The sequence below is a fragment of the Halomonas sp. HG01 genome (assembly GCF_000968715.2).
GTDB lineage: Bacteria > Pseudomonadota > Gammaproteobacteria > Pseudomonadales > Halomonadaceae > Halomonas > Halomonas halophila.
Map to the genome: position 1 here is coordinate 3,541,413 of NZ_CP022134.1, position 56,887 is coordinate 3,598,299.

Genomic DNA, 56,887 nt, shown 5'->3' on the forward strand with positions numbered 1-56,887 from the left:
TATCAGGCGCTGAAGGCTCTCGCCCTCCGCTGAGGGCTCTTTATGAGTCGCTGAGGGCTCTTTGCCAGGTGCTGAAGGCTCCTGTCTGGGCTGAGGGCTCTTGTCCGGGCTGAGGGCTCTCGCCAGTCGCGCAGAGCCCTCGCCGTCTGCCGGGCACGGGGCTAGCCGTCGTCGGACGATTCGACCGTGGCCGCGGCGCCGCGCTCGCCCAGCACGTTCAGCGCCTTGAGCAGGTTGAGCGCCTCGCCGAGCTGGTAGTCGTCGCGCAGCCGCTCGCTCAGCTCGCTGCGGGCGTCCTTCTCGCCGTTGCCGGCCAGGTGGCCTTCCAGGTCGGCCTCGCGCACCCGCAGGCCGGTGTTGTCGGCGACCTCGAGGCGGCCGCGCACCACCTGCACGTCGGGTTCGATGCCCAGCGCCTGGATGGAGCGCCCGCTGGGGGTGAAGTAGCGGGCGGTGGTCAGCTTCAGCGCCTCGTCCTCGCCCAGCGGCATGATCTGCTGTACCGAGCCCTTGCCGAAGCTCTCGGTGCCCATCACCACGCCGCGGCGCTGGTCCTGCAGGGCGCCGGCGACGATCTCCGCCGCCGAGGCGCTGCCGCCGTTGATCAGGATGACCAGCGGCACGTCCGGTGCGGCGGTGTCGCGCCGGGCGGAGAAGCGCATGGCGCTGTCCGGTAGCCGGCCCTCGGTGTAGACGACCAGGCCGCTCTCGAGGAAGGCGTCGGCCACGTCCACCGCGGCCTGCAGCACGCCGCCGGGATTATTGCGCAGGTCGAGCACCAGGCCCTTCAGCGGGCCCTCGTCGCGCAGCGTCTCCAGGGCGTCGACGACCTGCTCGCCAGTGCGGGTCTGGAACTGGCTGACGCGCAGATAGCCGTAGCCCGGCGCCAGCAGCTCCTGCTTCACGCTCTCGGTACGAATGATCTCGCGTTCGATGGCCACCTCGCGCGGGGCGTTCTCGCCTTCGCGCATGATGGTCAGGCGGATCTCGGTGCCGGGATCGCCGCGCATCAGGTCGACGGCCTCCTGCAGCGACATGCCCTCGGTGGGCGTGTCGTCGATGCGCAGGATGATGTCCTGGGCCTGCAGGCCGGCGCGGGAGGCCGGGGTGTCGTCGATGGGGGTGATCACGGTGAGCTGGCCGTCGCGCTTGCCGACCTCGATGCCCACGCCGCCGAACTCGCCCTGGGTGGATTCCTGCAGGCTCCGGTAGGCGTCGGCGTCCAGATAGGTGGAGTGCGGGTCGAGTTCGCTGAGCATGCCGCGCATGGCGTTGCGCATCAGGGTGGCGTCGTCGACCTCCTCGACGTAGGCCCGCTTGATGCGCTCGAACACCTCGGCGAAGGCCTGGATCTCGGCCACCGGCAGGTCGTCGCCGGCCGGCTCGACGTCGGAGGCGGCCTGCAGGGGCAGCGGCAGGGTCAGCAGGGCGACCGGCAGCAGAACCGCCTTCAGGTGCCGCAGCGGGGCGTTCGTCGGGAACATGCGCTCTCTCGCGGTGTGTCGCAGATGGGTTTCCAGCATAGCGTGGCGGCGGACGCGATTGGAATAGCGTGGCAGTGGACGCTAATGGGATAGCGCGACGCTGATCCGGAGAAAGCCCGGCAACACGACTCGAGGAGACGCATGAATACCTCCCTGTAGCTCCCGACGCCGTCCTTGGCGTAGGAGCTCCTCTCGACGTGCCGCCGGGCGGCCATTTCTCGGAAAGGCGATGCTTGTTGCTAGCGTCGGGCGATCCAGCGGTTGGGATCGATGGGCTCGCCATTGCGGCGTACCTCGAAGTAGAGCCCGGCGGATGACTGGCCGCCGCTGGCGCCCACCGCGCCCAGGGTCTCGCCGGCGCTGACCGCCTCGCCGACGCCGACCGTGAAGCGCTGCAGGTGGGCGTGCAGGGTCATCACGCCGTCGCCGTGGTCGAGGATCAGCAGGTTGCCGAAGCCGCGCATCCAGTCGGCGAACACCACCCGGCCGGCGTGGACCGCCTCGACCGGCGTGCCCTCGCGGGCACGGATCACCAGGCCGTTGCGGTGCACGCCGTCGCCGCGACCGAACGACGAGGTCACGCTGCCCTGCACCGGCCATGGCAGGTCGCCCTGGGTGGCGGCGATGTTGGTGGAGGGCGGCGGCTGCTGCAGGCGCGCCAGGCGTTCCTGGACCTGGCGCAGCACCCGCTCGGCGTGGGCGCGGTCCTGGTCGAGTTCGGTCAGCCGCGCCTGCTCGCTGGCGAAGCGGTCGTCGAGTTTCGCCACCAGGGCTTCGCGCTCGTCGACCCGGCGGGCGAGCTCGGCGCCCTGTTCCTGCAGGGTCTCTGACAGGCGCGCCAGGCGATCGCCGCGCGCGTCGAGGGCCCGGCGATTGTCGGCCAGCGCCGCGTCGAGCCGCTCGAGCTCGTCGAGCCGCTGCCGGCGGGCTTCGGCGAGGCGGTTGAGGTAGGCCTGCAGGCGATCCAGTCGGGCCGGATCGTCCTGATTGAGCAGCAGCTTGAGCTGCGGCGTCGGCCCCAGCCGGTAGAGGGCGTCGAGCTGCTCCTCGATCGCCGTCAGCTGGGCCCGGCGCTCGTCCTCGAGGGCCTGGCGCCGGTCCTCGAGCGCTTCGACCTCGTCACGCAGGTCGCGCTTCTCGGCCTGGAGCGCGTCCAGTCGGGCATGGGTCTCGGCCAGGGCGGTCTCGACCTCGCGCAGGTCCTCGTTGGCGTCGTCCCGCGCGTCGCGGGTGGCGGAGAGGTCCTGGGTGGCCGCCTGGATGCGCTCGCCGATGGCATCCAGGCGCTGCTGCGCCTCGCGTTCGTCCACCGCCGCCGCCGGGGTGGCCAGGGCGGCGCTCAGCGCGGCGGCCATCACGAGGCCCGGCAGCCATCGCCGCCGGGCCGGGCAGCGCCGCCGGCTCACGCCTCGATCAGCACGCGGCCGGTCATTTCCTCGGGCACCGGCTGGTCCATCAGCGTCAGCAGGGTCGGGGCGAGGTCGCACAGCCGGCCGTCCTGGGCCAGGCTCAGCGGGCGCGGGCCGACGTAGATCAGCGGCACGTCGAAGGTGGTGTGAGCGGTCTGGGCGACACCGGTCTCGGGGTGGACCATCTGCTCGGCGTTGCCGTGGTCGGCGGTGATCAGGCAGGTGCCGCCGACCTTCTCGAGCGCCTCGACCACGCGGCCGACGCAGGCATCGACGGCCTCGACGGCCTTGACCGCGGCGTCGAAGTCGCCGGTGTGGCCTACCATGTCGCCGTTGGCGTAGTTGCACACGATCAGGTCATGGGCGCCGGACTCGATGGCCTCGACCAGGCGGTCGGTGACCTCCACGGCGCTCATCTCGGGCTTCTCGTCGTAGGTCTTCACATCCTGAGGCGAGGGCACCAGCACGCGGGTCTCGCCCTCGTACTCGGCCTCGCGGCCGCCGGAGAAGAAGAAGGTGACGTGAGCGTACTTCTCGGTCTCGGCGATGCGCAGCTGGGTCAGGCCGCGTTTCTCCATCACCTCGCCCAGGGTGTTGTGCAGCTCTTCCGGCGGGAAGGCGGCCGGGGCCGGGATGTCGGCGGCGTACTGGGTCATGGTCACCAGGCTGCCGCCGGCCAGCTGCGGGCGGGCCTGGCGCTCGAAGCCGGCGAAGTCGTCCTCGACGAAGGCGCGGGTCAGCTCGCGGGCGCGGTCGGCGCGGAAGTTCATGAAGAAGGCGGCGTCGCCGTCCTCCATGCGCACCGGGGCGTCGCCGGCGAGAATGGCGGTGGCGGTGACGAATTCGTCGCTCTCGCCGCGGTCGTAGGCCGCGTCCAGGCCGGCCTCGGCGCTCTGGGCGACGTGCTCGGCGGTGCCCTCGGTGGCCAGGCGATAGGCCTGTTCGACGCGGTCCCAGCGGTTGTCGCGGTCCATGGCGAAGTAGCGGCCGATCAGCGAGGCCACGTAGCCGTTCTCGGCGCCGACCAGCTCGGCCAGCCTGGCGTTGACGCGCTCGATGGAGGCGCGGGCGCTCTTGGGCGCGGTGTCGCGGCCGTCGAGGAAGGCATGGACGTAGATGCGCGTGGCGCCGCGCTTCGCGGCCAGCTCGGCCATGGCGAGGATGTGGTCCTCGTGGCTGTGCACGCCGCCCGGCGACAGCAGGCCCAGCAGATGCACGGCGCGGCCGGCCTCGGCGGCGGCGTCCAGCGGGCCGGTGAGGATGGCGTTGTCGGCCAGCGCGCCGTCCTCGACGGCCTTGGTGATGCGGGTGAAGTCCTGATAGACGATGCGCCCGGCGCCGAGGTTCATGTGGCCGACTTCCGAGTTGCCCATCTGGCCGTCCGGCAGGCCGACGTAGCGGCCGTCGGTGTGCACCAGGGCGTGGGCACGGGTCTCCCACAGCCGGTCCATCACCGGGGTGTCGGCGGCCAGGATGGCGTTGTCGGTGGGGTCCGGGTTGTAGCCGTAGCCATCGAGGATGATCAGGGCCACCGGGCGGGGCGTCGGGGTCGAAGAGTCGGTCATGGGTCGAAGGCCTCGTGGTTGGGGCGGTACCGCCCTGGCCCTGTGGCCTCGGACGGGGTCGCGACTTGCCTCTGCTTGCGGCATCATATCGCACGGTCCCGCCGGGCGTCATATCGCACGCCCTCGGCGGCCCCACGGCATCATGTATACTGGCGCCGCCGGCCCGGCCGGTTTTCGTTCACCGCGTACCCGAAGAAGAGTCTTTCCGAATCATGATCGATCAGCTGTTCGAATTCGTGCAGAACCACCCGCTACTGGTCGCCGCCTTCGCGCTGGTGCTGGTCGCCTGGATCGCCTACGAGATCCGCAGCGGCGGGGCCAACGGCGTGACCACCAGCGAGGCCACCCAGCTGGTCAACCGCGAGGACGCCGTGGTGCTCGACGTCCGCGACAAGAACGACTTCAAGGCGGGTCATATCGCCGGCGCCCGCAACATTCCGCAGAGCAGCCTCGACAGTCGCCTGGGCGAGCTCGAGAAGTACAAGGGCAAGCCGATCATCGTGGCCTGCAAGCATGGCCAGACCGCCGGCGTGGCGATGGCCAAGCTGACCAAGGCCGGCTTCGAGCGCGTCTACAAGCTCAAGGGTGGGATGACCCAGTGGCAGACCGACGGCCTGCCGCTGGTCAAGAAGTGATCGCGCCCTCCTAACATTCCAACGACCAAAGGATTGCTTTCCATGGCGGAAGACAACAACCCGAACAGCGGCGCCAACGGCGAGGCCGCCGGCCAGCAGGACAAGCCCCAGGTGCAGTTCGCCCTGCAGCGCATCTACGTCAAGGACATCTCCTTCGAGGCGCCGAACTCTCCGGCGGTGTTCCAGCAGCCGTTCAAGCCGAAGGTCGGCCTGGACCTGAACACCACCCACCAGAAGGTCGGCGAGGATCTCTACGAGGTGGTGATCAAGGTCACCGCCCAGGTCACCCACAGCGAGGAAGGCACCACCTCCTTCCTGGCCGAGATCGAGCAGGCCGGCCTGTTCCGCATCGGCGGCATCGAGGGTGCCCAGCTCGACCATACCCTGGGCGCCTTCTGCCCGAACATGCTGTTCCCCTACGCGCGTGAGTGCATCGACAACCTGGTCAATCGCGGCGGCTTCCCGCCGCTGATGCTCTCGCCGGTCAACTTCGAGGCGATCTACGCCCAGAAGAAGCAGCGCGAGGCCCAGCAGCAGCAACAAGGCGAGCAGGCCACGCAGTAAGCGGCCGCCGGCAGCATCGCGCCGGGGCAGAGCGGCGCGAGGGCATCCCCCTCGCGCAGGCCTGCTCCGGCGCTTATCGTTTCGACCGTCCTCAGGAGAGCGTTTCGTCCATGGCGATCAAGGCCCCCCGTATCCATGTCGATGCCGCGCTGACCGCCGGCGCCGACGTCGTCCTGCCGGAAGGCCCGGCACGCCACGTGGCCCGAGTGCTGCGCCTCGGCGAGGGCGCGCCCCTTAGGCTGTTCGACGGCCACGGCATCGAGGCCGAGGCGGTGCTGGTCGAGGCCGGTCGCAAGCGCGTGGTGGCCCGCGTCGAGGCGCTCCATGAGGGCCGCGGCGAGTCGCCGCTGGCGGTGCACCTGGGTCAGGCGATCTCCAAGGGCGATCGCATGGACTACGCGATCCAGAAGGCCGTGGAGCTGGGCGTGGCCGAGATCACCCCGCTCTACACCGAGCACGGCGACGTGCGCCTCAAGGGCGAGCGCGAGGCGAAGAAGCTGGCCCACTGGCAGGCCGTGGCCGCCAGCGCCTGCGAGCAGTGCGGCCGCGCCACCGTGCCGCCGGTGCATCCGCCGGTCGGGCTCGCCGACTGGTTGGCCGGCCGCGACGAGGCGCTGCGCCTGGTGCTGCATCCCGGCACTCCGGGCGCCCTCGACCGCGAGGACGCCATCGCCCGCGCGGCGCTGCTGATCGGCCCCGAGGGCGGCCTCTCGGACGCCGAGATCGACGCCGCCACCGCCGCCGACTTTGCCGCCCTGACCCTGGGGCCGCGCATCCTGCGCACCGAGACCGCCCCGGTGGTCGCCCTGACGCTGCTGCAGGATCGTTTCGGGGACCTTTGACGGCTCAGCTGCTGTTTTCCAGCTTTTCGCGGGTTGTTCGATAGACGCTATCCAGGTGCGACAGCATGGCGCGCTCGGCAGCATCTGGATCGCCAGCGCGGAGGGCCTCGACGATTCGGCCGTGTTCCCGATAGCTCTGCTCGATGGAGCCCGCTTCCACCATCACCTGGCGGCGAATGTTCAGACCATAGGCGTATAGCTCTTCCGAATAGCGCAGCAGGATGTCGTTGCGTGCGTATTCCGAGATCAGCTTGTGGAAATTCTGGTCCGATAGCTGGAAATGCACGGGAGAGTCGAACAGCTGGCTTTGGGCCTCCAGCAGTGCATCCAGCTGTTGCAGGCCGGCTTCATCGATATGGCGGGCGGCACGGCGTGCAATTGCGGCTTCGACGACCAGGCGGCTCTCGAAGACGCTGTCCACATCAAAGCGATTCACCTCTGTATCCGGCCTTTGGCCTGGATGCTGCTGGAAGCGCTCGATCACCGCCTCGCTTGCGCAAATCCGTGACTTGCTGCCATGCGAGACACTGACCAGCCCATGTGCCGTTAGCTGGGCCAGCGCCCCCCTTACGGTTTCCCTACTTACCCCGAACAGCTGTGCCAGCTCCCGTTCGCTGGGCAGTTCGTCTCCATCCCGCAGCAGCCCCGTCAACACCATGTCGGTCAGCTTGTCGGCCAGGATTTCCTTCTTGGTTCGGCTCTTCAGTGTTTTCTCGTCGGCAAAGGCCCTTAGCGTCATGGGTCAATATCCTCTTCAGGCTGCGCACCACTGGTATGGATTATATACCAATATCCCTTGGTTTTGCTTAAGGATAGCTTTCCCATAGGCCGGGATATTGCATCTCCTACTTTGGTATTGGCGCTTTATCTAGCACCTTGACCGGTATCATGGGGGTGGCTAAGTTCAAAATGTCTTCTGGTCTGGTGGGCGTACCAGCAATCCAGTTGGCGCGCATAATATCAATGACAAGTCGCAAGCTCACAGGAGTCATCATGTACAAGAAGCTACTCGGTCTCTCCGCGCTCGGTCTCACGATCGCCTCTTCTCCGCTCCAGGCTGACGAGATTGTCTTCGCCATCGGAGGCACGCCACAGAGTCTGCAGGGCCAGACTGCTCAAGAGTTCACGCGTCGACTTCAGGATCGCCTCGGTGACGAGCATCAGGTTCAACTCTATGACAGCGGTCAGCTAGGCAACGAACAGCAGCTGGTTCAAAAGCTTCGCCTCGGGACCGTCGATCTGGCAGCCATCTCCTCGATCATGTCGTCCATCGATAACAAGTTTGCCCTCTTCGACATGCCCTTCCTGGTCAAGGATCGTGACCATCTCAAGCGTCTCGATCAGGACATCATCATGCAGGACCTGGCCGATGGCGCCGAGTCCAAGGGGCTGCACATCGTCTCCACCTGGGAGAACGGCTTTCGGCATATCACTAACAACGAACACGCCATCGATACACCCGAGGATCTTGAGGGCCTGAAGCTCCGCACGCCGCAGAGCGAGTGGCGCACCATGATGTTCGATACCTGGGGAGCCAACCCCACCCCGATGGCATTTTCGGAGGTCTTCGTGGCGCTTCAGACAGGTGTCGTCGACGGCCAGGAGAATCCACTGAGTAACATCAACGGCGCCAAGTTCCAGGAGGTTCAGGACTATCTCTCGTTGTCCAATCACGTCTATTCCCCTATCTGGCTGACCGCGGGGCAGGGTGGTTGGGAAAAGCTGCCTGAGGACGTCCGTATGGCCATCACCGAGGTTGCCGCTGAGACCCAGGATTGGGCCCTGGCTAAGGGGGCGGAGCTGGACGATAGCCTGATCGGCACCATGCGTGAGGCTGGTATGGAGGTCAATCGGGTCGATCGCGATGCCTTTGTCGAGGCCAGCGCTCCCGTCTACCAGGCCTATGCCGAGCGCGTCGAAGGGGGGCAGGCACTAATTGACCGGGCCATGGCACTGGCCGAGGAGTAAGTGGCCATGTCCACGTCATCGGGCGCCCAGCGGGCGCCCCTTCCGTCATGCACAGAGGAGAGTCCGACCATGCCCTTGTTGGATCGTTGTCGACTCGGCCTTGAGCGCCTGCTAGAGGCGTTCACGGTGGCCCTGCTGCTGGGGCTGACCGCCATCGTGCTCGGCGCCGTGGTCTTTCGCACGGTGGGAAGCTCGATCCCCTGGTACGACGAGGTCGCCTCGGTGGGTCTGGCCTGGCTGAGCTTCTATGGCGCCAATCTGGCGGCCCTCAAGCGAGCCCACATGGGTTTCCCAGGGCTGGTCGCCAAAGCGCCGCCGGCGCTTCGTACGACCCTTTTCCTGGCCTCGGAAGTCATCGTGATCGGCTTCTTCCTGGTGGTGGGCCTCTATGGATACCGGGTCCTCGATGTATTGGCCTGGGACACCCTGGTGGCCCTTCCCGCCATCCATCTCAATGTCACCCAGTCGGTGATTCCCATCAGCGCCGCTTTGTTCATCCTCTGCGAACTGCTCAGCCTGCCCATGGCCTGGCGCAAGATGCGCAGCGGCGTGAACAGCGAGGAAGAAGAGATCGAGGCCGCCATTCGGCAGGCCGAGGATGACCTCAAGGAGCACCGCGCATGATCCTGCTCATCATCATTGCCGCCCTCTTCGCCCTGGTGCTGATCAACGTCCCCATCGCCGTGGCCATCGGCGTGGTCGGTGTTGCCGGCGTCTACCTCAACATGGGCACCGAGGCACTGGTCAATGTGCCGCTGACGCTGTTCAACGGCGCCACCAAGTTTCCGCTGATCGCCATTCCGCTGTTCATCTTCGCCGGTGCGCTGATGAACACCTCGGGCATCTCCCTACGCCTGATCAACCTGGTCACCGCCCTGGTGGGCTTCGTGCGCGGCGGGCTGGCGATGGTCAATGTCGGGGTGTCGCTGTTCTTCGCCGAGATCTCTGGCTCGGCGGTGGCCGACGTGGCCGCCACCGGCTCGGTGCTGATCCCCGAAATGAAGCGCCGCAAGTACCATCCCGACTTCACTGCCGCCATCACCTCCTCCTCGGCATCGCTGGCGATCATCATCCCGCCGTCGCTGTCGATGATCCTCTACGGCGCCATCGCCGACACGTCCATCGTCAAGCTGTTCGTGGCGGGTATCGTGCCCGGCCTGCTGGGTGCCCTGGGGCTGGCGGGGGCCTGCTACTACTACGCGGTGAAGTACGACCTGCCCCGCGAGGCAGCCTTCTCTCTGGCGACCCTGGGCAAGGCGTTTCGTGAGGCCTTCTGGGCTCTGCTACTGCCGGTGATCATCCTCGGCGGCATCTTTGGCGGCTTCGTCACCGCCACCGAGGGCGCCGGCATCGCCGTGCTCGCCGCCCTACTGATCGGTGGGCTGGTCTATCGCGAGCTGAATCTCAAGATCCTCTACCGCGCGGTGATCGAGGGCGTGGTCCAGACCGCCGTGGTGATGCTGCTGGTGGCGACCTCGGCGGTACTGGGGCTGTTCCTCACCGAGATGCAGCTGCCTCAGCAGCTGGCCCAGCAGATCACGGCCATCACCCAGGATCCGGTGCTGGTGCTGGCGCTGCTCAATGTCCTGCTGCTGCTGCTCGGCATGTTCCTGCACGGTGCCGCCGCCATCATCCTGGTGGTGCCCATCGTCATGCCGCTGGTCCAACAGATCGGCATCGACCCGATTCACTTCGGCCTGATCCTGACTCTCAACCTGGCCATCGGCCAGCAGACGCCGCCGGTCGCCTCGGTGCTCGCGACGTCCTGCTCCATCGCCAAGACCGACATCTGGAACACCACCCGCGTCAACCTGCCGATGATCCTGGTGCTGTTCATCGTGCTGATGCTGGTCACCTACGTGCCGGCCATTCCCATGACCCTCGTCAACCTCTTCTATTGAACAGGAGTTCGCTCATGACAAGCACACGCCCCGTCATCGCCGTTACTTTGGGCGATCCGGCCGGCATCGGCCCGGAACTGATCGCCAGGCTGTTCGCCGAGTCGTCCCTGTTCGCTGATGTTCATACTGTTCTGGTGGGCGACCGCTGGCTGTGGCAGGAGGGACAGGGTGTCGCTGGACTCTCTCATCAGTTACCCGAGGTCTCGGACTTTGCCGCCGCCCGCCACCACGCCGTGCCGGTTTTCCTGCCGGTCGACAGCGTCGCCGAGGGCGAGGTCGGCTATGCCGAGGAGACCGCTGCCGGCGGCGCCTCGGTGCTGGCGATCCTCGATCGTTGCTTGGTGGCCGCCCAAGCCGGTGAGGTGGATGCCATCTGCTTTGCGCCGCTCAACAAGCTGGCGATGAAGAAGGGCGGCTTGCAGCACGAGGACGAGTTGCACTTCTTCGCCGAGCGGCTGGGCGTGGAGGGGTACTTCTGCGAGTTCAACACCCTGGGCAGCCTGTGGACCTCGCGGATCTCCTCGCACATCCCGCTCAAGGATGCCGCCCGCTACGTCACCCAGGATCGCATCGTTGCCGCCAGCCGGCTGATTCATGACTCCTTGAAACTGGCCGGTTTTGAGGCGCCGCGGGTCGCGGTGGCGGCCTTCAATCCCCATGCCGGCGAGGGCGGCACCTGTGGGCGCGAGGAGATCGACGTCATCGCCCCCGCCGTCGAGGCCTGCCGGGCCCAGGGTTATCCCATCGACGGCCCCTTCCCCGCCGACACCATCTTCCTCAAGGCCCGAGACGGCGACTACGACGCCATCGTCACCATGTATCACGACCAGGGACAGATCGCGATCAAGCTGCTGGGCTTCAAGCAGGGTGTCACCGTTCAGGGCGGCTTGCCGATCCCCATCACCACGCCGGCCCACGGCACCGCCTTCGATATCGCCGGTCGGGGCAAGGCCGATGTGGGGCCGACCCGCAACGCCTTCGAGATCGCCTGCCGCATGGGCGCCAATCTGCGATGCCAGCGTCTCGCTGACGCTGCCACCCACGCCTGATCCCTTACCCCTTACAAGGAACTCCGCGCATGAAGATCAGCAACGTCCGCACCCGCGTCTTCGAATGGAAGGGCCACACCGTGCCCCCCACCGCCCACTTCTGCTCCAACGCCATGGACGAGCTGTGGGACAAGGGCGACTCCATGGGGACCTTCCGCTTCCACGGCTGGACCACCGTCGAGGTCGAGACCGATACCGGTCTGGTGGGCCTCGGCAACGTGGCGCTGGCGCCGCGCATCGCCAAGGCCATCATCGACCAGTACCTGGCGCCGCTGGTGGTCGGCCAGGACCCCTTCGACTACGAGTACCTGTGGCAGCGCATGTATCGCTCCACCCACGCCTGGGGGCGCAAGGGTATCGGCATGGCGGCGATCTCCGGTGTCGACATCGCCATCTGGGACATCATGGGCAAGGCCGTCGGCCAGCCGGTGTTCAAGCTGCTCGGCGGGCGCACCAAGGAGAAGATTCCCTGCTATGCCTCCAAGCTCTATCGCACCGACCTGAAGTCGATGCAGGAGGAGGCCCAGTCCTATCTCGACCAGGGCTTCACGGCGATGAAGATGCGCTTCGGCTATGGCCCCAAGGATGGTCCCGCCGGCATGCGCGCCAACCTCGACAGCGTCGCCGCAGTGCGTGAGGTGATCGGCGAAGACATCGACCTGATGCTCGAGTGCTACATGGGCTGGAACCTGGAGTACACCAAGCGCATGTTGCCGAAGCTGGAGCGCTTCCAGCCGCGCTGGCTGGAGGAGCCAGTGCTGGCCGACGACATCGACGGCTATGTCGAGCTCAACCGGCTGACCAGCATTCCCATCTCCGGCGGCGAACACGAGTTTACCCACTACGGGTTCCGCCAACTGCTCGAGAAGCGTGCCGTCTCGGTGGTGCAGTACGACACCAACCGCGTTGGCGGCATCACGGCAGCGCGCAAGATCAACGCCATCGCCGAGTCGTTCAGCGTGCCGGTGATCCCCCACGCCGGCCAGATGCACAACTATCACCTGACCATGGCGACCCTGGCCTCGCCGATGGCCGAGTTCTTCCCGGTCCACGACGTCGAGATCGGCAATGAGCTGTTCTACTACCTGTTCGAGGGCGATCCGGAGCCGGTCAACGGCTTCCTCGACCTGGACGACGAGACCCCGGGCCTTGGCCTCTCGCTCAACGAGCGTTACTTCGACCAGTTCCATATCACCGAGTGAGGCTGGCCATGCGACTGATCCAGTATCTCGAGGAGGGGCAGCCGCGAGCTGCTCTGGTGGAGAGTGAGGACGCGGTGAGGCCGATTCGCCTCGCCGGCGGCACCTACGCTCTGGCGCGGCTGGCCATCGCTAGTCGGCAGTCTTTGTCGGCGGTGATTGAGGTGCGGCTCGACGATGGCCTGATCGACTATCAACAGCTGATCGACGAGCGCCGCCTGCTTCCGCCGCTGACCCATGACGATCCGGCCCATTGCCTGGTCACCGGCACCGGCCTGACCCACCTGGGCAGCGCCGACACCCGCGCCTCCATGCACGCCAAGGCCCAGGCCGACGAGTCCGAGCTGACCGACTCCATGCGCATGTTCAAGCTCGGCGTGGAGGGCGGCAAGCCCGCCACCGGCGAGACCGGCGCCCAGCCGGAGTGGTTCTACAAGGGCGACGGCGACTGCGTGGTGGCCCCCGAGGCGCCGATGCCGGTGCCGGCCTTCGCCGAGGACGCCGGCGAGGAGCCGGAACTCGCCGGGCTCTACGTGATCGGCGACGATGGCCAGCCCTGGCGCGTCGGCTACGCCATCGGCAACGAGTTCTCCGACCACATCACCGAGCGCTTCAACTACCTGTGGCTGGCCCATTCCAAGCTGCGCCACTGCAGCTTCGGCCCGGAGCTGTTGATCGGCGAGCTGCCCGACCACCTCGAGGGCACGAGCCGCATCGTGCGCGACGGCGAGACCCTGTGGGAGAAGCCCTTCCTCACCGGCGAGGCCAACATGGCCCACACCGTCGCCAACCTCGAGCATCACCACTTCAAGTACCCGGGCTTCCGACGCCCCGGCGACATCCACGTGCACTTCTTCGGCACCGCGACGCTGAGCTTCGCCGACGGCGTCCAGACCCGCGACGGCGACCGCTTCGAGATCGATCTGCCGGCCTTCGGCCGCACGCTGCGCAACCCGCTGGCGTTCGAGGACGTCGCCGCCGACACCCCCGTTCATTCCCTGTGACCCCAGGAGGTTCCATGACACTGGAAGGCAAGCAACTGATCGGCCAGCAGGCCGTGCTCAGCGACGGCAAGGCGATCCAGGCCGTCGATCCCGCCACCGGCGAGACCCTGTCCCCGGTCTATCCCGGGGGTGGCCAGGCCGAGGTCGAGCGCGCCTGCGAGCTGGCCTGGGCCGCCTTCGACGCCTACCGCGAGACCGGCCTCGAGGCCCGCGCCGCGTTCCTCGAGACCGTGGCCGACGAGATAGAGGCCATCGGCGATGAGCTGATCACTCGCGCCATGGCCGAGTCCGGCCTGCCGCGGGCCCGCCTGGAAGGCGAGCGCGGCCGCACCTGCGGCCAGCTGCGCCTGTTCGCCAAGGTCGTGCGCGCCGGCGAGTGGCTCGACGTGCGCCTCGATCCGGCGCTGCCGGAGCGTCAGCCGATGCCCCGCGTCGACCTGCGCCAGCGCCACATCGCCCTGGGCCCGGTGGCCGTGTTCGGCGCCTCCAACTTCCCGCTGGCGTTCTCCGTGGCCGGCGGCGACACCGCCTCCGCGCTGGCCGCTGGCTGCCCGGTGGTGGTCAAGGCCCACTCCGCCCACCCCGGCACCTCCGAACTGGTCGGCCGCGCCGTGCAGCGCGCCGTGGCCAAATGCGAGCTGCCCGAGGGCGTGTTCTCGCTGCTCTACGGCTCCGGCCGCGAGGTCGGCCAGGCGCTGGTGCGCGACGCGCGCATCAAGGCGGTGGGCTTCACCGGCTCCCGCGGCGGCGGCACCGCGCTGATGCAGGCCGCCCAGGAGCGTCCCGAGCCGATCCCGGTCTACGCCGAGATGAGCTCCATCAACCCGGTGTTCCTGCTGCCGGAAGCGCTCCAGGCGCGTGGCCAGGCGCTCGGCGAGGCCTTCGTCGGCTCGCTGAACATGGGCGCCGGCCAGTTCTGCACCAACCCCGGCCTGGTGATCGCCGTCAAGGGCGAGGCGTTGGATGCCTTCGTGGCGTCCGCCGCCGAAGCCGTGAAGGGCTCCGCGGCCCAGACCATGCTGACCCCGGGCATCCATGACGCCTACGTGCAGGGCGTCGACGGCCTGGTCGCCAGCAGCAAGGCTCGCGAGATCGCCCGCGGCGCCGCCGGCGAGGGCCCCAACGCCTGCCAGACCGGGCTGTTCGTGGCCTCCGCCGAGGACTTCATGAGCGACGAAGCGCTGCAGGCCGAGGTCTTCGGCGCCACCTCGCTGGTGGTCGAGTGCGCCGACCTGGACGAGGTCAAGCGCGTGGCCGAGCACCTGGAAGGCCAGCTCACCGCCACCCTGCAGATGGACGACGCCGACCTGGACGCGGCCCGCGCGCTGCTGCCGACCCTGGAGCGCCGTGCCGGCCGGGTGATGGCCAACGGCTGGCCGACCGGCGTCGAGGTGTGCCACGCCATGGTTCACGGCGGCCCGTACCCGGCCACCTCCGACGCGCGCACCACCTCGGTGGGCAGCGCGGCGATCCATCGCTTCCTGCGCCCGGTGTGCTACCAGAACCTGCCCCAGGGGCTACTGCCCGAGGCCCTGCGCGACGGCAACCCGGCCGGCGTCAGCCGCCTGGTCGACGGCCAGCGCGAGGCCTGAGGAGGAATTCACCTGCGACAGAGTGGTTCGATCAAAGCACTTTGTTTGCCGGCGTTCATCGCGGGATAATGGAGGCTCATTTCCCGCATCGGTTTCCCGTCATGTCCGACTCCCGCCGCTCCGCCCCACGCGCGGCCCATTCCCGTCGTGAGCCCATGCGCCGCACCCGCGAGCCGCGAGCCAGCGTCGGCGAGGTCGCCTACCTGCCGGTGGTGAAGGTCAACGAGACCGGCGCCTTCCTCGACTGGGGCCACTCGCGGGACCTGCTGCTGCCCTTCGGCGAGCAGCGCTTCCGTCCCACGGTGGGACGCCGGGTGCTGGTGATGATCCGCGAGGATGACCGCGAACGGCCCTTCGCCACCCAGCGCCTCGACCGCTACCTCGACGATCACGCCGAGGGCCTGGCCGCCGGCAGCGCCGTGGCGCTGGTGATCGCCGACCAGACCGATCTCGGCTACAAGGCGGTGGTCGACGGCCGCTTCTGGGGCCTGCTCTATCACGACGACGTGACCCGGCCGCTGCGCCGCGGCCAGCGGCTCGATGGCCACGTGAAGCGGGTCCGCGAGGACGGCCGCCTGGATCTGTCGCTGCTGCCGCCGGGCCCGGCGCGGCTGGACGTGGTCGGCGAGGCCGTGCTCAAGGCGCTGCGCGAGAGCGGCGGCTACCTGCCGCTCTCCGACGCCAGCCCCGCCGGCGAGATCAAGGCCCGGCTCGGGGTCAGCAAGAACGCCTTCAAGCAGGCCATCGGCCGGCTCTACAAGCAGCGCCGCATCACCATCGAGAGCGGCGGTATCCGCTTCGCGCCCGGCGGGGAGCAGGACTGAGCGCCTTGGAGTCCATGGCGGCCCTGCGGCATACTGCCAGCCATCATTCCCCGCCGGGATCGCCCGGCGCCGACGAGTAGAACGATGAGCCAACGCCCCCTCAAGGTCGGCGTGGTGATGGATCCCATCGCCGACCTCAGCTTCAAGAAGGACACCAGCCTGGCCATGCTGTGGGCCGCCCAGGATCGCGGCTGGTCGTTGCACTACATGGAGCAGGAAGACCTGTTCCTGCGCGACGGCCGGGCCCACGCCCGGATGTGCGACCTCGAGGTGTTCCGCGACGCCGAGCGCTGGTACGCGCTGGGCGAGGCCGAGGCGCGCCCGCTGGCCGAGCTCGACGTGGTGCTGATGCGCAAGGACCCGCCGGTGGACGGCCACTTCCTCAACGCCGTGCACCTGCTGGGCTTCGCCGAGCGCGAAGGCGTGCTGGTGGTGAACCCCACCCGGGCGCTGCTGGAGTGCAACGAGAAGCTGTTCGCCCAGCAGTTCCCGGAGTGCTGCGCGCCGACCCTGGTGTCCTGCCGCGAGACCGAACTGCGCGCCTTCCACGCCGAACACGGCGACGTCATCCTCAAGCCCCTCGACGGCATGGGCGGCAGCGGCATCTTCCACGTCCAGCCGGACGGCCGTAACCTTGGCGCGATCATCGAGACCCTCACCGAGGGCGGCCGGCGCCAGATCATGGCCCAGCGCTACCTGCCGGAGATCAAGGACGGCGACACCCGCATCCTGCTGGTCGACGGCGAGCCGGTCGAGTACGGGCTGGCGCGCATTCCCAGCGCCGGTGAGACCCGCGGCAACCTGGCCGCCGGCGGCCAGGGCGTCAGCCGCGAGCTGACCGACCGCGATCGCTGGCTGATCGGCCAGGTGCAGCCGATGATCCACGAGAAGGGCCTGATGTTCGTCGGCCTGGACGTGATCGGCGACTACATCACCGAGATCAACGTCACCAGCCCGACCTGCGTGCGCGAGATCGACGACCAGCGCGGCACCGACATCGCCGGCCAGCTGATGGACGCCGTCGCCGACCGCCTCGCCGCGCGCCGGGGCTGACCCGGGAGACGCCACCGTGGCCGCCCCCGTCAACGACCCGATCCGCTATGCGCCGGTGACGCGCTCTTACCGCTACTGGCTGGCCTGGGCGGTGTCGCTGCTGCTGCATCTGGCGGTGATCGGCGTGGTGGCCAGCCGCCAGTTCGCCCCGGCGCCGCCGGAGCGCACCAGCCTCGACGTGGTGCTGGTGACACGGCCCGCCGAGGCGCCGGTGACGGCCGAGGCGCTGGCCGAGTCGGCCCAGCGCGCCGCCGGCGAGGCGGTGGAATCGCCGCCGGCGGAGTCCCATGCCGCGCCCCGGGCCGAGTCGTCGGTACCGCCGGCGGAGGTCGAGCGGGCGGTGGATCCGGCCTCGCCGGCCGAGCCCGAGGCCCAGGCGCCCCCCGAGCCCGAGGCGCGTCCGGCACCGGAAGCGTCGGCCACCGCCGAGCGGCCGCGGCAGACGGCGACCCCCGAGCCGCGCGAGAGTGCGCCCCGCTCGGCCGAGGCCACGGCCCCCGCGGCGGCCAGCGTGCCCTCGACCTCGGGGCGCGATCTGCTGGCCCAGGCCACCGCCAGCATCCGTGAGCAGGGGCTGTCCGCCGACTATGCCGGCGACGCTGCCGGGGCGGCGCGGCCGGCGGCCCAGCGGGCCGCCGAGGCCCGCTACATCGACGACTGGACGCGCCGGGTCGAGGACTACGGGAACCGCGTCCATCCGGCGCCGCCAGCGCTGGATGGCCAGCTGCGGATCCGCGTGGTGATCGGCCGCGACGGTCAGGTCAGGCGGGCGGAAGTGATACAATCCTCGGGACATTCCGAACTCGATCAGGCGGCCCTGGACACCGTCCACGGCGCCGCGCCGTACCGCCCCTTCGATGCGGGCATGGGCGAGCTGGACAGCCTGTCCATCACCCGCATCTGGCGGTTCGGCGAAGGCAACGATTACGGCGTGCGCTAGGCACCGGACGACGGCGCGCGCAGACACACGGCAGGCGCGCCCGATGCGCGCCGCCTTCCGCTGGGGAGCTCCATGCAAAGCTTGAAAAACCACTTCCTGATGGCGATGCCGCACCTGGAAGATCCCAATTTCGCCGGCACCCTCAGCTACCTCTGCGACCACGACGACAAGGGCACCATGGGCGTGATCGTCAATCACCCCATGGAGGAGCTGACCCTCGAGGCGCTGTTCGAGCAGCTCGAGCTCGAGTGCAGCACCAGCCCTCACCTCAGCGCCCCCGTCTACTACGGCGGCCCGGTGCACAAGGACCGCGGCTTCATCCTCCACGAGGGTGACAGCCAGCAGTGGGACTCCAGCCTGCAGGTGACCGACGACATCGCCCTGACCACCTCCATGGACGTGCTCGAGGCGCTGGCCGCCGGCCGTGGCCCGGAGAAGTTCCTGGTCTGCCTGGGCTGCGCCGGCTGGGAATCCGGTCAGCTCGAGCAGGAGCTGATGGACAACACCTGGCTGACCGTGGAGGGCCGTGCCGACGTGCTCTTCGAGGTGCCGCCGGAGCAGCGCCTGAGCGCCAGCGCCAATCTGCTGGGCGTCGATCTGAACCTGATGACCCGCGAAGCGGGCCACAGCTGATATGAAAGGAGCGGCCTGCGCTCGCTCAGGCGGCGTTGCCCGGAGACTCGCCATGCTCATTGAACCCCGCGTCAACTCCGCTAGCTCGTCTCCGGGCGCCTTGCCTGGCCGTCGCTCGGCGCGTTCGTCGGTCGGGTGCCGCCTCGAGGAGCTTTGCCGATGAGTGCCAGTGGCCAGCGCCTGATCCTGGGCTTCGACTTCGGCACCCGGCGCATCGGTGTGGCGGTGGGCAACGAGCTCACCGCCAGCGCCCGGGCGCTGGAACCGCTGCCGGCCCGCGACGGCATCCCCGACTGGGACCAGGTCGCGCGGCTGGTGGAGGAGTGGCGGCCCGACCTGTTCGTGGTCGGCCTGCCGCTCAACATGGACGGCAGCGAGAGCGTGATGAGCACTCGCGCGCGCAAGTTCGGCAAGCGGCTCTACGGTCGCTACGGCGTGCCCTGCGAGATGGCCGACGAGCGCGGCTCGACCCGCGAGGCCAAGAGCATCGCCCGGGAGGCCGGGCACCGCGGCAACTACCGCGAGGACAGCGTCGACGGCCTGGCCGCGGTGCTGATCCTCGAGGCCTGGCTGGCGCGGTCCGAGGGGCTGCCGCCGCGGCCCTGATCCTCTGCTTTCCCGCTCTTCCAACGGCAACGGGCCGGCATTCGCCGGCCCGTTGCCGTTTCTGGCGGCCTGTCTCGGCCCTTCCTGCCCGTCAGAACTGGGCGTCGTCCACGCCGACGGTCTTCGGCACGAACCAGGGCACGTCGCGCAGGTCCTTCTCGATCTGGTCCTCGACCTGCAGCAGGGTAGCGAAGATCGCCATGCGTACCGGGATGCCGTTGTCGGTCTGGCGGAAGATCGCCAGGCGCGGGTCGCCGTTGAGGTCCACGTCCAGGTCGTTGGCATCCGGGCGGCTGTCGCGGGGCAGCGGGTGCATGACGATGGCGTGGTCGTTGACGCGCTGGTCCATGAACGCCTTGTCCACCGTGTACTCCCGCGACAGGCTGAAGCCCTCGCTCATCTCGGCGGTGAAACGCTCCTTCTGGATGCGCGTGGTGTAGACCACGTCGACGTCGGAGAAGTCGCTGGCCAGGCTCTCGCGGGTCTCGACCCGGTGGCCGCGGGAGGCGACCAGCTCGATCAGGTGCTGCGGCATTTCCAGGCCGGGGGGCGAGACCAGGGTCAGGCGCATCGGCTCGTGGAGCGACAGCAGCTTGATCAGCGAGTGCACGGTGCGGCCGAACTTGAGGTCGCCGGTCAGCAGGATATGGGCGCCGGTCAGGGCCTTGTCGCGCCGCGCGAACTCCTTCTCGATGGTGTAGAGGTCGAGCAGCGCCTGGCTGGGGTGCTCGCCGGGGCCGTCGCCGCCGTTGATCACCGGCACGTTGGTGGCCTGGGCGAACTCGGCCACCGCACCCTGTTCCGGGTGGCGCATCACGATGGCGTCGCAGTAGCCGCTCATCACCCGGCTGGTGTCGTAGAGCGACTCGCCCTTGGCCATGGACGAGAAGGTGAAGCCGGTGGTGTCGCAGACGCTGCCGCCGAGCCGGCAGAAGGCGGTGTGGAAGCTGACGCGGGTGCGGGTGCTGGCCTCGAAGAACAGGTTGCCGAGCACCGCGCCCTCCAGCACCCGGGTGACCTTGCGGCGTTGGGCGATCGGTTCCATGCGCGCCGCCACGCGCATCAGGTGATCGACGTCATCTCGTGACAGGGAATCGACGGAGAGCAGGTGAGAACTCATGCGCGGGCCTCGGCTGGCGGTGGGGGTCGCGCGCTAGTGTACTCCGCGTGGCGGCTGGCTTCAGCCCTCCCGCGCCAGGATATCCTCGTCCGGCGCGGGCATCTGGGCGCACTCGTCGAAGACGCGCAGGGTGCAGGTCCGGCATACCTCCGGGTCCAGCGTCGGCACGATGGCGTCGAGCGCCTCCGCGGACGATTCGAAGAAGCGCTCCTCGCCCAGCCGGGCCAGGTCGCCGCGTCGGCGCAGCTCGTCGAGCACGGTGCCCTTGAGCGAACTGATCATCAGGTCGCCGCCCTGGTCGCGCAGGCGCTCGGCCTCCTGCAGCAGCAGCTCGACGCCGGCGGTGTCGATGAAGTTGATGCCCTTGCCGATCAGCAGCACCCGGGTACCGGGCGCGGCGCTGAACACCCTCAGGCGACGCTGCACGTGGTCGGTGGCGCCGAAGAACAGCGAGCCGTCGATGCGCAGCATCTTCAGCTGCGGGCACTGGGTGAGCTCGTAGCGGTGGACGTTGCGGATATGGCGGCGCGGATGATCCTGACGCGGCGCCACCTCCATCACCGTCGGCCGCGAGGTGCGCTTGAGGTAGAGCACCAGCGACAGCAGCACGCCGATGTAGATGGCGAACTCCAGCGCCACCAGCAGGGTGGCGGCGACGGTGGCCGCCAGTACCATCGCCTCGTGGCGGCTGGCGCGCACCAGCTGCACGATGTGCCGGGCGTCGATCAGGTTCCAGGCGATCAGCAGGATGCCGCCGGCCATGGCCGGCAGCGGCAGGTAGGCGGTGATGCCCGGGGCGAACAGCAGGATCAGCACCAGCAGCGCGGCGGCGAACACCGAGGCCAGCGGGGTGCGCGCGCCGGCGTCGTAGTTGGCGCCGGAGCGGGTGAAGGAGCCGGAGCTGGCGTAGCAGGAGAAGAAGCCGCCGACGATGTTGGACAGCCCCTGGCCGATGAACTCCTGGTTGCCGTCGATCACCTGGCGCGAGCGCAGGGCGATGGCGCGGGCGATCGACACCGCCTCGATCAGCCCCAGCAGGGCGATGGCGAAGGCGCCGGAGGTCAGGGTGCGCAGGCTGTCCGGCGACAGCTCGGGCAGCGTCAGCGGCGGCAGGGTACCGGGCAGGGCGCCGACCAGCGCGACGCCATGGCTCGCACCGTCCATCAGCCAGCAGGCCAGGCTGCCGGCGGCCAGGCCGAGCAGTAGGTGCGGGCTGCGGCGGTTGAGGCGCCGCGCGACCACCGAGGTGACCAGCGAGATCAGGCCGACGGCCAGCGCGTAGAGGTTGGTGTCCGGCAGCGCCCGGATCAGGCCGGCCAGCTCGACCAGGAAGCCCTGGCCGTCGACGGCGACGCCGAGCAGATGCTGCATCTGGCTGGTGGCGATCAGGATCGCTGCCCCGGTGGTGAAGCCGATCACCACCGTATGCGAGATGAAACTGACCAGGCTGCCGAGGCGCAGGAGCCCCATGGCCAGCTGGATCACCCCGACCAGCAGGGTGACCGTGATCGCCGCGCCCAGGTACTCCGCCGGCGTCAGCGAGCCCAGGCCGCCGACCACGCTGGCCAGCACGATGGAGAGCGCCGCGGTGGGCCCCGAGACCATGTGCCAGGAGCTGCCGAACAGCGCGGCGACGGTGGCGGCGACGATGGCGGTATAGAGGCCGACCTCCGGTGGCAGGCCGGCGATGAAGGCGTAGGCGACGCCCTGTGGCAGCACCAGGATGGCGCCGGTGAGCCCGGCCATCAGGTCGGCGGAGAGCATCTTGCGGTCGAGGTCCCGGCCCCAGCTCAGGAACGGCAGGTAACGCGAGAGTCGGGACGCCATGGGGGAACCTCGGGGGTTGGGTGGATGGGAGGCGCTAGCCTAGGAAAAAGTCGTTATCCTGAAAAACAAAATTTTTTGGCCTTCATGAACGGAAAAACCGAAGGTGGTCGCCCTGGATACTCAACTGCTGCAAACCTTCCTCGAGGTGAGTCGGCTGCGCAACTTCGGCCGCGCCGCCGAGAGCCTCAGCGTCTCGCCCTCCACGGTCAGCGCGCGCATCCGCCAGCTCGAGGCGCACATGGGCCTGGCGCTGTTCAGCCGCGGCCATCATCGCATCGGCCTGACCCCCGCCGGGGAGCGCATGGAGCGCCACGCGCGCTTCCTGCTCGACGCCTGGGAGCGGGCCTATGAGGACACCGCGCTCAGCGAGCGCCACCAGCGGCGGCTGGTGGTGGCCGGCGTCGCCAGCCTGTGGGACATCTTCCTCCAAGAGTGGCTCACCGACATCTATCGTGCCTACCCGGCGCTCGGCATCCGCGCCGAGGAGAGCACGCCGCTGCGGGTGGTGGAGAAGCTCGAGCAGAACATGATCGACGTGGGCTTCCTCTACGATACCCCGCGCCTGCGTGAGGTGGGCGTCGAGGAGGTGGCGACCCTTCCGCTGGTGATGGTGTCGAGCCGCTCCGGCCAGCGCGCCGAGCAGGCGGTGGGCGACGGCTACATCCGGGTCGAGTGGGGCACCGCCTTCGCCAGCGTTCACGAGGGCCACTTCCCCCAGCGGCTGCTGGCGCGGGGGCGGGTCAACAGCGGGCGCATCGCCCTGAACCTGCTGCTGACGTGCGGCGGGGCCGCCTACCTGCCGCGGGACATCGTGGCGCCCCACTGCCGGGAGGAGCGCCTGTTCCCGGTCGAGGACGCGCCGCCGATCGAGCTCAAGGCCTACGTGGCCTATCGCCTCCATGGGGAACATCGTGAGCTGATCCGGGAACTGCTCGGCAAGTTAAGGTGAGTGATCGCTCGCTTCGGCGGGAAGGTCGGCGCCGGCGCCCTCGTGCTTACCAGACGCCGAACAGGTAGCCACGCTCATGCGCCCTGGCCGTGTTCGTCTCGACGCGCCGGTTGCTGACCGTGACCCGCAGCTTACGATCCCGGAACCACGCGTTGAGGGCCGACTCCAGCTCACGGCATACCTCGGCATGACGACCTTCCGGCACCAGGTCCTGCAGTTCATCGGGATCATTCTGTAGATCGAAGAGCTGCGGGCGGTGATGCTCGTAGTGGACATACTTCCAGCGTGCGTCGGTGACCATGTAGGCCTTGGCCTGATCGGGGGGGAGCTGGAGGGCGAGGCGTGCCGGCCGCCAGGCGTAGTCCGACTCGCTGAAGGCATGGGTGCGCCACTCGCCGCCCTGGCCGTGCACCACCGGCTGCAGGGAACGGCCCTCGAGGCGATGGTCCAGCGCCTGACTGTCGCCACCTGCGGCATCGACGAAGGTGGGCACCAGATCGATGGCTTCCACCAGCCGGTCGTCGCGGCTGCCGCGGGTACCGTCGGCCTGGCGACGCGGGTCGACCACGATCATCGGGATGCGTGCGCTGGGTTCGTGGAACATCTCCTTCTCGCCCAGCCAGTGGTCGCCCAGATAGTCGCCGTGGTCCGAGGTGACGACGATCAGGGTGTTGTCCAGCTGTCCGCGGTCTTCCAGGAAGGTCATCAGGCGGCCGATGTGGTCGTCCAGCTGGGTGATCAGGCCCATGTAGGTGGGAATGACCCGCTGCCGGACTTCGTCCCTGGCGAACTCCCGGGACTCGGTGTGCTGCATGAAGGCACCGACCACCGGATGGGGAGAGGCGGCTTCCTGCGCCGAGCGGACGGCGTCCGGGATATCCTCGACCCTGTACATGTCGTGGTATGGCGCCGGGGCCATATAGGGCCAGTGGGGCTTGATGTAGCTGAGATGCAGGCACCAGGGGGTATCACCGGCCTCGTCGATGAAGTCCATGGCACGGTGGGTGGTGTAGGCGGTCTCGGAGTGCTCCTCGCTGACCCGTATCGGCCGATCGCAGTGGCGCATGTGCCATCCGCTCAGGATGTTGCCGTCATCGTCTTCGGCGGAGTTGGCGTAGTCGTGCCAGGGGTTGCGGCTGTCGTAGCCCTGGCGGCGCAGATACTGGTTGTACCTGAGGTCGGGGTCGGCGGACTGGTCGGGATGCAGGCCATCGTCACGCTCGAAGGGCTCGAAGCCGCACTGGCTGACCAGCACGCCCCGAGAGGAGTCGGGCGAGATGCCCAGATGGGCCATGCCCTCGTCGTCGCGCTTCATGTGGGTCTTGCCGACCAGGGCGACCCGGTAGCCGTGCGGGCGCAGATGGTCGCCCAGGGTGCGCTCGTCGACCCGCAGCGGGACGTTGTTGTAGCTGGCACCATGGCTCGCCGCATAGCGACCGGTATAGAACGACATGCGGGAAGGGCCGCAGACCGGGGCCTGGCAATACGCGCGAGTGAAGTTGATGCCCCGGGCGGCCAGGGCATCGATGTTGGGCGTGCGGATGTTGGGGTGTCCGTTGCAGGCCAGGTAGTCGGCCCGCAGTTGATCGGCCATGATGAACAGGATATTCGGCTGTTTGGTCATAGTGGGCCTGTTGAATGGCATCTGGGAAAATCGGTGCCTCTTACTTTCTGTTCAAGTGGCGATGCCTGCAATCCAGCCTTTCACTAAATGAAATTCAAGGCCTGAACGAACCGGTGCCGCGTTCTGATGGGGCCAAGACCTATGGGGGAAAGCCGGGACAGGAATGGCGATGTAACATTCCCCGATCAAGCCGGGATGGCCCGGCCGAAAGGGGAAGGCGGGCTTACGGCCGGTTGGCGTCTTTATCCATGCGTGATGAACAAGGGTGAGATGAACAAGAAGATCAGAGCTCTGGCGCGAGGCCTGGATGTGGTGGCGGCGATCAATGATGCGAATGGGCCCGTATCTCTCAGTGATTTACACCAGGCGACGGGTCTGGATAGAGCCACCATCCTGAGGATCCTGGCCACCCTGGAGGACAAGGGGTGGGTCTATCGGGGGATGGGAGACAGCCGGTATCGACTCACCTACAAGCTTCACGAGCTGGGCGGGCACGTCAGCATGGACGATGCCATCGCGCATGCCGCCGCGCCCGTGCTGGATGCCCTGCAGCAGCAGCTCGCCTGGCCGTCTGACATCTCCGTCTACGACGGTGACGGGATGGCCATCATCGAGACGTCACGGCGCAAGAGCGCCTTCGTCATCAATCGCGAAGTCGTCGGCTACAAGCCCAGCATGCTGCAGTCGGCCATGGGGCGCGCCTTCCTGGCCTACTGCGATGAACGGACCCTTAACACCATCCTCAGGCGTCTCCAGAAGCAGGGGGGAGAGGATGCAAGGCTGGCCGCCGATCAGCAGTATGTGGCCGAGACGCTCGGCAAGGTCAGGGAAAAGGGGTACGCGGTGCGGGATCCGAGCCAGTCTTCTCTGCCCTCCGAAACCTTCGAGGAGTTCCAGGCGATCGCGGTGCCCGTCATCGTGCTGGGGGATGTCCAGGCGAGCCTGAATATCGTCTGGATGAAGTCGGCCTACAAGGACGTGGCGATCGAGGATCACTTCTTCCAGTACCTGAAGCCCGCCGCCGAGGAGCTTTCCCGAATCTTCCATGAGCATGGCATCTATTGAGCCAGGCGAGGGGCGGCTCGGTCGAGACAGGCCCGGGGGGGCGTGGCGGGGAGGTTGCGGCCCTGCACCCGGCCATGACCGGGTGCAGGAAAGCCCCTACCGTGCCTCGGGAGGGATCAGGCTCTCGGGAATGTCGAGACCGATTTCCTCGTAGTAGCGGATGGCACCGGGATGGAGCGGCGTGTCCATGTCCTGGAAGACCGTATCGAGAGACAGGTTGCGCATCTGCGGTACCGCCTCCTGCTTCTCCGCCAGGTTCTCCCAGAAGGCCTTGGTGATCGAATAGATGGCGTCTTCCGGCATGTCCTTGTTGGTGGCCATGCCGATGGTCACGCCGATGGAGCGTGCCGGTTCGACGTTGACCTGATTCTCGCCATAGATGCCGGCAGGCAGTTCGACGACGCGATAGCCGGGCCGCTGCAGGACGCTCGCCAGTTCCCCTTCTTCCACCTCCGGGATGCTCAGGAAGCGAATCTGGTTGCTCATCGCGATCTGGGTCAGGGCCGGGCTGGGCGCCTGGGTCGGGTTGAAGTAGGCATCCAGATTGCCATCCTGGAAGCTTTGCGCCGCGGCATCCCAGCTGATGTTGACGGCCTCGTAGTCCTCGTCGGCCTTGTAGCCCGTGATGGCTTCGATGAGCGGCTCGACGGTCTTGCGGGCCTGGCCGGTCGGCGGGCCGGTGAAGACGCGCTTGCCCTCGAGATCCTCGTAGGTCTCGATGCCCGAATCCGCGAACACGACGCCATGATAGAGCCCCATCGGATAGTTGAAGAGCAGGCGCAAGTTGCCGTATAGCTCGGAGGCTTGGGGCAGCGTTTCGAACATGCCGGTGCCGTTTCGCATCAGGGCCGCCAGGCCCGGGGAGAAGCTGGAGGTGAACTGGGTCATCCCCCGGGCGGTGGTGACGGCCTGTTCGGTGCCGCTGCCGGTGGCGTCGACCTGAATCCTGTTATCCGTGTGGTTGTTCACGATATCCGCGAACACGGTCGAGACGACATAGGGCGAGCTGCCGGTGCCCAGCGTCTTCAGCCGGTAGTTCGACTGTGCCTCCGCTGCATCGGGGCTCAGTCCGAGCAGTCCGCTCAGCAGAACGCCACCCATTAATGCCATGGTCGAAGCTTTCTTTTGCATTGCCATTCTTGCACTCCTTCTCGGGCTTTTCTTGTTCAAAGGGATTGTGACGGGGAGAGGCTGCTGCGTGATGCCGCAACCAGTGTGCCTGCTCCCAGCAGAGCGCCCACCACCTGCAGTGGCAGCAAGGGGGCCACGAGCGTGATGGACACGATGGCGGATACGGCCCACCAGGCCTGGCCCAGGACGCTGATCCTGGCGATCAGGTAGGCCGCCAGGGCGAGCCGGAGGATCGACCAGACGAACTCGACGAGCGAGAAGTCGGTGATCAGCAGCATCGAGGGGCTGTAGACGAACACGAACGGGGTCAGGAAGCCGATGAGGGCCAGGCGCCCCATGGCCGTCATGCCGATCGCCATGGGATTGGCTTGCGCGATGGGAGCCGCCGCGAAGGCGGCCAGCGCCACGGGGGGCGTGATGGCCGACAGTACGGCGAAATAGACGACGAACATGTGGGCCGCGATGGTGGGCACACCGAGGGCTTCCACCGCCGGCCCCATGATCAGGATGATGATCAGGTAGGCGGGAACGGTGGGCATGCCCATCCCCAGCACCAGGCATGCCAGTGCCATCAGCAGCAGCGAGAGGAACAGCGAGCCATCGGCCACGGCCTGCACCGATGAGGCGAAGCGCAGTCCCAGCCCCGTCAGGTTCATCACCGCGATGATGATGCCGACGGCCCCCACGGCGACCAGGATCGTGCCCCCCGCGTTGGCGCTGCTGCCGACGATGTTCAGCAGGGCCTTGAGGTTGCGGGCCCGGGGATTGAACAGCAGCCCCAGCGCCACGGCGGCGCCGATGGCCCAGAGCCCGGCCAGGGCCGGAGAGCGCCCCTGCATCATCATCACCACGATCAGGGCGAGGGGAACCACGAAGGCCGAGAGCAGCAGCCAGTCCTGACGGCTCAGGCTCGGCAGGGTGGCTCGATCGGGCGCCTTGATGCCCGCGCGACGCGCCTCGGCGCCGACGCTGGCGAACAGGCTGCCGTAGAACAGCAGGGCCGGAATCAGGGCCGCGAGGCAGATCTCCAGATAAGGAATGCCGGTCATGTCCGCCATGATGAAGGCGACGGCACCCATGATCGGGGGCATGATCTGCCCCCCGCTGGAAGCGGCGGCTTCCACGGCACCGGCGAAACGGGCGCTGAAGCCGCTCTTCTTGATCATCGGCATGGTGACGACGCCCGTCCCCACCACATTGGCCACGACGCTGCCCGAAACGGTGCCGAACAGGCCGCTCGCCATCACCGCGGCATAGGCCGCACCGCCGCGCAGCCGACCGAGGCTGCGCAGCGACAGGTTGAGCAGCACCTGGCCAATGCCCAGGGCCTCGAGCACGGCGCCGAAGATGATGAAGACCAGGATGGTGCTGGTGACCACGGCCAGGGGCTGACCGAAGACGCCGTCGAAGCTGTACCAGAACGTCTGGAGCATCTCAGGGTAGGAAATGCCCGCATGACTGAGAAATCCCGGCAGGGCATCTCCGAAATAGGCATAGGCGCTCACGAGCAGGGCGACGATCACCAGCGGAACGCCGATGACGCGGCGCGTCAGCTCGAGCAGCGCCAGCATGCCCGCCAGGCCACACCAGAGGTCGAGGGGTTGAAGAAAGTAGAGCCCCGACTCCAGCCGCCCCGAGATGATGAAGTAGCGCCAGGCCGCGATGACGATCATCGCCACCAGGGCGATATCCAGGAGCCGCCGAAGGAGGGAGGCAGGCTGGCGCAGGGAGTGCAGCAGCAGGAACAGCGCGCCCAGGGAAAAGCCGCCGACGCGCACCAGCGCATCGTCGAACACGCCGTATTTCGCGGTATACAGGGCACCGCCGATCAGCAGCGCCCCGACCAGGAACATCAGGGGGGTGATGAGCATCGTCAGCGGAGAACGGTCTCGGGGAGGAGCTGACATGGCGTTTTCCTCTTTCAAGTGTTTGTAATTATTGGTTTTTGTGTGGGATTTTCGTTTTGTGAAGATTTTAATATCCCCAACGTTAGGCAGGCTGGGGACGGGGCGCAATGCCGGTTTTCACAAGATGAAACAGGGGTGAGGGCGCCATGTCGTGTGCAGCGTCATCCGCTGCGAGTCTAGCGGCAATGGTGGCGAGCCGGCCGTCATGCCCGCTGCCGTGCTTCGCACGGCAGGGCAGCGATATCGGGCGCGTGCGCCCGGTATCGCCGAGGACGACAGGCGTCAGAAGCTGACGCTGATCCCCGTGGCCAGGTTGTCGTCGCTGTTCTGGTAGCTGGCGGCCTCGAGGAAGGCGTAGACCCGGTCATTGAAATGGTGGCGGACGATGCCGGTGACGTTGCTGTTGTCGGCATCGCCCGGGTTGTCGTTCTCGGCGTAGCCGAGCGAGGCCGACCAGGCGTCGGTGAAACGCGCCGAGGCGTTCACGCCCCAGGCATCGAAGCCGCGGTTCGTGCTGTCGGCACGGTCGTCATTGTGCTCGTAGACGCCGCCGAGGCGGATCATGCCGAAGTCATAGCCGAGCCCGAAGGAGGTGCGGGTGAGGTCGTAGCCATCGCCCGCGGGCGTATCGATCCGGGTGTGGCCGATACCGGCATTCAGGGGGCCCTGATCATAGACCAGGCGCCCGGTCACCACGTCGAGCTCTTCGCCGTTATGGTTATCCGGCGTCAGAGCCGCAGCGATGAACCGGAAGCCGTGGAACTTGGGGGAGCCATAGGAGAGTACGTCCGTGCCTTGTTCAGACTGGCCGAAAATGGCGTTCTGACCTGTCTGCTTGTGCAGGCGGTTGTACTCGAAGGTATCGATGTTGCGATAGATCTGCCCCCAGAACCCCGAAGGGGCTCTCGGCTGCAATCCCAGGCTGCCGTAGTCGGTCAACAGAAAGACCCTGGCGGTGCGGACATAGATCTCGCCCTCTTCCTGGGCATGCGCCCCGGGCGTCCAGGTCTGGGCGTCCACCGAGTTGATGGCATTGGCGAAGTCGCCGACCAGCTCATAGCGGATACGCAGGTCGTCGTTGACCCGGTAGAGCCCATCCACGCCGGCTTCCGCCTTGAAGGCCCAGAGATCGCTGTCGCGATCATCGACGTCGAGGACGCCGCCACTCAGCGTGCCGGAGAAATGTGGCCCGGCGTGCGGTGCGTCGGCCACGGCCTGGGCGGGCATCGTCAGGAAGAGCGCCAGGGGCGCCAGGGCTAGGCGTGTCGCGGTTGTCATTATGTATTCCCATGATGGCTGTTGTTGTCGTTGACATCGGGTGTCGCGGAGCAAGGCTCTGAAATAAGCGATCGTGGATCAATTCGCTTTTTCACCGTGTGAAACAGCGGCGAGTCCACATGCCGTCATGGGCGAGAGGGTTTTGCCGTCGTGTCGCCGAGTGTCGGCGACATCGTGAACAAGGAGAGATTGCCGAGAGCCAATACGACTCTGCAGTAAGTAGTATCTGATCGAGCTTCAGTGAAGCCGTCTTGGGTTTTGTGCGAAAAGTCGGCGAGCGATGGCCAGGGCCAGGCCCGTTCCCGGCGGGCCAACGCACTTTCCACCTCCCTGTGGGTCGCAAGGCAAACATCGGTGAAAAGGCGGAGTTTACGTGGTGTCAATGAGGCCTTTGAGCCGATTTTTAACGCCGTATGGGCGAGCGCAGACCGTATTCGTACAGGACCTAAACAAGCGTATCGCTTTTGATATTCCGCCATGCCTGACAAGGCTGGGCCGGCCATGTGTTCTCTTCCCTCGCCGCATCCGCGCGATGGTCTCCGGAGGTGTGACCTCGTTCCCGGAATTGTTTCATCAACCATTTGATGCTGAAGGGAATTATTTCTTCACGGGGCCTGGGTGATGGCTGGCCGACGGGCCTTCTGCATGCCCGTTTCGAGGCCTTCGTATCGTGGAAACTCTGGGCCAGGTCGTCATGATCGACCATCGGAGGTCCCGAGGATGAATTGCCGATTTGTGCTAACGCCGGCGTCGACTGACACGCACTATGTCAGTCGATAAGAAGCTCCCGCTGAGGCTCGCCGGCCGTCATCTCGCTCGTCTCGAACCGTCGATGCCGCCAGCCCGATGCCCAGGAGCGAGTTGACGATGAGGCTCGGCAGCGCCACCCATCCACTGGCCGAGGGCCTGCGAGCTTCACACCCAACAACAAAGCGGAATTCCAGCATGGCCAACGATACCCGGATCGACTTCATCTATCTCTCCGAGCAGGACATGATCCGTGCCGGCGTCACCGACATGGCGGCCTGCGTGGACACCATGGAGGAGATGTTCGGACTGCTCTACCACGGCGACTACCGCATGGCCGGCCCCAACAACGATTCGCACGGCGCCATGATCATGTTCCCGGAAGATTCGCCCTTCCCCAACATGCCCAAGCCCACCGCCGATCGTCGCATGATGGCCATGCCGGCCTATCTCGGCGGCAGCTTCTGCACCTCGGGCGTCAAGTGGTACGGCTCCAATATCGCGAACAAGGAAAAGGGGCTGCCGCGCTCCATCCTCATGTTCACCCTCAGCGACGCCGATACGGCCGCCCCCCTGGCTTACATGTCGGCCAACCTGCTGTCGGCCTACCGCACCGGTGCGGTGCCCGGCGTCGGCGCCCGCCATCTGGCGCGCAAGGATTCGAAGGTCGTGGGCATCTTCGGGCCCGGCGTGATGGCGCGCACCTCGCTGGCCGCCTTCATCGCCGCCTGTCCCCAGATCGACACCGTCAAGGTCAAGGGACGTGGCAAGAAGAGCCTCGAGGCCTTCACCGACTGGGTCCATGACAACTACCCGCAGCTCACCGTCCAGGTGGTCGACGACATCGAAGCGGTCGTGCGCGACTCCGACATCGTGACCTACTGTGCCTCCGGGGAAGTGGGCAATCCCGACGACTACCCGCTGGTCAAGCGCGAGTGGGTCAGCCCGGGCACCTTCCTGGCCATGCCGGCGCCGTGCAACTTCGATGCCGGCATGGAAGCGCCGGACGTGCGCAAGGTACTCGACAACACCGGCCTGTACGAGGCCTGGTACGAGGAAGTCCCCAAGCCGGCTCACCACTGCATTCCGCTGGTCGGCATGAAGTTCATGGACATGATCGAGGAAGGCCGCTTCTCCGCCGATGGCCTCGAGGATCTGGGCGCGATCGTGGCCGGCGATGCCCCGGGCCGCCAGAACGACGACGAGATCATCATGATGTCGGTCGGCGGCATGCCGGTCGAGGACGTGGCCTGGGCCACCGTGGTCTATCGCCGGGCGATCGAACAGGGCATCGGCGTCAAGCTCAACCTCTGGGACACCCCTGCGCTCCGCTGAGACCAGGCGCAGGCTCCCCGGCCATCGCCGTCCGGCGATGGCCCCTTTTTCCATCCGATGACGTTACCGGGAGAGATCATGACCCATATCGTGAAGGTCAAGACAGGTTCGAAGTTCGAAACCCACGCCAGCTATTCGCGGCTGGTGGCCGTCGACAACTGGATCCTCGTGTCCAACACCGCGGGGCGCAACCCCGAGACCAAGGAGATCCCCGAGGACGTCAGCGAGCAGCTGCTGCAGGTCTTCGCCAACATCGAGACCGCGCTCGGCTCCGTGGATAGCGGCCTGGCCGACATCGTATCGGCGAAGATCTTCATCCAGAATCCGGCCGACACCGAGACCGTCATGACCCTCTTCGGCCAGAAGATGCGCGGCGTCGATCCGTCCATCACCGTGACCTGCCCGCCGCTGGGCTCCGAGGTCTACAAGGTGGAGCTGGAAGTGACCGCCTATCGTGGCGCCGGCCGCGCCGACGTGGAGCGGATTGACACCTCCGCCCAGTAAGGCGGCCGCTCGTTCTTGCCGCGGTGACCGGCCAACAGGGCCGGCCGCCGCGCGCTCGTCGTTCACCGACTCGTTCAGGATTCCCGCCATGGCAGCACCGACCATCGAGCCCGTTCAAACGTCCACCGACTTCCCCGCCTCGACCACCGTGGTCATCATCGGTGGTGGCATCATCGGCCTGACGGCGGCACTGGCCCTGTCAGAGCGCAACATCCCGGTGGTGGTGCTCGAGAAGGGGCGTATCGCCGCCGAGCAGTCCTCCCGCAACCTGGGCTGGATTCGCAAGACCAGCCGCCAGCTGGACGACGTGCCCCTGGCGTTGGCCTCGGATCGGCTGTGGGCCGGCATGCCCGAGCGTGTGGGCAGCGATGTCGGCTATCGTCAGACGGGCATTATGTTCCTGGCCCGCACCGCCGAGCAGCTGGCCGCTCACGAAGCCTGGCTGAAGTCGGTCGAGTCGCTGTCGCTGGACTCGCAGCTGCTCAGCGCCAAGGACATCGATCAGCGGGTGCCCGGCGGCCGGGGCGAGTGGGCCGGCGGCATCTTCACCGGCTCCGACGGGCGGGCGGAGCCGACCCTGGCCTCCAGTGCCATCGCCAAGGCCGCCATGGCCAAGGGCGCGGTGATCGTCGAGAACTGCGCGGTGCGCACGGTGTCTCGGTCGGCCGGCAAGGTCAGCGGCGTGGTGACCGAGAAGGGCGAGATCCGCTGTGATCAGGTGCTGCTGTCCGGCGGCATGTGGTCCCGGCGTTTCCTCGGCAACCTCGGCGTCTCGTTGCCGGTCCTGCCGCTGATCTGTTCGGTGTTCAAGACGACGCCGATGGAAGGGCCGACGGACATCGCCGTCGGCGGCCCCGATTTCTCCTTCCGCAAGCACCAGGACGGCGGCTTCATCGTCACCCAGCGCGGTGCGCTGGATGCTCCCCTGATGCTGGATCACCTGCTGGTCGGGTCACGCTACCTGGGGTCGCTGCGCTCCCAGCGCCACCTGCTGCGGATCTCGCTGGGCAAGCATTTCCTGCGCGATCTGGCGCTGCCGAGGCGCTGGCGCGGCAGCAAGACCTCGCCCTTCGAGCGCGTCCGGACCCTGGATCCGGCGGCCAACTCGACGATCAACGCCGAGGCCCAGCGCAATCTCTCCGCCGCCTGGCCGATCTTCGAGCAGGCCACCGTGGAGTCGGCCTGGGCGGGGATGATGGACATCACGCCGGACTCCAACCCGGTCATCGGACCGGTGCCCGGTATCCCGGGGCTGAGCATCGCGTCCGGCTTCTCCGGCCACGGCTTCGGCACCTCGCCGGCGGCGGGGCAGCTGGCGGCCGACCTGCTGTCCGGCGAAACGCCGATCATCGATCCGTCCCCCTACCGCTTCGAGCGCTTCTGAGGGCCAGCCTCAGGCGCTCACGCCGGGCGTCGCCGCCGCATGAGGCGGCGCCTGCGGAGGGCGGCGGCCCGCTTCATGCCGGTCACGCTGCCCGCGGTCGTGGACTCCGAAGAAGGCTTGCGCATCATGAACGATCACCCGGATGCCCAGCGCTTTCAGCGTGAAACCCTGGCCTTGATCGGCCGCCTGGTCCCCCTGAGCGGTTCGGCATTCTTCCTGGTCAACCCGGACATGCGGCATGCCGGCACCCTGCTGTATAACCTGCCCCCGGATGCCGAGCGCGAGTATTGCACCGAGTACGGTGCCCTGGATCCGCTGCACCCCGAACGCTTCGCCGGCCGTGACGACACCGTGGTGACGCTGGACTCGCAGATCGATCCGCACTTCTTGAAGCAGACGCTCTATTACCAGGAGTTCATGGTGCCGCATAACCATCGTTACGTGGCGGACATGTTCTTTCGTCGCGAGGGGCGGATCATCGCGGGCATCACCATCCTGCGCGAGGCATCGATGGGGAATTTCCGGCCGCAGGAGCTGGAGCTGCTGCGCCAGGTCCAGCCGTTCATCGAATTTTCCCTCAACGCGACCTACCTGCCCCAGCGCGACCGGGAGCGGGAGGGCGTCGCCGCGACCTATGGCCTGACCGAGCGTGAGCTGGATGTGCTGGAGTTCGTGCTGCGCGGCGGCGGCAACAAGGAGATTGCCCAGCGGCTGTCGCTGGGTCTGGCGACGGTCAAGACCCACCTCCACCATATCTTCCGGAAGGTCGGCGTGCGCACTCGCAGCGAGCTGGTCGCGAGAGTGCTGGCGGACCTGAATCGTTGAACTCCACCCTCTGATGGATGCCGTCTCGTGGCGGAACACCGAATACTGGTCTCGCATTCATCGCTCGTTTCTCGCTGAGGAGGCGACTCACACTATGGCCGACGATCAAGCTAAGGATCTTCTTTCCAGAAGATATCGCGTCATGGGGCACCACTCGCCGCTGTTTTACGACAAGCCGTTGCATCTGGTGCGCGGCGAGGGCGTCTGGCTCTGGGACAGCGAGGGGAAGCGGTATCTGGACGTGTACAACAACGTGCCCCACGTAGGGCACTGCAACCCCCGCGTCGTCGAGGCGATGCACCGCCAGGCCTCGACCCTCAACATCCACACCCGCTATCTGCACGACAACATCGTCGATTACCTCGAGCGGCTGACCGGCACCTTCGACGACGGCCTGCAGATGGCCATGCTGACCTGCACCGGCAGCGAAGCCAACGAGCTGGCGCTGCGCATGGCGCGCTTCTGTACCGGCGGGCAGGGCATCATCGTCACCGACTTCGCCTACCACGGCAACACGGAGGCGGTGGCCGAGATCGGCACCGGTTTCATGCCGGAGGCCAGGACCACCAAGCGCGTGAAGTCGTTCCCGATCCCGGACGCCTATCGTCCCCTCGACGGGCTCTCGGGCGAGGCCCTGGCCCAGGCCTATGCCGACCGGGTCCAGCAGGCGATCGATGAATTCCACGCCGAAGGCATCAAGGTGGCCGGCATTCTGGTGTGCCCCGACTTTGCCAACGAAGGCCTGCTCGACGTGCCGCCGGGCTTCCTGGAGAAGGCCGTGGCGAAGGTCCGCCAGGCCGGCGGCGTGTTCATCGCCGACGAGGTGCAGGCGGGCTTCGGCCGCAGCGGCCGGCATTTTTGGGCCTACCAGTGGTACGACGTCACCCCCGACATCGTCACCATGGGCAAGCCCATGGGCAACGGTCACCCGCTGGCCGGCGTGGTGGCGCGCCCCGAGATGATCGAGGCGTTCAGCAAGGAGGCGATGTACTTCAATACCTTCGGCGGTACGCCGGTATCCACCGCCGTCGGCATGGCGGTGCTCGATGCCCTGGAGGAAGACAACCTGATGCAGAACGCGGTCACCACCGGCGCCTATGTGGCCGAGGGCCTGCGCAAGCTGCAACGGAAGCACGAGCTGATCGGCGAGGTCCGCGATCTGGGCATGTTCTTCGGGGTGGAGCTGGTCAAGGATCGCGCGACCAAGGCGCCGGCCCAGGCCGAGACGCGTCGCCTCATCAACCTGATGCGCGACAAGGGCGTGCTGATCAGCAAGATCGGCGTCCATGACGCCATCCTGAAGCTGCGCCCCCCCATGCCGTTCCAGACCGAGCACGCGGATATCCTGCTGCACACCCTGGATGAGGCCCTGACTCAACTGACCGAGGAGGTGACCGCATGAGCACGTTCGACAACCTGTCCCCGGAGCATCAGGGCGTTCATCTGAAGGAGCTGGCGCAACGCTCCCTGCGTCACTGGGGGCTGGAAGGCAGCGAGCTGTCGCTGGTGAAATACCGCGAGAATGCGGTCTACCAGGTGTCCGCCGGAAACGGTGAGCGCTACGCCCTGCGCATCCACCGTCACGGCTATCACAGCCTCGCCGCACTGCAATCCGAGCTGCAGTGGATGGCGGCGCTGAACGACAGCGGCATCGCCGTCCCCGAGGTCCTTCCGACGACCGACGGCCGCCTGCTGGTCAGCGAGTCCACCGAGGTCATCACGGCGCCTCGCCATGTCGATCTCTTCGGCTGGATCGACGGGGCTCCCCTGGGGTCCGAGGAAGAGGGGCTGGGCGACAACGCCGAGCATGTCGACAAGCTGTATGCCGACCTGGGGCGGACCGCCGCCGAGCTGCACAATCAGTCGAGCCGCTGGGCGTTGCCGGAAGGGTTCGAGCGACACGCCTGGGACCATGACGGCCTGGTGGGGGAGGCGCCCTTCTGGGGGCGCTTCTGGGAACTGGAACTGCTGAATGACGCTCAGCGGCGGCTGCTGGAAACGGCGCGTGACCGCATCAGCCGCGAGCTGTCGGAGGTCGACCGCTCGCCCCAGCGCTATAGCCTGATTCACGCCGACTTCGTGCTGGAAAACCTGATGGCCGATAACGGTCGTCTGCGTCTGATCGATTTCGACGATGCCGGGTTCGGGTGGCACATGTTCGAGCTGGCCACGGCCCTCTACCACATTCAGGAAGAGGCCTGCTATCCGGTCGCCAAACAGGCGCTGATCGACGGCTATCGGGAGCGTCGGGCCCTGTCGGACGACGATCTGGATCGCCTGGAGCTGTTCCTGACCGCGAGAGCCTGTACCTACCTGGGCTGGATCCGCAGTCGCCAGGAAACCCATACCGCGCGTGAGCTGGCGCCCGAGCTGATCCGTCGCGCCTGCGAGCAGGCGGAACGGTATCTGTCCTCCCGGCCCTGACGACCGGCGTGGCGCCGAGGGGCCGCTGCCACATGGCCGCGGCCCCTTGCGTTTGCACCAGCGCAGGGGAACGGTCTTCCGCCGTCGATGCCGAGCATAAAAAAGGCTCCCGGGTGGGAGCCAAAAGCAGCCTCTTGATGCAAGAGGTGCCCGAGAGATGCTCGGTTCACTTACGAGAATTGATCACCTGGAGCTGGGTGTATTCCAGCAGCCCCTCGAGGCCGAATTCGACGCCGATCCCTGACATCTTGCTGCCGCCGAACGGAATGTTCGGCAGTACCTCGGCATGGTTGTTGATCCAGACGGTGCCGCATTCCAGCTGCGTGGCGAGGCGGTTGGCCAGCTCGAGATCCGATCCCCAGACCGAGCCGCCGAGACCGAAGGCGCCGTCGTTGGCCATGCTGACGGCCTGCTCGAGGTCGCGATAGGCGACGACCGGCAACACCGGCCCGAACTGTTCCTCATCGACCAGGCGATGGCCGTTGGAGACGTCCGCTACGATGGTGGGGGGATAGAAATAGCCTGGCCCCCGGGGCGCCTCGCCGCCGCAGACGATGCGTCCACCGTTGGCGCGGGCGTCCTCCACCAGTGCCGAGACGAGCCGGTGCTGGTCGGCATTCTGCACTGGGCCGAAGGTGGTGTCGGGATCGAACCCGTCGCCGACCTTCTGCCGGGCGGCCAGCTCGGCCAGCCGGGAGCACATCGCCTCGTACTGGCTCTCGTGGACATAGAGCCGCTTGAGGGCGGCACAGGTCTGGCCCATGTTGATGAAGGCGGTATCGAAGATGCGTTCCGCGACCGCGTCCAGGTCGGTATCGGGAAGCACGATGGCGGCATCGTTGCCGCCGAGCTCCAGGGTGAGACGCTTCAGGTTGCCGGAGGCGTTGGTCATGATGCGCTGGCCGGTGGGGGTCGAGCCGGTGAAGATGACCTTGTCGATATCCTCATGCGCGCTGATCGCGCTGCCGATCTCGGCCTCGCCCATCACCACGTTCACGACCCCCGCCGGCAGCACCTCGTTGATGAGCTCGACGAGGCGCAGCGTGTTCAAGGGCGTCAGGCCGGAGGGCTTGGACACGACCGTGTTGCCCGTGCGGAGTGCCGGCATGATGTGCCAGATCGCGATCATCAGCGGCCAGTTCCAGGGCGTGATCGAGGCCACGACGCCCAGCGGTTTGCGGCTGGCCGACACCTGCCGGCTGTCGCTGTCCTCGAGCAGGGGCTCGGGGATCTCCAGGTCGGCGTTGTAGCGCGTCCAGGCGGCGGCGGCGCCGACTTCCATCTGCGCGAGCGCAAGCGGCTTGCCCTGTTCCTGCACGATGATCCCGGCCAGCTCGTCCGCGTGCTCGTCGAGGCGGTCGGCGATCCGATGCATGAGCCGGCGCCGCTCCGCATCCGGCGTCTGGCGCCAGGTCGCGAAGGCGCGCCGCGCGGCAGATACGGCCTGGTCAAGCTGTTCGACGCTGGCCATGTTGCACTGGCAGATCGCCTCTTCCGTGGCCGGGTTGATGACCGAGAAGGCGTCCCCGGCGCCGATCACGGGGGACCCATCGATGAGCATTGAACGTTGAGTCGTCATGAGTGGCAAGGCTCCTGACCTGCGAGGATGAGGGCCCGCAGGCCCTCGTCACGAGGTCGTTTCAGGGTTTCGTTTAGAACGGCACGACCGCGATCAGCTGTGCGTAGACGTTGGTGTCGTCGTTGCCGATCTGCGTACCGCCATTTTCATCGCTGTGGTCCGGCGAGTAGAACCCGACCAGCGGGCTGACGATCAGGTGCGGATTCACCACCCACTCCGCGTACAGGTCGACTTCCTGGCCATCGAGACCGCCACTGCCCCCGGTGGTGTCGCTGAAATCGAAGAACAGCGCGCCCAGGCTCAGGGTCTCCGTCGGTGAGGCCTTCAGGCCCAGGTGATGCACATCGGCATCCGAGTTGAACGGGCCGGCATAGTTGGCCGCCACTTCGCCCTGGAACCAGGTGCCGTAACCGCGGTTGAAGCCGAAGAACAGCGGGTCGAAGCCTTCGTCGAAGGTCGAGTAACGGTAGTTGACGCTGGGCGACCAGGGCAGCTCGGCAAAGGTCCAGCCGGCTTCCAGGTACCAGGCGTCACCGTCGGTGGAGTCGTCGCCCTGATCCTGGGTCACGAACTCACCCGACAGGAAAAGGTTGTCGACGCCGGCATTGCCCTGATAGCGCAGGCTGACCGTCTCCTGGCCGTCCCGGTTGGCGTATCCGAAGTCCTCGTTGACGCCCAGGCCCTCGAGATAGGTCATGCCGAAGGTCCCTTCCGGGATGACGTACTCGAGGTTGAGGCCGGCCAGTTCGGTTTCCGCCTGGCCCTTGTTGTCGGATTCCAGCCAGAACAGATCGCTACGCAGGCCTTCGCTGCCGCCGATGCGGGCGATGGCGGTGCGGTCGAAGGCCTTGCGCGCGGCCAGCCAGTAGGCGCCGCCACGGTCAAGATCGTTCCCCAGGGCATCGCCGAGGTTCAGGGCGTCGCCGTTGATCAAGAAGCCGTCGCCGATGACGAAGCTCTGGCGGCCGAAGGAAAGGTCCAGCCCATCCTGACCCAGAACCGGGATCAGGTTGCCGGAACGCCAGCCCACGTAGGCGTCTTCCAGCTCGGTCTCGGATTCATCGCCGGAGGTGAAGCCCCCCGCATCGCCATCGCCCCAGGTCGCGGAGCTGACGAGGTTCAGGGCGCCATAGAGGCTGGCCCCGGAGGAGAAGGCATGCTGACCGGACAGGCCATACTTGAGGTAGCCCTCCTGCCAGTCGGAGCTTCCGCCTTCCGAATTGGGCCGGTAGCTCTCCTGGCTGGAGAACACACCCAGTACCGCCTCGATATCCAGGTTCAGCTCGGTGCCCGCTTCGCTGTAAAGGTTGTAGGCGGACGCGGAGCCGGAGGCGGAGGCGATGGCGGAGCCCAGCAGGATCGCACTCACGGAGGGCTTGATGTTTTTCTTCATGAAGTTTTCCCTTGGTATGGCGGTTTTTATCGTTGAATAGCGTGGCCTTCTAGCCGGCCACGGAGAGGCGTTGTGTCATGGCATCGGAGGCCTCGTCGTGCACAGGTCCTCGCGGCGCCGATGATGACTCATGGAACAGAAAGAGGGCTCTCGTCCGGTGGTTGTCATGTCGCCCGTCCGCTCGAGCGCGAGACGTGGCACGGAGGCGCATGGAAGCTGTTCTCAGGCGCCGAGTCCTTCTCATGCCCTTGAATCCCGGCGCTGGCGCAGCTGGCTCCAGGCGAAGATGCTGATCGACAGCACGATCATGATCACCAGGGTCAGGCTGATTGGTCGCTGAAGGAAGATGGTCAGATCGCCTCCGGCGACGCCCAGCGCCTGCTGCGTGCGCGTCAGGAACAGCGGCCCCAGTACCAGCCCAAGGATGATGGGAACGGCGGGGATCTGATTGCGCTTGAGCACGTAGCCGAAGATGGCGAAGCCGAGGGCAATCAGGCAGTCGGTGTACTGATAGTTCTGGCTGTAGCTGCCGATGAAACCGAGCACGAGAATGAAGGCACCGATGAAGCGCCCCCTGACGCGAGTCAGGTTGACGATCCACTTGGTGGCGAAGGTCAAGTAGGCGAACACCACCACGTTCATCATCAGCAACGAGATATACAGGCCGGAGATGAATTCCGGGCGTTCCACGAACAGCGTCGGGCCAGGGATATAGTTGTGCACCATGAAGACCGCCAACAGCATAGCCATCAGGGCATCGGCGGGAATACCGAATGCCAGCAGCGGCACCATCACGGAAGCGGTGACGGCATTGTTGGAAGTCTCCGAGGCGATCAGGCCTGCAGGAGCACCGTTACCGAACTCCTCCGGCGTCCTGGAGAACTTCTGTGCCAGGGTGTAGGAGAAGAACTGCGACCCGAATTCGCCCACGCCGGGCAGCAGTCCCATGATCACGCCGAGGGCGGCCGAGCGGGCGACGGTCAGCTTGTGCTTGAGCAGGTCGAAGACGCCGGAAAACAGCCCGCTGCCGGACAGCTTCGTCTCCTGCGCGTCGTTGCTGCGCTGTGACAGCAGGATGAACGCCTGCGACATGGCAAACAGGCCGATTACTGCGGGCACCAGGGGAATGCCCGAGAGCAGCCAGCTTTGTCCGAAGGTGTAGACCTGGGTGCTGTAGGACAGGTCCAGGCCGATGGTGCCAAGGAAGATGCCCACCCCCAGCATCATGGCCGCCTCGACCACGTGCTTGCGATGGGCCAGGACGACGAAGATCATGCCCAGTGCCGCCAGCATGGCGAACTCGGCGGAGCCGAACTTACGAGCGATCTGGGACAGGGTCGGTGCCAGCAGGATCAGGGAAAAGACGCTGATCAGGCCGCCGACGAAGGACGAGGTATAGGCGATGGACAGCGCTCGGCGGGCCTCGCCGCGCTGTGCCATCGGATAGCCGTCATAGGTCGTCAGCACCGCGACCGGCGTGCCGGGCGTGTTCATCAGGATGGCGGGAATGGCGCCGCCGTACCAGGCGCCGCCATAGACGCCCAGCAGCAGGGAGACGCCGGGCAGGGGCTCCATGGCGAATGTCATCGGCAGCAGGATCGCCATGACGCCGGCGGGTTCCAGTCCGGGAATGGAGCCGATGGTGACGCCGATGAGAGCCCCGATGACGATCGCCAGCATGACGTCCAGGGTGGCCACTTCATTAAGGCCTAGCAGTAGTGCATCCATGATGCTGGAACCTCTCAGAGATAGCGGTTGGCGAAGTCGGCCAGGTGATCGGGCAGCAGCGAATACAGCCACACGTCAGGCATCCAGACGGATACGGTGACCCGGAAGATGAGCACCAGCGCCATCAACGTACCGATGGTGGCGACCAGCCAGGTACGGTTCAGGAGTCGAGAGAGCCACAGCAGCACGGTGACGAAGATGAAGGTGGCCGGCACGAAGCCGATGAGAGGCAGCGACTTGATGTAGAGGAAGAACAGCAGTGACGAGATCAGGGCCGTTCGATAGCTGTCCAGCAGCCCCACCAGCGTTTCGAGCGGGTTGCGCCGAAACAGGGGGCGGCGGCCCTGGCGGATCTCGCATCGCGTCAGTTGCACGGCGCGATAGGCCGAGAAGATCGCCAGGATTCCCAGGCCCAGCAGAGCTCCCATCATGGGCTGTGTGTACCAGCCTCGCCGGGTCTCTACCCAGGCGGCCTGGTCGGGAACGAGTATCAGCAGCACAACGGATACGATGAACAGTATCCAGTAGATGTCGGCTTTGACGGTGGTCTGAGTTGGCACGGCAGCAACCTTCCGAGGCGTCGGGACACGATGGGGTGACGAACGGAGCGGGAATGCGGCCGATCTCCCGGGCCGCATTCCCGCCGGCGGGTTACCGGTTCATGAACTCGAGCAGTGCCTCGGAGTTCTCGAAGTCCCGGGCCACCATCTCCTCGGCTTCTTCGCCGCCGATCCAGTAGATGCCGGCGCCGGTCGACTCGCTCAGTTCGCGTACGCGATCCGACTGCAGGGCCTCCTGGGCGATCTCCGCGATCCGGTCCTTCACCTCCTGCGGGGTCCCGGCTTTCACGAACAGGCCGTTCCAGGTGGTCTGGGTGATGCCTGCCTGCTCGGTCAGGGTGGCCACGTCCGGAGCGATGGGCAGACGCTCCTTGGTCAGGGAGGTCAGCAGCTTGACCTCGCCGGATTTCAGGCAGGAGAGGATCAGCTGGGTCGTGGTGTTGATGACATCGGCGTCACCGGTCGCCAGGGTGGTGCAGTTGTTCTCATCGAAGGCGGCATAGGAGTTGAAGCGGATACCCGTCTGTTTGGCGGCCTGCAAGGTGACGGCCGTCGGCAGCGCCTGGTAGCCGAAGTGACCCAGGGCAATATCGTTTTCCTGCGAGTACTCGGCCAGCTCCTCCAGGTTGTCGTAAGGGGCGTCGGCATTGGCGGCGATCACGAAGGGGTAGTCGAGGAAGATGCCGACCGGCTCGAAGGTGGAGCGGTCGTAGGGCGCGTTGCCGGTATGGATGTGAGCGGTGAGGATATCCGCGACGAAGGAGCCGATGGTCTGGCCGTCCGGGCGTGACTGGGCGACGTCCAGCGCGCCCACGATGCCCGCGCCGCCGGGCTTGTTGATGACGGAGGTCGGTGTGCCGGTCTGGTCCGTCATTTCCTCGGCGATGATGCGCGTGAGGATGTCTTCCAGGTCGCCGGGCGGCCAGGGGACGACGAACTGGACGGGGCGTTCGGGATATTCCGCCATGGCCGGCGCGGTGGCCAGCAGCGGAGAGAGGGCCAAGGTGGCGATGGAAAGGGTCTTTGTCAGCTTTTTCATGGTCTTCCTCTTTTGTTGTAGCGTTGTTGAAGTTGGCCGGGTTTTAGCCCCCGAGGGGGACGATCAGGACCGGTATCCTTGTCTGCTGCATGACTTTCTGCGTGGTCGAGCCGAGGAATAGCCGGGAAGCGGCCGACCCGCCGCGATCTCCCATCACGATCATGTCCGCCTGCTGCTGCTGGGCGACGTTGACGATCACCTCGTCGGGGCGACCGGTGGCGACCTCGATCTCCGGCGGCTGATTCAGCCGAGTGTCGTCGGGAATCTCGCAGCTCAGGAAATCGGAGATCCGCTGCTCGATCTTGTGGTGATACTGGTCCAGCAGTTGGCGGGTGTGCTTGAGCTGTGCCTGGGAGAGCAGGTAGTCGCGCACCATGTCGTGGGTATCCGTGCCCATCGGTTCGATGGCATGGAGGAAGATGAGCCGGGCGTCATGCTTGACGGCCTGCTCGATGGCCATTCGGAAGGCCGGGCGGCTGCCCTTGGTGATATCCGATGCATACACGATCGTTTTTATTGTCGGCAGCATGGCGTCGGACCTCTCTTGGATCGCAGGGTGCGGGATGAGAGGGGGTGGCCCCCTGCCGCCTTTCCACCTGGAAGCGGACATCGCACCGCGGGTGAAAACCGGCATCCCTCGAACGTGCCTCGTTCCTGATGCATGTTGCATGGCCGGGAACGCTGGCGTTAGCACTAATCGGCAATGTCTCTGTCGTCGGCAGCCATGGAGGTGGCACGCGAAACCGGGGCGCCGTCAGGCGCCCCGGCAGGGGGGCTCGTCATCGAAGCCGTTCCGGCGCGACCACCCTATGCCGCCTGGAGGCGGCGCAGGGTGGTGGAGGGGGGCTCCCGAAACAGGCGCCGGTACTCGCGGCTGAAATAGCTCTGGTGGAAGAAGCCCTGTTGGGCGGCGGCGTCGGCGATGCTCTGGGAGGGGTCCTGCAAGAGACTTCTGCGCACCGCATTGAGCCGCAGCGCACGCAGGTAATGGACCGGCGAGAGCCCGGTTTCCACCTGGAAGCTGTACTGCAGGGTGCGGCGGGAGATCTTCAGCCGCTGACACAGGTTCATGATCGAGGGCGGATCGTCCGGCTGCTCTCGGGCCAGCGCATGGCAGCGGTCGACGATGTAGCGGCGGGTGCGGTAGCAGGTGTCGTCGAGCCGCGGTGAGCGCGAGGCCTCGCCCAGCAGCAGCTCGACGCCCTCCTCGAGCTGGCGCGAGAACGTGCGCTGCAGGGCCGGCGACGGCGCCTCCTGCGACGTGAGCAGGTAGTCCGTCATGGCCTGCCACTGTGACTTGACGTCGGCCAGCAGCGAGGCGGGTGCCTCGAGCCGGCGCAGACGGTGGTCGTCGCGCTCGAGCCATTCGTAGCGGTGGCGATCGATCGACACCACCAGCAGGTCGTAGTTCGCCGGTGCCACGCCCCGGAATTCCTCGCAGTGCGGCAGCACGTTGATGGCCTCGGTCTGAAACAGCGAATGGCTTGGCCAGTGGATCGGCAGCACCAGGTGCCATTGCGATTCCGGGAAGTGCATCAGGTGCGACAGCCCGAGGTTGCCGCTTTCGCGGAACAGCCTTATTTCCTGGCCGCTGACATCGACGATATCGCCGGAGAAGTGTCCGGCTTCGATCTGGTCGTATTCCTGCTGCCAGCCGCTCAGCCGCTGGGCATGCTCGGCGACATCCTCGCAGTGATGAAGTGAGACGGTCATCGGCAACGCCTCCTGAATCGTGTTGTTGTCGTTATCGCGACCGCGAGATCGCCGGATCGCCAGTGGTCTCGCGGTCGGTGGTTCGTGCCGGGGTCAGTCTGTCATGTCCGGTTCGAAGAGCCCCTTCTTCATCTTGAGCTTGACCCAGAACAGGGCGATCACGGCGACGATGCCGAGGACCGCCCCCAGCAGGGTGTAGACGGTGGCCGTCAGGTCCGGCGAGGGGGACGCATGGGCGGCCACGTAACCCATTCCGATGATCCCGATGATCTGCGGGATGGGGTAGAACGGCGTCCGGTAGGGACGGGCGTGCGACGGCTTCCTGAAGCGCAGCACGACGACGTTGATGTGGGCGACGATGTAGGCCAGTAACCAGCTGGTCGAAGCGCCGATCAACAGCAGCACGATGTTGTCCGGGCTGACGAGCAGGAAGGGCACCGCCACGATCACGGCCAGGAACAGGATGCCGACCCAGGGCGTGTCGAAGCGGCGGTGTTTCCGGCCCATGATGCCGAAGGCCTGGCCGTTGTCGGCCATGCCGGCGATCATCCGCGGTACCGAGGCGAGCACGGTGTTGACGGTGCTGCAGGTCGCGGTCAGGCCCATGACGGTGGCGATGATCAGCCCTACCTTGCCGAAGACGCCGTCCACCAGGTCCAGATAGGGCAGCGACGATGTCGTCAGCGTCTCTTGGGAAAGATAGCGCCCGCCGCCCAGGCTGAACAGGGCGAACAGGGCGAAGATGACGAGCAGCGACACGAACATCGCGCGCGGCACGCGGCGTTCCGGCTGGCGGATGTCCTGGATCAGGGGGCAGATGAACTCGCAGCCGACGAACAGCCACATCGCCAGCGCCGTCAGGCCGATGAAGCTGCCATCCAGGATGCCCTCCAGGCCCCAGTCGATGCCGGCCGCCGCCTGGGCGGTCGGTGCCGAGGGTGTCTCCAGCAGCGCCGTTGCCCCGACCAGCAGGATGGCCGCGATCATCGAGAAGGTGAACAGGTTCTGTAGCCGGGCGAAGACATCGGTGCCGAGGATGTTCAGCGCCGCCAGGCCGAACAGCAGCAGCAGCGGCACCAGGTAAGGGGGAAGCACCTCGGGGAAGAGCGTCTGCAGCAGGGCGTCGACCATGATCAGTTCCGCCGAGAGGCCGAACATCGCCACCACCACGTAGCCTGCGAACACCGACACGATCGCCGGGAAGTGGCCGATGGCCTTCTGCGTGTAGGTCGCCAGGGTTCCCGTGGAGGTGGGGTACATCAGGGAAAGTTCGGAAAAGCTGATGGCGTTGCAGAAGGCGAAGATCAGCGCCAGGACCATGGCCGCCAGGAAACTCAGGCCGCCGATGCCGAAGCCTATCAGCGACGAGGCCATCGCTCCCTGTACCACCACGCAGCCGACGCAGACCGCCATCATGGTCTTGAAGCCGATCGTGCCTGGCCGCCCCACGGTCCCGCTAGCGGCTGGCGTCCGGCCCACCATCGTGCTGCTCATGTCGAATCTCCTCAGGCTCTTGTGCCTTCTTTGTTGTGCCCAGCCTCTGTCGTTTCATCAAACCAGAGAGACGTCGACTTCAATCTGCCTGCAATCGGATGTCACGTCTTGACTGCCACTGCCAGACAATTGGTGTTCCCTGCCAGCGGCGGGCCGGGTGCCTGTCGGTGAGTGGGACGGGGGCAACGAGGATAGGGCGTCGAGCTTGCGGTCCGGCAGGCCCGCCGAGCGGCGCCCGTGAAGGGAAGTGTCGTGGCGGGGGGGCATGGCCGCCCCCTGGCAGGGGCGGCGGCGGGTCTCAGAACGAGGTGCGCAGGGTCAGGGTCGCGCTGCGAGGGCTGCCGTAGATGGCGCCGGCATAGAAGCCGTAGCGGTCGTAGTAGTGCTGGTCGAACAGGTTGTCGACGTTGAGGCTCAGGCGGGTGTCGTCGGTGATGTCGTAGCGGGCCATGGCGTTCCAGATCGCATAGCCCGGCCACTTGACCGCGGTGGAGCCGGTGCTGACGCCATGGCTGGGCTGCCCCGCCGGGCTCGAGACGGCATCGATATGGCTCTGGGCGTAGACGCCGCCGCCGAAGGTCCAGCGGTTGAGCCGGCCGCCGGGTTCATAGGTCGTCGACAGCTTGAACAGGTGCGAGGGATCGCTGCGCCCGTCGCTATCCACCCGGCGAAAGTGCAGATAGGTGTAGCCGCCGTAGACGTTCCAGTTCGGCGTGATGGCACCGGCCACTTCCAGGTCGACCCCCTCCGTCTCGTTGCCGGTGCCGGATTTGTAGGCCTGGGCCCCATCGGGCGTGAGGTTGCCGCCATCCATCACCGCCAGGTGTTCCTGGCGGGTGCGGAAGAGCGCGGCGGAGGCGTTCAGCTGACCGTCGAACCACTCTCCCTTGATGCCGGCTTCGTAGCTGTCGCCCTCGACGGGGTCGACGGTGGCCCCGCCGGTGTCGCGCTGGCTCTGCGGCGTGAAGATGTTGGTGTAGCTAGCGTAGAGCGAGTAGCGGTCCGACAGGTCGTAGATCGCCCCGGCGTAGGGCGTGAAGACGTCGTGTTCGTGACGGCTCGTGGTAGCGCCGTCATAGGCGTCGGTGTCGGTCTCGTAGTCGCTGACGCGCCCGCCGAGGATGATCGACAGCGGCTCGGTGACCTCGAGTCGCGTCGCGGCATAGAACCCGCGCAGCCGGGTCTCGGTAGTCTTGACCCGCCCGGTGCGGGAGGCATCCAGGCGGATGTCGTCGTCGACGCCGTGACGCCAGTCGGAGATCGCCAGGCCGTTGGTGGCGCGGAACATGCAGTAGGAGGAGTACTCGGAGGCCGTGCCGCTGGACATCGTGCATTCCTGCTCCGGGGTGCGCTCGCGCGTGCGGCTCTCGCTGGCGCCGAGCATCAGGTCGTGCCGCCGCCCGAACAGGTCATACGCGCCGCTCAGGTCGACCCCGACCGAGCGCTGTCGCGTCTCGTTCCTCTCGCGCAGGGCGTTGAGGATCGCCCCGCCGCCGTCCTGATCCCAGTAGCCGATGAAGCCGCCAGAGGGGCCGCGGTTGACCTTGGCCAGGGCGAGATTGTTGAGAGCGTCGGTGTCGCTCTGGGCCGCGTGAACGTCGAGGGTCCAGTCGTCGTTGAAGGCATGGTTCAGCGAGGCGAAGACCGTGTTGGTCCTGGACTCGGCATGGCTCCAGTCCGGTGCCAGGTTGGTGCTGCGCGAGAGGTGCGTCCTGCTGCCGTCGGCGAACCAGATGGGCACGTTGGCGCCCCAGCCCGCGCCGTCGGTCTTGCGATACTCGTATTGGTAGCCGAGGCCGAGGGTGGTGTCGTCGGTCGCATCGAAGGCGAGATTGGCCAGCGCCGCACGACGGCGCTCGGACTCGTTGTCGCGAAAGGTGTCCCCCTCCTGCTGGGTCACCACGACGCGCGAGCGAACGCGGCCATCCTCGGTCAGCGGCACATTGAGGTCCGCCCCGACCCGCGACCGGTCCCAGCGTCCGTAGGCGCCGTAGACGCTGCCGCCGAACTCCCGTTCCGGGCGCTTGCGGATCAGGTTGACCGTTGCCGAGGGATCCCCCGTGCCGCCCAGCAGCCCGTTGGCGCCGCGCACGATGTCGATGCGCTCGTAGAGGTCCATGTTCAGGGCGTTGCCGCCGCCGCCGAATCCGGAATCGCCGGAGAACTGCAGCCCGTCGACCTTCCAGTTGCCGATGTCGTAGCCGCGCGCCCGGAACGACGTGCGCACGCCGACTTCGGCCTTGCTTGCCGTGATGCCCGGCGTGAGCTCCAGGGCATCCTCGATATCCACGGCCTCACGGTCGTCAAGCTGCTGCCGGGTGATGCTGGTGACCGACTGCGGCGTTTCCCGAGGCGAGAGCGCAAGGCCGGTGGCGCTGTTCGTCTCGGGGATCGTGTAGCTCCGCTCGGGTGCCGCCTGGCGTCCGGCCTCGACCGTCATGGGAGACAGCTGGACGGGCGATTCGTCGTGGTTGGCATCGGTTGGTGTCTGGGCCACGACCGCCGTGCTGAGCATGCAGCCGCCGAAGGTGGCGGCAAGGGCACCGGTGAGCGGCTTTGCTGGTGTCCTGGCGGCGTTTCCGGTGGCCTGCGAGGCGCGATGTTTCATGAACGATCCTGTTCGAAATAATAATGATTAGCGTTTTACTGAATGAGGACCGACGATTATATTGACGCCTCAGGCGGAGAACCTTTGGCTCTGTGGGGCATATGTAATGGATGGTATTGACGACGCTCCGGCCTCGGCCTCCCGGGCCGGAGCGCACGATGAAAGCGCCCTCGCGCTGGTGGTGGACGACGACGACGAGATCCGTGAGCTGATCTGCGACTATCTGGCCGGCATGGGATACCGCACCCGGGGAGCGGCCAATGGCCGCGAGATGTGGTCTCGTCTGGACGAGGGCGTGGACCTGGTGATCCTGGATCTCATGCTGCCGGGAGAAGACGGCTTGAGCCTGTGCCGCACGCTGCGCGATCGGCGTTCGCTGCCGGTGATCATGATCAGCGCACGAGGCGCCTGCTCGGAGCGCATCATCGGCCTCGAGATCGGCGCGGACGACTACCTGGCCAAGCCTTTCGACCCTCGCGAGCTGCTGGCCCGGGTGCGTGCCGTCCTGCGTCGCAGCGCGCCGCGCCAGGACGCCCGACCCCCCGCGTCACCCTCGGTTCCCGACGACGCCGAACGGCGTTTCGCCGGCTGGCGCCTGAACCTCCGGACCCGGCGGCTGCAATCGCCCGAGGGGCGATCCTTCGAGCTGCCGCGCTCCGATTTCATGGTGCTGCAGGCCCTGAGCGCATCTCCCGACCGGATCGTCAGCCGCAACATGCTGAGCCGGCAGGCCTTCGGGCGCGACCATCTTCCCGGTGACCGCGCCATCGATGTCTGCATCAGCCGCCTGCGCCGCCTGCTGGAGGATGAGGCCCGCCGCCCCCGCTTCATTCGCACCGTGCGCAACGAGGGCTACCTGCTCGAACTCTCCGCCGACGCCGGCTGATGGGGGCCGCTAACGCCTGGCGCCGGCGGTGGCCCGACTCGCTCTTCGGCCAGCTATGCGTGATCGTGGTAGTCGGGGGCCTGTCGGCCCAGCTGCTGTTCGGCAGCCTCTGGTATGACGTGCGCTACAGCCAGGTGCTCGAGGAACCCGCCCGCCTGGTGATCTTTCGTACCGCGGCCGTCGTGAACCGGCTCGCCGACGGCAAGGCGATCGACGACCTGGCCACCGAGGTCTTCCACCCCCAGCTCCGTGCGGCGCCGCTTCCCTCACCGCCTCGCCAGGACGATGCCCGTGCGAACGTCGCACGCCTGATGCAGGACGCGCTGCGCCGTGAGACGGGAGAGGCCTTACCGCTGTCGCTGCTCGACGTGGATATTCGCAACGACCGCGGCGACGCCAGCACCTGGGCCGGCCTGACCGGGCTCTCGCCGGTGGTCGGACACTTCGACTTCCAGCTGCGTCTCGCCCCGAGGCGGTGGCTGCGCATCCGGGCGGACCAGGCGCAGGGGTGGAACGCCCGGCCCGCCTGGATCGTGCTGGGCGACTATGCGTTGCGCGTCTATCTGCTGCGTGCCCTGGCGCTGATCGCGGTGGCGCTGGTCGTGGTACGCGTGAGCACCCGGCCGCTGCGTCGGCTGATACGAGCCGCCTCGGCGCTGGGGCGGGATATCGAGCGGCCGCCTCTGCCGGTCGAGGGGCCGAGAGAAATGCGCCAGGCCGCTGAGGCGTTCAATGCCATGCAGCAACGGCTGATCGACCTGATCCGGGAGCGCACCGAGCTGCTGGCCGCCGTCTCCCACGACCTGCGCACCCCGCTGACCCGCATGCGGCTCCGGGTGGAGGGCATCGGGGAGGATGCGCTCAGGGAAAAACTGGTCGGCAACATCGTTCAGATGGAGACGCTGATCGCGGCGCTGCTGGATTCGGTCGGCGACGGCGCGGGGCCGGAGGAGTCGTCCGCCTTCGACCTGGCCGGGCTGGTGCGAGAGGTGGTGGACGACTTCGTCGAGACGGGCAGCGATATTCGCTGGGACGGGGCCGCCGAGGCGTTCGTCTCGGGTCAGGCCGCGAGCATTCGGCGGGTGCTGCACAACCTGATCGAGAATGCCCTGCGCTATGCGGGCAGCACCAGGCTCACGCTGCGCCTGGCCGGGCGCTGGGTCGAGCTGACGATCGAGGACGACGGCCCCGGCATCGAGGTGCAGCGGCTCGCCGACATCATGCAGCCCCGTGTGCGCGGCGACGCCGAGGCGGGTGGCGCTCTCGGCTACGGCCTGGGGCTCAGCATCGCGCGGAGCATCGTGATGGCGCACCGCGGCCGGCTGAGGCTCGAGAATCGCACCGGCGGCGGGCTGAGGGTCGTGATGGCGTTGCCGGCGATGGCGTGACGATAATCGCCGGCGCACCCCCGGGAGGGGCGGGCGCCGGCCGATATCACTCGGCGCTGCCGGGAGCGGCGGCGCGAAGGTCGCCCTCGGGCTCGGGGGCGGCGAGGTTGCCGGCGAGCCGGCAGAGCGCGATGGCCGCCAGGCCGCACAGGGCCAGCACCAGCGGCATGACGTGGGGCCCCTGTACGACCAGGCTGGCCAGGTAGCCCACCGCGGCGGCGACCAGGTAATGCAGGGTGCCCATCAGGGCCGATGCCACGCCGGCCTTGGCACCGCCGGCATTCATGGTCAGCGCCGTCAGGTTGCCGAACACCAGGCCGAGTGCGCCGATCGCCACGCCGAGCAGGGTGCCATAGACCGCGAGGGTGTCCATGTCCGTCATCACGGCCAGGAACAGCAGCGCACCGGCCAGGGCATGCAGGCCGAGCCCGATGAAGGTGACGCGTGCGGGCGTCATGCCGCCGGCGGCCAGCTTGTTGGCCAGGGTGCCGCCGAGGATCAGGCCCACCGAGTTGGCGGCGAACAGGTAGCTGAAACGGGTCGGCGTCATGCCGAAGTGCTCGGTGAACACGAAGGCGGAAGCGCTGATGTAGGTGAACAGCGAGCCCAGCACGAAGCCGCCGGCCAGCGTATAGGCCATGAAGACCCGGCGGCGCGACTGGGCGAGGTAGCCGCGCATCACGCTGCCGGGGTTCAGCGGCGTGCGTCGCTCGGGGGCCAGCGACTCGGGAATGGCCGTCAGGCTCCACAGCAGGCCGATGCCGCCGCACGCCGCCAGCACCCAGAAGATGCCGCGCCAGCCGCCGTGCTCGAGCATGAAGCCGCCCATCATCGGCGCCAGCACCGGTGCGACCATCATCACCTGCATCAGCAGCGAGAAGATCCTGGCGGAACTCTTCACGTCGCAGAGGTCGGCCACGATCGCGCGCGGTGCCACCAGGCCGGCGGCCGCGCCGATGGCCTGGGCGAAACGCGCGACCAGCAGCCACTCGAGGGTCGGCGCCAGCGCCGCCCCCACCGAGCCCGCCACGAAGATCACCAGCCCCACCAGGAGCGGCATCCGGCGTCCGAAGCGTTCCAGCAGCGGGCCGTACAGGCACTGGCCCAGCGCCAGTCCGGCGAGGAACACGGACAGCGTCTGCTGGACGCTGCCGGCCGAGACCCCGAAGTCCTGGCCGATCATCGGCATGCCGGGCAGGTACATGTCGATGGCCATGGCATCGAGGGCCGTCAGCAGGGCGAGCAGCACCACCAGGGCCATGCCCACGGTGCCTTGGCGGGTCGTCGCGTCAGTCATGTCGTTCTCCTTCGTTCAGGCGGTCGATGCTGTCGCGCATCAGGCGTTCCAGGGCATGCAGGCGCGCTTCGAAGCGCTCCTGGCCGATATAGATCAGGGCCACGTGGAGGCTGTCGACCATGCCCATGAAGGCATGGCCCATGACCTCGGCGTCCCGGTCGGAGAGCGCCCCGCGGACATGGCGACGCAGCGCTGCCGTGAAGCCGGCCAGCAGCTGCTGCATGTAGCCCTCGTAGCCCTGCTGGAACTCGTGGAAGAGCGCCTCGGAGGGGATGTAGGACGCCCGCAGCAGGAAGCGGAGGTGCTCGGAGTCGGCGTAGCGCGCCTGCAGGGCCTCGCAGTAGCGCTGCCCCGGCAGCGAGGGGTCGGGGTGCGCGAAGCATTCGCGGGCGAAGCGCGTCTCGATCTGCAGGGCATCCTCGAAGACCGCGCGAAACAGCGCGTCCTTGTTTTTGACATGCGAATACAGCGATGCCTTGCGAATCCCGGCATCGGCCGCGATGTGGGACAGCGAAGCCCCTTCATAGCCATGCCGGGCGAACTGCGCGACGGCGGCATTGAGTACCCGGCGCAGCGCGGGCGTCGTGGCGGATGACATCTCGTTGCTCCAGTGAATCCAGGCCTTGATGACGCTCGCCCGAGGGGGCGTGGCGTCGGGGGGGCGGCATCCTAACCCAAAAAGCTACCGAACGGTAGGTAGCTTTTGTGGCGTCAAAAAATGGCCGCCCGGGCCATTCCTCGATCGGCGCCCTGCGGCGCCTCTCGACAGCTCGGCCGGCCCGGCCACGCGCGATGCGATCGTGGCCGGGCCGGCGGCGTCATGCGTTTCAGAACATGGTGTTCTCGTTGGCCGACTCCTCGGGCACCGGCTGGATCACGTCCCAGTGCTCGACGATCATGCCGTCCTCGACGCGGAAGATATCGACCACGGCCTCGCCGAGGTCTTCCTCGCCGTTGGTCGAGTGGACGTGGAGCCAGACCAGATCGCCATCGGCCGCGCTGCGCACGATCTCGCTCTGGTAGTCCGGGTTATCCTGGAAGTAGCCCGCGAAGTAGTCCACGAAGGGCGCCTTGCCGTCGGGCACGCCCGGGTTGTGCTGGATGTAGTCCTCCGCGATCACGCCGGCGCTCTCGACGGTCTCGTGCTCGTTGAAGAACTGGTTGTAGAACTCGGTGACCAGCGCCCGGTTGGCTTCCTCGGCCTCGACATCGCGATCGGGCTGCGCCATGACGGCGGCCGGTGCGGTCAGCAGCAGCGCGGTGGCGGCCGCACTCAGGGATTTCAGGATCGACATGGCAGTTCCTCGTGATGTGATGTGGTGGGGAGGGAGGGAGGCACGGCCGGCGGCTCGCCGGCTATTGGTCTATAAAGTGGACCGTGGGCTAAACTTAGGCCAGCCCCGGGGCCGGCGCAAGACGTCATCTTCTCCTGACATGGTCACATCGAGATGACCTTTGGGCCGTTCTCCTGCCACTGAACCACTCGTTGAGGGAGATACCATGACAACGCCGTCCGACGACGATGCGATCGTGCTCGAACAGCCCTGCCCGATTCGCGACGTGCTCGACCGCATCGGCGATCAATGGAGCCTGCTGATCCTGGAGGCCCTGGCCCCCGGGACCCTGCGCTTCAACGCCCTGCGGCGCGAGATCGGCGATATCTCGAGGCAGATGCTCTCGCGTACGCTCAAGCAGCTGGAGCAGGATGGCTTCATCACCCGCACGCTCTACGCCGAGGTGCCGCCGCGCGTGGAGTACGCACTGACGCCCCTGGGGCGCTCCTTCCTCGAGCCGATGCAGCAGCTGGTGGACTGGGCCGAGGCCCATCACCGCACCATCGTCGCCGCTCGCGCTCGCTACCGGGCCGAGCGCGAGCCGGCCTGACGCCGGCGGCGGCTTCAGTCGAGGCCGCCGCCGGCGCTCAGTGACTGGCGCACGAACTCGCGAAAGACCCGCACCCGCGCGGGAGCATTCTGGCCGCCGAGGCTGATCGCATAGAGTCGCCCCTCCGACAGGCTCCAGTCCGCCAGCACCGGGACCAGGGTCCCCTTGGCAGCGTGTGCGGCGGCCACCAGGTCGGGCAGCGGGCCGATGCCGGCCCCCGCCAGCGCCAGCCGCAGCACGCTGGCGTAGTCGCCGGTGCGGATGACCGGGCGGATCCTCAGCTCGCGTGACCGCCCGCGGCGATCCGTGAGCGTCAGCTGCGTGGCGCCCGTGAACTCGTGCGAGACGATCAGGTGGTGTTCGGCCAGCGCATCGGGGGCGTCGACGGGATGGCCATGCGCCGCCAGGTACTCCGGCGCGGCATAGAGCCCCATGCGGAACGGCGCGACCGACGAGGCCCGATAGACCATGTCCGGCAGGTTCCCGTCCTGTGCCCTCAGCGCGAGGTCGATGCGATGCGCCGCGAGATCCAGGGGCGTATCGGTGATCAGCAGCTCGACGGTGATCTGCGGGTGCCGGCGGCGAAACGCCGCGATGATCTCCGGCATGAGCTCGAGGCCGATATCCACCGGCGACGTCACCCGCAGATGGCCCTGGGGCACGTCCTGGGACTGGCGTGCGCCTTCCGCCGCATCGTCCAGCCAGGCCAGGGCCTCCTGTGCCTTGGCATAGAAGGCCAGGCCTTCCTCCGTCGGCGAGACCGCCCGCGGTGCACGCGCCAGCAGGGCGACCCCGAGGCGCTGCTCCAGGCGCGACAGCCGGCGACTGATGCTGCCCTTGCTTTCACCGACCTGCCTCGCCGCGGCCGAGATGGTGCCGAACTCGGCGACGGCACAGAAGGCGCGGATATCCTCGAGGGCCCCGCCAAGAGTTGTCAGATCGTTAACCATGGGTTCCATTCCCGGCGTCTTATGTGTGTGCAGAAACTAATGCATGCTGCGCGCCTGGCCCAGTCCCCATGCTGGGCGGGGCGGGTCATGGTGGCCTTTCCCGCGCCGTCACGCCGCCAGGCGGTCGGCCATGGCGGCGCCCGGCGCCGATCCCTCCGGCGGCAATGACGTTCCGCCTTCGCCGAGCGAGCGCGAGCCCTCCGGCATGCCGGCGTCACGCCCCTCTCGCCCCATCCCATCCATAGCCGAAGCGGGCCCTCGGGCACCGCACATGAAGGAGTATGCAACATGGTCACCAGACGATCTTTCCTGCTGGGTGCCGGGGCGGGGCTGGCCACCTTCGGCCTGGGCGCCGGTACCGGCGCCTTTCTGACCGCCGATGGCGGCTGGCGTCGCGGCGCCGACCTGCCCCGCGCCGAGACGGTCGGCGCCTCCGGGTCGCTGCCCGTCCAGGCGGATGTCGTGGTGGTCGGCGCCGGCATCGCGGGGCTCTCCACCGCCCACGCGCTGCGGGATCGGGGGCTGTCCGTCGTGGTCCTGGAGAAGGGCGTGGTCGCGGGCGAGCAATCCTCCCGGGCCTTCGGCTGGATCTACAGCGCGGGCTGGCACCCGGACAAGCTGGAACTGGCGAATCGTTCGAAGACGCTGTGGGCCGACTTCGCCCGGGCCAACGAGCGCGACATCGGTTACCGCCGCACCGGCAACCTGTCGCTCCTCGAGAGCGAGGAAGCGGTGGAGGGCCAGCGGGCCTGGCTGGCCGAGGCGAAGGAGCGGGCCCCCGACATGGACGTGCGGCTCGTGTCCGGCGCAGAGCTCGAGCGGCTGACCCCCGGCGCGGGCAAGGCCTACCAGGCCGCGCTCTATTCGCCCTCGGACGGCATCGCGGAGCCGACCATCGCGGCGCCGCGGATCGCCCGTGCCTTGCAGGCGAAGGGCGTACCCGTCATCCAGCGCTGCGCCGTGCGCAGCGTCGAGACCGA

The 56,887-nt window shown here is 67.1% G+C and carries 50 protein-coding genes (1 of these 50 running past the window's edge); 27 read left to right on the plus strand and 23 right to left on the minus strand.

Annotation, left to right across the window (positions count from 1 at the left end; all coding sequences use genetic code 11):
- Positions 1–161: 161 nt before the first annotated feature.
- The 3 genes from UN84_RS16765 to gpmI all read right to left on the minus strand — a co-directional run bounded on the left by UN84_RS16765 (position 162) and on the right by gpmI (position 4,458).
- On the minus strand, positions 162–1,484 hold the full coding sequence (locus UN84_RS16765; RefSeq protein WP_046078914.1) for a S41 family peptidase: 1,323 nt from the start codon (positions 1,482–1,484) through the stop codon (positions 162–164).
- A 239-nt stretch (positions 1,485–1,723) separates the two neighbouring features.
- Complete coding sequence (locus tag UN84_RS16770) at positions 1,724–2,839, minus strand: murein hydrolase activator EnvC family protein (protein ID WP_046080337.1); 1,116 nt, start codon at positions 2,837–2,839, stop codon at positions 1,724–1,726.
- Between the two features lie 47 nt (positions 2,840–2,886).
- On the minus strand, positions 2,887–4,458 hold the full coding sequence (gene gpmI / locus UN84_RS16775; protein ID WP_046078915.1) for a 2,3-bisphosphoglycerate-independent phosphoglycerate mutase: 1,572 nt from the start codon (positions 4,456–4,458) through the stop codon (positions 2,887–2,889).
- A gap of 212 nt (positions 4,459–4,670) precedes the next feature.
- On the opposite strand from gpmI, the gene UN84_RS16780 reads away from it, so the two are divergent.
- The 3 genes from UN84_RS16780 (at position 4,671) to UN84_RS16790 (ending at position 6,499) form a co-directional block, all read left to right on the plus strand.
- The gene (locus tag UN84_RS16780) at positions 4,671–5,093 is read left to right on the plus strand and encodes a rhodanese-like domain-containing protein (RefSeq protein ID WP_035599925.1); all 423 of its coding nucleotides are present in this window, start codon (positions 4,671–4,673) and stop codon (positions 5,091–5,093) included.
- A 42-nt stretch (positions 5,094–5,135) separates the two neighbouring features.
- A complete protein-coding gene (gene secB, locus UN84_RS16785; RefSeq protein ID WP_035599928.1) occupies positions 5,136–5,657 on the plus strand; it encodes a protein-export chaperone SecB in 522 nt (173 codons plus the stop codon).
- A gap of 110 nt (positions 5,658–5,767) precedes the next feature.
- Positions 5,768–6,499, plus strand: coding sequence for a 16S rRNA (uracil(1498)-N(3))-methyltransferase (locus UN84_RS16790; RefSeq protein WP_082090863.1), 732 nt, complete (start codon positions 5,768–5,770; stop codon positions 6,497–6,499).
- A 4-nt stretch (positions 6,500–6,503) separates the two neighbouring features.
- Here UN84_RS16790 and UN84_RS16795 read toward each other — a convergent pair whose 3' ends face one another.
- Positions 6,504–7,238 carry a FadR/GntR family transcriptional regulator gene (locus UN84_RS16795; protein WP_046078916.1) on the minus strand — a complete coding sequence of 245 codons (735 nt, stop codon included), beginning with the start codon at positions 7,236–7,238 and terminating at the stop codon, positions 6,504–6,506.
- Positions 7,239–7,492: 254 nt separating this feature from the next.
- On the opposite strand from UN84_RS16795, the gene UN84_RS16800 reads away from it, so the two are divergent.
- The 12 genes from UN84_RS16800 (at position 7,493) to ruvX (ending at position 19,268) form a co-directional block, all read left to right on the plus strand.
- Complete coding sequence (locus UN84_RS16800; protein ID WP_046078917.1) at positions 7,493–8,467, plus strand: TRAP transporter substrate-binding protein; 975 nt, start codon at positions 7,493–7,495, stop codon at positions 8,465–8,467.
- A 126-nt stretch (positions 8,468–8,593) separates the two neighbouring features.
- Positions 8,594–9,091 carry a TRAP transporter small permease gene (locus UN84_RS16805; protein WP_202020703.1) on the plus strand — a complete coding sequence of 166 codons (498 nt, stop codon included), beginning with the start codon at positions 8,594–8,596 and terminating at the stop codon, positions 9,089–9,091.
- A complete protein-coding gene (locus tag UN84_RS16810) occupies positions 9,088–10,368 on the plus strand; it encodes a TRAP transporter large permease (RefSeq protein ID WP_046078919.1) in 1,281 nt (426 codons plus the stop codon). Before UN84_RS16805 ends, UN84_RS16810 begins: the two co-directional genes overlap by 4 nt.
- A 14-nt stretch (positions 10,369–10,382) precedes the next feature.
- Positions 10,383–11,417, plus strand: a complete 1,035-nt coding sequence (locus UN84_RS16815; protein ID WP_046078920.1) for a 4-hydroxythreonine-4-phosphate dehydrogenase PdxA — start codon at positions 10,383–10,385, stop codon at positions 11,415–11,417.
- A 29-nt stretch (positions 11,418–11,446) separates the two neighbouring features.
- Positions 11,447–12,619 carry an L-rhamnonate dehydratase gene (locus UN84_RS16820; protein WP_046078921.1) on the plus strand — a complete coding sequence of 391 codons (1,173 nt, stop codon included), beginning with the start codon at positions 11,447–11,449 and terminating at the stop codon, positions 12,617–12,619.
- Between the two features lie 8 nt (positions 12,620–12,627).
- On the plus strand, positions 12,628–13,620 hold the full coding sequence (gene araD1, locus UN84_RS16825; protein WP_173835030.1) for an AraD1 family protein: 993 nt from the start codon (positions 12,628–12,630) through the stop codon (positions 13,618–13,620).
- Positions 13,621–13,634: 14 nt separating this feature from the next.
- A complete protein-coding gene (locus tag UN84_RS16830; protein WP_173835031.1) occupies positions 13,635–15,212 on the plus strand; it encodes an aldehyde dehydrogenase (NADP(+)) in 1,578 nt (525 codons plus the stop codon).
- Positions 15,213–15,313: 101 nt separating this feature from the next.
- Entirely contained in the window at positions 15,314–16,036 is a 723-nt protein-coding gene (locus tag UN84_RS16835) for a CvfB family protein (RefSeq protein WP_442908400.1), read from the plus strand.
- 84 nt (positions 16,037–16,120) lie between these two features.
- Complete coding sequence (gene gshB, locus UN84_RS16840) at positions 16,121–17,089, plus strand: glutathione synthase (protein WP_046078939.1); 969 nt, start codon at positions 16,121–16,123, stop codon at positions 17,087–17,089.
- Positions 17,090–17,105: 16 nt separating this feature from the next.
- Complete coding sequence (locus UN84_RS16845; protein ID WP_173835032.1) at positions 17,106–18,029, plus strand: energy transducer TonB; 924 nt, start codon at positions 17,106–17,108, stop codon at positions 18,027–18,029.
- Positions 18,030–18,101: 72 nt separating this feature from the next.
- Positions 18,102–18,662 (plus strand): YqgE/AlgH family protein, encoded by a 561-nt coding sequence (locus UN84_RS16850; protein ID WP_035599298.1) that lies wholly within the window; start codon positions 18,102–18,104, stop codon positions 18,660–18,662.
- Between the two features lie 159 nt (positions 18,663–18,821).
- The gene (ruvX, locus tag UN84_RS16855; RefSeq protein ID WP_046078966.1) at positions 18,822–19,268 is read left to right on the plus strand and encodes a Holliday junction resolvase RuvX; all 447 of its coding nucleotides are present in this window, start codon (positions 18,822–18,824) and stop codon (positions 19,266–19,268) included.
- A gap of 91 nt (positions 19,269–19,359) precedes the next feature.
- Here ruvX and pyrB read toward each other — a convergent pair whose 3' ends face one another.
- A complete protein-coding gene (pyrB, locus tag UN84_RS16860) occupies positions 19,360–20,388 on the minus strand; it encodes an aspartate carbamoyltransferase (protein WP_046078967.1) in 1,029 nt (342 codons plus the stop codon).
- Between the two features lie 60 nt (positions 20,389–20,448).
- Positions 20,449–22,215, minus strand: a complete 1,767-nt coding sequence (locus tag UN84_RS16865) for a SulP family inorganic anion transporter (RefSeq protein WP_046078968.1) — start codon at positions 22,213–22,215, stop codon at positions 20,449–20,451.
- Positions 22,216–22,318: 103 nt separating this feature from the next.
- Between UN84_RS16865 and UN84_RS16870 the strand changes: the two genes are divergently transcribed.
- Complete coding sequence (locus tag UN84_RS16870) at positions 22,319–23,164, plus strand: LysR family transcriptional regulator (RefSeq protein WP_082090865.1); 846 nt, start codon at positions 22,319–22,321, stop codon at positions 23,162–23,164.
- A 46-nt stretch (positions 23,165–23,210) separates the two neighbouring features.
- On the opposite strand, the gene UN84_RS16875 is transcribed toward UN84_RS16870, so the two are convergent.
- Positions 23,211–24,788: a sulfatase-like hydrolase/transferase gene (locus UN84_RS16875; RefSeq protein WP_046078969.1), complete on the minus strand. Its 1,578-nt coding sequence runs from the start codon at positions 24,786–24,788 to the stop codon at positions 23,211–23,213.
- Positions 24,789–25,058: 270 nt separating this feature from the next.
- Here UN84_RS16875 and UN84_RS16880 point away from each other — a divergent pair, with 270 nt between their 5' ends.
- Positions 25,059–25,853: an IclR family transcriptional regulator domain-containing protein gene (locus UN84_RS16880; protein WP_046078970.1), complete on the plus strand. Its 795-nt coding sequence runs from the start codon at positions 25,059–25,061 to the stop codon at positions 25,851–25,853.
- A gap of 96 nt (positions 25,854–25,949) precedes the next feature.
- Here the strand turns inward: UN84_RS16880 and UN84_RS16885 are convergent, their stop codons facing one another.
- From UN84_RS16885 to UN84_RS16895, 3 genes are all read right to left on the minus strand, one after another.
- Positions 25,950–26,984 (minus strand): TAXI family TRAP transporter solute-binding subunit, encoded by a 1,035-nt coding sequence (locus UN84_RS16885; RefSeq protein ID WP_161796805.1) that lies wholly within the window; start codon positions 26,982–26,984, stop codon positions 25,950–25,952.
- Between the two features lie 35 nt (positions 26,985–27,019).
- Entirely contained in the window at positions 27,020–28,999 is a 1,980-nt protein-coding gene (locus UN84_RS16890; protein WP_237022335.1) for a TRAP transporter permease, read from the minus strand.
- Between the two features lie 174 nt (positions 29,000–29,173).
- Positions 29,174–30,169, minus strand: coding sequence for a porin (locus UN84_RS16895; protein WP_046078973.1), 996 nt, complete (start codon positions 30,167–30,169; stop codon positions 29,174–29,176).
- Positions 30,170–31,114: 945 nt separating this feature from the next.
- Here UN84_RS16895 and UN84_RS16900 point away from each other — a divergent pair.
- The 6 genes from UN84_RS16900 to UN84_RS16925 all read left to right on the plus strand — a co-directional run bounded on the left by UN84_RS16900 (position 31,115) and on the right by UN84_RS16925 (position 37,388).
- Positions 31,115–32,251 carry a tyramine oxidase subunit B gene (locus tag UN84_RS16900; RefSeq protein ID WP_046078974.1) on the plus strand — a complete coding sequence of 379 codons (1,137 nt, stop codon included), beginning with the start codon at positions 31,115–31,117 and terminating at the stop codon, positions 32,249–32,251.
- 78 nt (positions 32,252–32,329) lie between these two features.
- On the plus strand, positions 32,330–32,755 hold the full coding sequence (locus tag UN84_RS16905; protein WP_046078975.1) for a Rid family hydrolase: 426 nt from the start codon (positions 32,330–32,332) through the stop codon (positions 32,753–32,755).
- Between the two features lie 88 nt (positions 32,756–32,843).
- Entirely contained in the window at positions 32,844–34,139 is a 1,296-nt protein-coding gene (locus tag UN84_RS16910; RefSeq protein WP_046078976.1) for an NAD(P)/FAD-dependent oxidoreductase, read from the plus strand.
- A gap of 126 nt (positions 34,140–34,265) precedes the next feature.
- Positions 34,266–34,964, plus strand: a complete 699-nt coding sequence (locus tag UN84_RS16915) for a helix-turn-helix transcriptional regulator (protein WP_237022336.1) — start codon at positions 34,266–34,268, stop codon at positions 34,962–34,964.
- 94 nt (positions 34,965–35,058) lie between these two features.
- Complete coding sequence (locus tag UN84_RS16920) at positions 35,059–36,366, plus strand: aspartate aminotransferase family protein (RefSeq protein WP_046078977.1); 1,308 nt, start codon at positions 35,059–35,061, stop codon at positions 36,364–36,366.
- Entirely contained in the window at positions 36,363–37,388 is a 1,026-nt protein-coding gene (locus UN84_RS16925; protein WP_046078978.1) for a phosphotransferase enzyme family protein, read from the plus strand. The genes UN84_RS16920 and UN84_RS16925 overlap by 4 nt, the downstream gene beginning before the upstream one ends.
- A 166-nt stretch (positions 37,389–37,554) precedes the next feature.
- On the opposite strand, the gene UN84_RS16930 is transcribed toward UN84_RS16925, so the two are convergent.
- From UN84_RS16930 to UN84_RS16970, 9 genes are all read right to left on the minus strand, one after another.
- Complete coding sequence (locus UN84_RS16930; RefSeq protein ID WP_046078979.1) at positions 37,555–38,967, minus strand: aldehyde dehydrogenase family protein; 1,413 nt, start codon at positions 38,965–38,967, stop codon at positions 37,555–37,557.
- A 73-nt stretch (positions 38,968–39,040) separates the two neighbouring features.
- Positions 39,041–40,360: a hypothetical protein gene (locus tag UN84_RS16935; RefSeq protein WP_046078980.1), complete on the minus strand. Its 1,320-nt coding sequence runs from the start codon at positions 40,358–40,360 to the stop codon at positions 39,041–39,043.
- 240 nt (positions 40,361–40,600) lie between these two features.
- Positions 40,601–42,088 carry a tripartite tricarboxylate transporter permease gene (locus UN84_RS16940; protein WP_046078981.1) on the minus strand — a complete coding sequence of 496 codons (1,488 nt, stop codon included), beginning with the start codon at positions 42,086–42,088 and terminating at the stop codon, positions 40,601–40,603.
- A 14-nt stretch (positions 42,089–42,102) separates the two neighbouring features.
- A complete protein-coding gene (locus UN84_RS16945) occupies positions 42,103–42,519 on the minus strand; it encodes a hypothetical protein (protein WP_237022337.1) in 417 nt (138 codons plus the stop codon).
- A 220-nt stretch (positions 42,520–42,739) separates the two neighbouring features.
- A complete protein-coding gene (locus UN84_RS16950) occupies positions 42,740–43,687 on the minus strand; it encodes a tripartite tricarboxylate transporter substrate binding protein (protein WP_046078983.1) in 948 nt (315 codons plus the stop codon).
- A gap of 43 nt (positions 43,688–43,730) precedes the next feature.
- Positions 43,731–44,216: a universal stress protein gene (locus tag UN84_RS16955; protein ID WP_046080347.1), complete on the minus strand. Its 486-nt coding sequence runs from the start codon at positions 44,214–44,216 to the stop codon at positions 43,731–43,733.
- 278 nt (positions 44,217–44,494) lie between these two features.
- The gene (locus UN84_RS16960) at positions 44,495–45,400 is read right to left on the minus strand and encodes a helix-turn-helix domain-containing protein (protein WP_052719333.1); all 906 of its coding nucleotides are present in this window, start codon (positions 45,398–45,400) and stop codon (positions 44,495–44,497) included.
- 93 nt (positions 45,401–45,493) lie between these two features.
- Positions 45,494–46,894, minus strand: a complete 1,401-nt coding sequence (locus UN84_RS16965; protein WP_052719334.1) for an APC family permease — start codon at positions 46,892–46,894, stop codon at positions 45,494–45,496.
- 298 nt (positions 46,895–47,192) lie between these two features.
- Positions 47,193–49,502: a TonB-dependent siderophore receptor gene (locus tag UN84_RS16970; RefSeq protein WP_046078984.1), complete on the minus strand. Its 2,310-nt coding sequence runs from the start codon at positions 49,500–49,502 to the stop codon at positions 47,193–47,195.
- Positions 49,503–49,608: 106 nt separating this feature from the next.
- On the opposite strand from UN84_RS16970, the gene UN84_RS16975 reads away from it, so the two are divergent.
- Both UN84_RS16975 and UN84_RS16980 read left to right on the plus strand, forming a co-directional pair.
- Positions 49,609–50,388, plus strand: a complete 780-nt coding sequence (locus UN84_RS16975; protein WP_046078985.1) for a response regulator — start codon at positions 49,609–49,611, stop codon at positions 50,386–50,388.
- A 59-nt stretch (positions 50,389–50,447) separates the two neighbouring features.
- A complete protein-coding gene (locus UN84_RS16980; protein WP_161796806.1) occupies positions 50,448–51,776 on the plus strand; it encodes an ATP-binding protein in 1,329 nt (442 codons plus the stop codon).
- Between the two features lie 46 nt (positions 51,777–51,822).
- Here the strand turns inward: UN84_RS16980 and UN84_RS16985 are convergent, their stop codons facing one another.
- The 3 genes from UN84_RS16985 to UN84_RS16995 all read right to left on the minus strand — a co-directional run bounded on the left by UN84_RS16985 (position 51,823) and on the right by UN84_RS16995 (position 54,368).
- Positions 51,823–53,073: a multidrug effflux MFS transporter gene (locus tag UN84_RS16985; RefSeq protein ID WP_046078987.1), complete on the minus strand. Its 1,251-nt coding sequence runs from the start codon at positions 53,071–53,073 to the stop codon at positions 51,823–51,825.
- Positions 53,066–53,671, minus strand: coding sequence for a TetR/AcrR family transcriptional regulator (locus UN84_RS16990; RefSeq protein ID WP_046078988.1), 606 nt, complete (start codon positions 53,669–53,671; stop codon positions 53,066–53,068). Before UN84_RS16990 ends, UN84_RS16985 begins: the two co-directional genes overlap by 8 nt.
- Before the next feature lie 229 nt (positions 53,672–53,900).
- Positions 53,901–54,368: a nuclear transport factor 2 family protein gene (locus tag UN84_RS16995; RefSeq protein WP_046078989.1), complete on the minus strand. Its 468-nt coding sequence runs from the start codon at positions 54,366–54,368 to the stop codon at positions 53,901–53,903.
- Between the two features lie 205 nt (positions 54,369–54,573).
- Here UN84_RS16995 and UN84_RS17000 point away from each other — a divergent pair, with 205 nt between their 5' ends.
- Positions 54,574–54,957 (plus strand): winged helix-turn-helix transcriptional regulator, encoded by a 384-nt coding sequence (locus UN84_RS17000; protein WP_046078990.1) that lies wholly within the window; start codon positions 54,574–54,576, stop codon positions 54,955–54,957.
- Between the two features lie 14 nt (positions 54,958–54,971).
- On the opposite strand, the gene UN84_RS17005 is transcribed toward UN84_RS17000, so the two are convergent.
- The gene (locus UN84_RS17005) at positions 54,972–55,907 is read right to left on the minus strand and encodes a LysR family transcriptional regulator (protein WP_046078991.1); all 936 of its coding nucleotides are present in this window, start codon (positions 55,905–55,907) and stop codon (positions 54,972–54,974) included.
- 288 nt (positions 55,908–56,195) lie between these two features.
- Between UN84_RS17005 and UN84_RS17010 the strand changes: the two genes are divergently transcribed.
- Positions 56,196–56,887 carry the beginning of an NAD(P)/FAD-dependent oxidoreductase gene (locus tag UN84_RS17010; protein WP_052719335.1) on the plus strand. The gene runs 745 nt beyond the window's last position, so 692 of the gene's 1,437 nt are visible here — the first part of the coding sequence; it begins with the start codon at positions 56,196–56,198; its stop codon lies off the right edge, out of view.

Bases quoted from the DNA above. Each gene is read 5' to 3' on its own strand.
- UN84_RS16765 (WP_046078914.1), bottom strand. From the start codon at position 1,484: ATGTTCCCGACGAACGCCCCGCTGCGGCACCTGAAGGCGGTTCTGCTG.
- UN84_RS16770 (WP_046080337.1), bottom strand. From the start codon at position 2,839: ATGGCCGCCGCGCTGAGCGCCGCCCTGGCCACCCCGGCGGCGGCGGTG.
- gpmI (WP_046078915.1), bottom strand. From the start codon at position 4,458: ATGACCGACTCTTCGACCCCGACGCCCCGCCCGGTGGCCCTGATCATC.
- UN84_RS16780 (WP_035599925.1), top strand. From the start codon at position 4,671: ATGATCGATCAGCTGTTCGAATTCGTGCAGAACCACCCGCTACTGGTC.
- secB (WP_035599928.1), top strand. From the start codon at position 5,136: ATGGCGGAAGACAACAACCCGAACAGCGGCGCCAACGGCGAGGCCGCC.
- UN84_RS16790 (WP_082090863.1), top strand. From the start codon at position 5,768: ATGGCGATCAAGGCCCCCCGTATCCATGTCGATGCCGCGCTGACCGCC.
- UN84_RS16795 (WP_046078916.1), bottom strand. From the start codon at position 7,238: ATGACGCTAAGGGCCTTTGCCGACGAGAAAACACTGAAGAGCCGAACC.
- UN84_RS16800 (WP_046078917.1), top strand. From the start codon at position 7,493: ATGTACAAGAAGCTACTCGGTCTCTCCGCGCTCGGTCTCACGATCGCC.
- UN84_RS16810 (WP_046078919.1), top strand. From the start codon at position 9,088: ATGATCCTGCTCATCATCATTGCCGCCCTCTTCGCCCTGGTGCTGATC.
- UN84_RS16815 (WP_046078920.1), top strand. From the start codon at position 10,383: ATGACAAGCACACGCCCCGTCATCGCCGTTACTTTGGGCGATCCGGCC.
- UN84_RS16820 (WP_046078921.1), top strand. From the start codon at position 11,447: ATGAAGATCAGCAACGTCCGCACCCGCGTCTTCGAATGGAAGGGCCAC.
- araD1 (WP_173835030.1), top strand. From the start codon at position 12,628: ATGCGACTGATCCAGTATCTCGAGGAGGGGCAGCCGCGAGCTGCTCTG.
- UN84_RS16830 (WP_173835031.1), top strand. From the start codon at position 13,635: ATGACACTGGAAGGCAAGCAACTGATCGGCCAGCAGGCCGTGCTCAGC.
- UN84_RS16835 (WP_442908400.1), top strand. From the start codon at position 15,314: ATGTCCGACTCCCGCCGCTCCGCCCCACGCGCGGCCCATTCCCGTCGT.
- gshB (WP_046078939.1), top strand. From the start codon at position 16,121: ATGAGCCAACGCCCCCTCAAGGTCGGCGTGGTGATGGATCCCATCGCC.
- UN84_RS16850 (WP_035599298.1), top strand. From the start codon at position 18,102: ATGCAAAGCTTGAAAAACCACTTCCTGATGGCGATGCCGCACCTGGAA.
- ruvX (WP_046078966.1), top strand. From the start codon at position 18,822: ATGAGTGCCAGTGGCCAGCGCCTGATCCTGGGCTTCGACTTCGGCACC.
- pyrB (WP_046078967.1), bottom strand. From the start codon at position 20,388: ATGAGTTCTCACCTGCTCTCCGTCGATTCCCTGTCACGAGATGACGTC.
- UN84_RS16865 (WP_046078968.1), bottom strand. From the start codon at position 22,215: ATGGCGTCCCGACTCTCGCGTTACCTGCCGTTCCTGAGCTGGGGCCGG.
- UN84_RS16875 (WP_046078969.1), bottom strand. From the start codon at position 24,788: ATGACCAAACAGCCGAATATCCTGTTCATCATGGCCGATCAACTGCGG.
- UN84_RS16880 (WP_046078970.1), top strand. From the start codon at position 25,059: ATGAACAAGAAGATCAGAGCTCTGGCGCGAGGCCTGGATGTGGTGGCG.
- UN84_RS16885 (WP_161796805.1), bottom strand. From the start codon at position 26,984: ATGCAAAAGAAAGCTTCGACCATGGCATTAATGGGTGGCGTTCTGCTG.
- UN84_RS16895 (WP_046078973.1), bottom strand. From the start codon at position 30,169: ATGACAACCGCGACACGCCTAGCCCTGGCGCCCCTGGCGCTCTTCCTG.
- UN84_RS16900 (WP_046078974.1), top strand. From the start codon at position 31,115: ATGGCCAACGATACCCGGATCGACTTCATCTATCTCTCCGAGCAGGAC.
- UN84_RS16905 (WP_046078975.1), top strand. From the start codon at position 32,330: ATGACCCATATCGTGAAGGTCAAGACAGGTTCGAAGTTCGAAACCCAC.
- UN84_RS16910 (WP_046078976.1), top strand. From the start codon at position 32,844: ATGGCAGCACCGACCATCGAGCCCGTTCAAACGTCCACCGACTTCCCC.
- UN84_RS16915 (WP_237022336.1), top strand. From the start codon at position 34,266: ATGAACGATCACCCGGATGCCCAGCGCTTTCAGCGTGAAACCCTGGCC.
- UN84_RS16920 (WP_046078977.1), top strand. From the start codon at position 35,059: ATGGCCGACGATCAAGCTAAGGATCTTCTTTCCAGAAGATATCGCGTC.
- UN84_RS16925 (WP_046078978.1), top strand. From the start codon at position 36,363: ATGAGCACGTTCGACAACCTGTCCCCGGAGCATCAGGGCGTTCATCTG.
- UN84_RS16930 (WP_046078979.1), bottom strand. From the start codon at position 38,967: ATGACGACTCAACGTTCAATGCTCATCGATGGGTCCCCCGTGATCGGC.
- UN84_RS16935 (WP_046078980.1), bottom strand. From the start codon at position 40,360: ATGAAGAAAAACATCAAGCCCTCCGTGAGTGCGATCCTGCTGGGCTCC.
- UN84_RS16940 (WP_046078981.1), bottom strand. From the start codon at position 42,088: ATGGATGCACTACTGCTAGGCCTTAATGAAGTGGCCACCCTGGACGTC.
- UN84_RS16945 (WP_237022337.1), bottom strand. From the start codon at position 42,519: ATGATGGGAGCTCTGCTGGGCCTGGGAATCCTGGCGATCTTCTCGGCC.
- UN84_RS16950 (WP_046078983.1), bottom strand. From the start codon at position 43,687: ATGAAAAAGCTGACAAAGACCCTTTCCATCGCCACCTTGGCCCTCTCT.
- UN84_RS16955 (WP_046080347.1), bottom strand. From the start codon at position 44,216: ATGCTGCCGACAATAAAAACGATCGTGTATGCATCGGATATCACCAAG.
- UN84_RS16960 (WP_052719333.1), bottom strand. From the start codon at position 45,400: ATGACCGTCTCACTTCATCACTGCGAGGATGTCGCCGAGCATGCCCAG.
- UN84_RS16965 (WP_052719334.1), bottom strand. From the start codon at position 46,894: ATGAGCAGCACGATGGTGGGCCGGACGCCAGCCGCTAGCGGGACCGTG.
- UN84_RS16970 (WP_046078984.1), bottom strand. From the start codon at position 49,502: ATGAAACATCGCGCCTCGCAGGCCACCGGAAACGCCGCCAGGACACCA.
- UN84_RS16975 (WP_046078985.1), top strand. From the start codon at position 49,609: ATGGATGGTATTGACGACGCTCCGGCCTCGGCCTCCCGGGCCGGAGCG.
- UN84_RS16985 (WP_046078987.1), bottom strand. From the start codon at position 53,073: ATGACTGACGCGACGACCCGCCAAGGCACCGTGGGCATGGCCCTGGTG.
- UN84_RS16990 (WP_046078988.1), bottom strand. From the start codon at position 53,671: ATGTCATCCGCCACGACGCCCGCGCTGCGCCGGGTACTCAATGCCGCC.
- UN84_RS16995 (WP_046078989.1), bottom strand. From the start codon at position 54,368: ATGTCGATCCTGAAATCCCTGAGTGCGGCCGCCACCGCGCTGCTGCTG.
- UN84_RS17000 (WP_046078990.1), top strand. From the start codon at position 54,574: ATGACAACGCCGTCCGACGACGATGCGATCGTGCTCGAACAGCCCTGC.
- UN84_RS17005 (WP_046078991.1), bottom strand. From the start codon at position 55,907: ATGGTTAACGATCTGACAACTCTTGGCGGGGCCCTCGAGGATATCCGC.